This window comes from Methylobacterium sp. JK268 (assembly GCF_054052225.1).
Genome location: NZ_JBSVZN010000018.1, coordinates 1 through 54,274, shown reverse-complemented (window position 1 = coordinate 54,274; position 54,274 = coordinate 1). Strand labels below are relative to the sequence as shown.

Genomic DNA, 54,274 nt, shown 5'->3' with positions numbered 1-54,274 from the left:
CTGCCGGCAGGGGACGGACCGCGAGGCGCGCGGCGCCATGCTGCTCGGCTCCATGTTCGCCGGCATGGCCTTCGCGAACGCGCCGGTGGCCGCCGTGCACGCCCTCGCCTACCCGATCGGCGCCCTCTTCCACGTGACGCACGGCCTGTCGAACGCCCTGGTGCTGACCGGCGTGCTGCGGTTCAACCTGCCGGCGGCGGAGGGCCTCTACGCCGAGCTCGCGCCGATCCTCGATCCCGGCGCGGCCGGCCTGCCCGCGCCCGCTTCGGCCGAGCGCTTCGTGGCGAGCCTGGAGGCGATCGGCCGGGATTGCGGCGTCCCCGCCTCGCTGGCGGCGGTCGGGATCGGCGAGGCCGACCTCGACCGGCTCGCCGCCGACGCCATGAAGCAGACCCGGCTCCTCGTGAACAACCCGCGGGAGGTCACCCTGGCCGATGCCCGCGCGATCTACGCGGGCGCGCTCGCCGGGGTGTGACGCCTGCGCGGCGGCCCCGCTCAGAGGACCAGCAGAACCAGCACCACGGTCGCCAGCGAGCCGAGGATCGCGAGGCCGAGGGCGGTGAAGCTGGCGAGGGCGCCGTCCGGGTACACCGCGGGGCGGGCCGGAGCGGCAACGGAGTGAGCCGTGATGGTGGCGGTCATCGCAGGATCCTCGGGCGGAGCGCCGGAACGGCCCCGACCGACGAACCATCCCGGCGGGCGGACAGCCGCGCCTTGATCGGGATCAAGGCGCGGCGCGGACCGCCCGCCCGGCCACGACGCGCCCGGGCGCGCCCGCGAGCCGAACCCCTGACTGCCGAGACCGCGCTCAGCCCCTGCCGCTCAGCTCTTGCCGCTCAGCTCTTCCCGACCAGCGGGCAGCCGCCCTCGTTGAGGGGACGGAAGGCCTGCTCGCCCGGGATCGTCTCCAGGAGCTTGTAGACGTCCCACTCGCCCTTCGACTCGGACGGCTTCTTGACCTCGAACAGGTACATGTTGTGGATCTTGCGGCCGTCCGGCCGGATGGTGCCCTTGCCGAACAGGGGGTCCTCCGTCGGGTGGGACTTCATCCAGGCCATGGTGGTCTGGGGGTCCTTGGAGTTCGTGGCCGTGATCGCCTTGAGGTAGTGGAGCAGGCCCGCGTAGACGCCGGCGTGGTTCATGGTCGGCATCCGGCCCTCGTTGCGGGGCTGGAAGCGCTCCGCGAAGGCCCGGGTCTCCGGGTTGAGGTCCCAGTAGAACGACTCCGTCAGCACCAGCCCCTGCGCGGTCTGCAGCCCGATCGAGTGCACGTCGACCACGTAGATCAGCAGGGCGGCGAGCTTCTGGCCGCTGTCCGTCAGGCCGAACTCGTGGGCCTGCTTGACGGCGTTGATGGTGTCGCCGCCCGCATTGGCGAGCCCGATGACCTTCGCCTTCGAGGCCTGCGCCTGCAGGAGGAAGGACGAGAAGTCCGAGGACGGGAACGGCACCCGCGACGCCCCCAGCACCTTGCCGCCGTTCTTCTCGACCACCGTCGTGGTGTCGGTCTGCAGCGCGATCCCGAAGGCGTAGTCGGCCGTGAGGAAGTACCAGGTGTCGCCGCCGCGCTTCAGCATCGCCTTGCCGGTGCCGTTGGCCAGCGCGACCGTGTCGTAGGTCCAGTGGATGGTGTTGGGCGAGCAGGCCTTGCCCGTGAGGTCGGCGGAGCCGGCACCGGAATTGATGAAGATCTTGTTCTTCTCGCGCGTGACCTGACTGACCGCGAGCGCCACCGAGGAGGTCGGGACGTCGAAGATGGCGTCCACGCCGTCCCGGTCGTACCAGCTGCGGGCGATGCCGGCCCCGACATCCGGCTTGTTCTGGTGATCGGCGGAGACGATCTCGACGCGGACGTCCTTGTTGGTCTTGGCGAAATCCTCGGCCGCCATCTGGGCGGCGACGACCGACCCGCGGCCGCCGGTATCCGAGTACACGCCGGACATGTCGTTCAACACGCCGATCTTGACGACGATCTCGGCGCGTCCCGCCGTGGTCATCGCCACGAGAAGTCCGAAAGACAAGAGCAGATTCGCTCCGCGCGCGGCCATGGCATCCTCCCCACAATGTTGTTCGGCTTTGGTTGGCAGGATCCGGCCAGAATGAGCCTGGTTCGTCAAGCGCAGAGGCGGGAGCGACCGCGGATCACGGGCGCCCGGCGGCCGTCGTCCCACGGTTTCGTCGGCGGCGCTGTCGCTCGCCGGGCGCCGGGTGTAGACCCGGGCCGGCCGCGCCCCGCGGCGGCGCCCGAGCGAGAGGGGCGTGACCCAGCCATGACGCAGCACGACGCCATCGCGGTCTACATCGACGCGGATGCCTGCCCGGTGAAGGACGAGGTCTACCGGGTGGCCGGGCGCTACGGGCTGCACGTCTTCGTGGTCGCCAACAGCGTCATGACGATTCCCCGCGAGCCGTGGATCGAGCGCGTCGTGGTGGCGGGGAGCTTCGACGCGGCCGACGACTGGATCGCCGAGCGGGCCGGGCCGGCCGCCATCGTGGTCACGGCCGACGTGCCCCTGGCGAGCCGCTGCGTGCGGGCCGGCGCCACGGTCCTCGCCCCGACCGGCAAGGCGTTCACCGATTCCTCGGTCGGCCTCGCGCTCGCGACCCGCAACCTGATGCAGGACCTGCGCGAGGCCGGACTCGTCTCGGGCGGACCGCGGCCCTTCTCGCCCAAGGACCGCTCGGCCTTCCTGGGCGCCCTCGACCGGGCCGTGGTCCGGCTGCGCCGCGCGCGGGGCGGCTGACCGCCGGCCCCGGCCGGCGGGCGGTCACGATTCGGAGCTGTCTGGGGGCGGGGTCTCGGGGGGCCGGGGCTTCTGGAAGGACTTCGCCTTGGGCGCCCGCGGCGCACCCGGCTCCGGGCGGGGCTCCGGCGCGAGGCGCGCCATGCGCGCCTTGAATTCCTCGGTCGAGGGGCCGCGCGCGGCGCCCGTGATGAAACTCTTGGCCATGCTCGGCCTCCAGGTTGTCCGGCCGGCCGGCCGCGGCGCGCGGACGGCTCTCATGGCCCGGATGGGTCGCGCGCGGATCGGGCTGGTGCGGCGCTCGGGCCCGCCACCGCGCCCGACCGCCGTTCGGGGCCGGGACGGCGGTGCGGATGGGCCCGATCCGCGGTCGAGGCGAGAGCGGCGCCCGATCGCGCTGCGACCGGGCGCCGCTCCAGGTGCTCGATGGTGCCGCATGTCCTCCGCTGAAGCGGGAACCGCTTCAGCGGGACGGGCTCTAGGCCGCCCGGAGGCTGCCGGCGGATTGCTTGCCGCTGCGCCGATCCGTCTCCAGCTCGTAGGAGATCTTCTGGCCCTCGTTGAGGGTGGGCAAGCCCGCCCGCTCGACGGCCGAGATGTGGACGAAGACGTCCTTGCCGCCGTCATCCGGCTGGATGAAACCGAAGCCCTTTTGGCCGTTGAACCACTTGACGGTACCGGTGCTCATGATCGCGTCCGTATTTTCACGAGTGTGCGCAAACGCTCGACGCCCGCACAGCGCGGTCGAGCACGATTCATCGATGGATTTGGAGAGAGTTTCAGAGCGTGCGCCCACCGATGACGGGGCGGAGAGGCCCGGAGTTCCGGCCAAAATTCGACGACTTCAATATGGGCCAATTCACCCGGACTGACAAGGCGCCCGGGCGAGAAAGCCCCGTCCGGGGTCAGCGCCGCCGCGGCTCCGCGTTGGTGCGGAACGCCCGCTCGACCGCCGCGAGGGCCTGCGCGCGGGCCTTGGCCTCGGTCTCGTGCGGCCGATCGGAGCGTTCCAGAAGCTTGCCGTGCTTGCGGATGGCCCAGCCGAACATGCCCTTCGGCGTGGCGAGCGGTGAAACTTCGATGGTGAAGGGGTACAGGCTGGGATCGGTCATCGACGGGACATCGCACGATCGGCCCTCCGGGGCCACCGCCGCGGTCCGTCCAGCCGGGGAGATCCGTTTCGTGACAGAGTGGGTTGAGGTCGATACCGGTGCCATCCCGGGCGAGCGCGAGCCGATGCGCCTGATGCGGCGGGGCGACGCGTTCACGATCTGCGTCGGCACGATCGAGCTGATGAGCGATCAGGTCGGGGCCTCCGAGGCGGCGCTGGCCACCCTGGCCTGCGGTCCCCTGCGGGACCGGCCCGGGGCGCGGGTGCTGATCGGCGGGCTCGGCATGGGCTTCACGCTGCGGGCCGCCCTCGCCGTCCTTCGGCCGGACGCCCGGGTCGTGGTGGCCGAGTTGGTGCCGGCCGTGATCGCCTGGGCGCGCGGGCCCCTGGCGCACCTCTTCGCCGGCCTCCTCGACGACCCGCGCGTCGAGATCCGGGAGGACGACGTCAAGCGCGTTATCCAGGAGCGGCCGGCCCATTACGACGCGATCCTCCTCGACGTCGACAACGGGCCGCAGGGCGCGACCCGGCCGGAGAACGACCGGCTCTACGACGGCTGGGGCCTGAAGCGGGCGCGCCACGCCCTGCGGCCGGACGGGATCCTCGGCGTGTGGTCGGGCGGGCCGGACCGGAAGTTCAAGGCGCGCCTGCGCAACACCGGCTTCGCCGTGGAAGAGGTCCGGGTGCCCGCGAGCGCGACGAGCCGCCGCCGCAACGTCCTCTGGCTCGCCCGCGCGGTCGGCGACATCGCCCATCCGTTCCGGTGGCCGGAGCCCGCGGCGGATCCCGCGTGACGCCCGCTCCCCCTCCGGCGAGGCCTCGGCCGATGCGCCCGCGCGGGTGAGCGGGGATCGCCCCGGTCCCCGGACGAGGGGCCCGCGAAGGGGGCGCGGCGCCGGAACCATCCGCCGGGCCGGGCGTCTCCCCCCATGGGGTGCGGGCAGCGCCCCTCCCCCCTGTCCGACCGAGCGGGAGATCCGGATGGCCACGCTCTTCATCGGCAGCGTCCGCACGCGCAGCGGCTACCGGCCGCCGGTCACGGTCCGGGCGGGCTCTCCGTCGGAGGCGCTGCGCTTCCTGCGCGCGCGCTACCCCGAGGACCACGTGGAGGCGGTGCTGCCGACGCGGTGGTGGCCCCCGACCTCCGACACGGGCCGCACCGTCGGCGACGTGCGCGAGCACCGGGGCTGAGCGGGACGGCGACCCCTCACCCGGTGTCCGGGCGAGGGCCCGGCGCCGCGGAACCCGGCCTCGCGCGAAGGCCCCGCCGGATGGCGGATCAGCCCCGCTTCACCGCGAAGGGACCGAAGGCCTGCATCACCGGCATCATCTGCATGCGGTTGATGTTCAGGTGGCGCGGCAGGATGCAGGACCAGAAGATCGTCTCGGCGATGTCCTCGGCCGACATCGGGGTCATGCTCTCGTAGGTCTTGGCCGCCTTGGACGCGTCGCCCTGGAAGCGCACCAGCGAGAACTCCGTCTCGGCCATGCCGGGCTCGATGTTCGTCACCCGCACGTTGTGGCCCAGGAGATCGGACCGCAGGTTGAGGGCGAACTGCTTCACGAAGGCCTTGGTCGCCCCGTAGACGTTGCCGCCCGGATACGGGTAGTCGCCCGCCACCGAGCCGAGCAGCACGACGTGGCCCTCGTTGCGGGCCACCATCCCGGGCAGGAAGGCGCGCACCGTCGTGGTGAGGCCGTTGACGTTGGTGGCGATCATCCGCTCCCAATCCTCGATCTCGGCCTCCTGGGCGGGCGCGAGGCCGAGCGCCAGGCCCGCATTGGCGATGCAGACGTTGGGCGCATCGAACCCGGCCGGCAGGGACTCGGCCGCCGCGAACACCGCCGCCCGGTCGGTGACGTCGAGTTCGAGCACGTGGCAGCGCTCGCCGAGCTCCGCCTTGAGGGCGTCGAGGCGGTCGCGGCGGCGGCCGGCGCCGATCACCCGGGCCCCCGCCTCCGCGAAGCGGCGGCAGAGCGCGGCACCGAAGCCGGCGGTCGCGCCGGTGACGAAGACCGTGAGGGTCGAGGGATCGAGCATCGGGATCATCGGGCGGCGCTCCGTCACGCGCCGGCCCGCGGGCCGGCATCGGGGCGAAGTGGGGCGCGACCGCCCGAAGGCGACCGCCCGGGCGTCGTTTTCCCCCATCCCCGCCCGGATCTCCGCCCGGGCGTGGGCCCTCAGCGCAGCACGAAGGCCTCCGGTGCGAGGGGCGGCGGCAGCGGCTCGCCGAGCGCGTCGTGCACGGTCCGCTCGATGCCGCGCAGCATCGCGTCGAGGGGCAGGTCGTTCGGCTCCAGGCCGAACGGCTCCTCCAACTCGTCGCCGAGCGCGTCGAGGCCGAAGAACGTGTAGGCGACGAGGGCCGTCACCACCGGCGTCGCCCAGCCCAGGGAGGCCGCGAGCCCGAAGGGCAGGAGCAGGCAGTACAGCCAGGCCGTGCGGTACAGGAGCAGCGTGTAGGCGAAGGGCAGCGGCGTGCCCTGGATGCGCTCGCAGGCGGTGTGGACCTGCGAGAGGGCGGCGATCCGCGCCTGGAGCTGCGCGAACAGGATGTCCGTGATCGCACCGCGGCGCAGGGCGCCCGCGAGGTCGGCCGCGAGCGCGCCGAGCACCGCGTCGGTGGGGCTCGCGCGGCCCGCGACGCTCTCGCCCGCGGGCAGCCAGGGCAGGGCCGCCGCCGCCTCGTCCTGCCCGCGCAGCCGCGCGTGCAGCGCGTGCGCGAAGCCCGCGAGGCGCCTGAGGCCCGCCGTCCGGGTCCCGGCCTCGGCGGGGTCGGCGAGGAGCACGCGGATCAGCCGCACGAGGTCGCGGGTCTCGGCGATCATGGCCCCCCAGAGCTTGCGGGCCTCCCACCAGCGGTCGTAGCAGGAATTGTTGCGAAAGCTCAGGAAGATCGACAGGGCGAGGCCGACCAGCGTGAAGGGCCCGATCCCCTCGGTCCCCGGGAAGGCGTGCGGGGCGCGGTGCGCGGCCGCGACCACGAGGCCGGCGAGGAGCGTGACGCAGACGACCGGCCGGATCACCTTCGGCAGGATCGAGCCCTGCAACGTGAACAGAACCTCGAACAGGCCGGGACGGGGCCGGACCACCATGCTGCACCTCCGCGCACCCCGGAGGAGCGGGGCGGACCCTCAGGGTCACGGCTCCGTGGCGGCCTGATGGCGGCGTCCGGGCGCTATTCCCGCGAGGCCGCCTTCACCGCCGACATGTTCACCGCGGTGACCCGGCGGTTCTCGGCGGCGAGCGGGTGGGCGGGGTCCTTGAGGCGGGCGCGGCCGTAGCCCACCGCCACCAGGTTGGCGGCCGGCACGCCGTAATTGCGCACGATGTACTGCTTGACCGCCTCGGCGCGGCGCTCGGAGAGGGCCTGGTTGGCCCGGTCGGGTCCGCGGGCGTCGGTGTGTCCGGCGATCATGATCACGCTGCCGGAGAATTGCGGACGCGCCAGCGTGGCCCCCAGGACCTTCACCACCGGCAGGGCCTGCGGGCCGATCTGCGCCGAGCCGTACCCGAAGGGCACGTCGAGGTCGATGCTCGGGCGGTCCGCGGCCGCGGCCGCGAGGCGCTGGCGCTCGTCGTCGGAGAGGGCGGCCCGGTTGCGCAGGGTGTCCAGGAAGGCGCGGCCCTCGCCGCCCGCCTCGTTGCGCACCCCGAGCGTCAGGCCGCGGGTGCGGGGCGGCGGCGAGAGGGCCTCGGCGATCTCGTCCTCGGTCGGGATGGCGGCGCCCGCCGCGCCCTGCGCCCCGGCGCCCGAGAGCGTGCCGAGCAGGATCAGCGCGGAGGCCAGGACCGCGCGGGGAAGGCCGGATCGGGAGACGGGGAACCGGATCATCGGGAACATTCCTCTCGGCGATGGGACGGGAGCCCTAGCAGCCGCCCTTGCAGTGGACGCCGGCCTGGGCCGGGGCCGCGGCCACCAGGGGCACGGCGGCGCCGAGGGCGAGGAGGAGGGCGAGGGCGAGCGGGGTGAACAGGCGCATGGGAAGCCTCTCGGCGCGGAACGCTCGCCGCGGGCGGGGATCTCTCCCGCGGCCCGGCGGCACTGTCGCGACCCTAGCACCGGGGGGCGCGGGCGCCGGTGCGCTCCCGCACGGGCGCCGGTCAGCTCCGGAGTTCGTTGATCCGCGCCACGAGGTGGTGGATCTTGCAGGCTGCCGCGACCTGGCCGGCCGCCGAGCCCCCGTGGAGGTCGAAGTCGTAGACCGCGTCGCAGTGGAGCCGGTCGTACTCCTCGAAGGCCGCCTGGGCGGCCAGGAACGCCTTGCGCCACGCCTCCGCGTCGGCGGCGCCCGCGAGGCTGCCGGGACTGGGCGGGCGCTTGGCCACGGCGTCGATCGCCGCGAGCTTGCGGTCGACCTCCTGGCGCATCTGCACCTGCAGGGCCTTGGCGGCGTCGTCCAGGCAGGCGCCCTTCTTGTACTCGGGCAGGCCGGGCGCGGCGCAGCGGCGGAAGATCGGCGCCGCCGCGAGCGGCGTGGCGGGCGCGTAGGGATCCTCCGCGGCCGGGCAGGCCGCGCCGAGACCGAGCCAGACGATGAGTGCTGCCGCGCCGCGCATCGATTCCCCCGTACGGCCGAGCTTCCCCGAAATCCGGCCCGCCGCAACCGGTCGCCGCCCCGTGCGGGACCCTATGCCGCACCGCAGCCCACCTCTCCCCAGGGGGCGCTGTTGCGACAGCGTCATGACGCAGCGATGACAGGCCCTCGTACGCGCGGTCAGCCACGAATTCCCTAGAGAGATTCAACGATCCTTAAGGGCAGGAGGGAAAGACTTTCCCTTAGGAAGCGCCGCATATCTCGGCACAGCCGAAGCGCAAACAACCAAGGCGTGCATCGACGCCATCAGATCGAGAGCCCGAAGGGATGGATATCCTTCTCGTAGACGACAGTACGACGATGCTGCTGCTGCTGCGGAGATATTTCGCCGGGGACGAGGGTCTGACGATCCGGTCCTTCGTCGATGCCCGTGACGCCCTGGCGGAAGCGCAGGTCCGCGCCTTCGACCTCGTGCTGGTGGACTACCACATGCCGGAGATGGACGGGATCACGTTCATCCAGCGGATGCGCGAGATGCCGCACTACGCGCAGGTCCCGGTCGTGGTCATCACCAGCGACGTGGCGGACGCGGTCAAGCAGGCGGCGCTGGAGGCCGGCGCCACCGATTTCCTGGCGAAGGGGACGCGGGGCATCGAGCTCGGGGTCCGGCTGCGGAACTTCGTCCGACTGGCCACCGCGGTGCGGCGGCTGGAGGATCAGGCCACCTGGCTGGCGGGAGAGGTCGAGCGGGCGGTCCGCCACATGCGCGAGCGCGAGGCGGAGATCATCTTCCGCCTCGCCCTGGCGGTCGAGTATCGCGACAACGACACCGGCGAGCACACCTGGCGGGTGGCCAGGTACAGCCAGCTCATGGCCGAGGGGCTCGGCCTCGATGCGGATTTCTGCCGCCAGCTCTACCTCGCGGCCCCGCTGCACGACGTCGGCAAGGTGGCGGTGCCCGACGGCATCCTGCTCAAGAAGGGCCGGCTCGACGAGGACGAGTTCGCGGTCATCCGCAACCATACCCTCATCGGCAAGCGGATCCTCGGCGATTCCTCGGGGGCGCTGATCCGGCTCGCGGCGGAGATCGCCGAGGCGCACCACGAGAAGTGGGACGGAACCGGCTACCCGAACGGCTGGGCCGGGGAGGCGATCCCCCTCCCCGCCCGGATCGTGGCGGTGGCGGACGTGTTCGACGCTCTGACCTCGGTGCGGCCCTACAAGCGCGCGATGTCCTTCGAGGAGGCGCGCCAGCACATCGTCGCGGAGCGCGGCCGCCACTTCGACCCGGCCTGCGTCGACGCCTTCCTGCGCCGCTGGGACGACGTCGTGGCGGTGACCGCGTCCGCCGAGGGCACCGACCTGTCGGCGCTCGCCCACGAGACGGCGCCCTGGGCGCGGGTGCCCGAACTCCTGCGCGAGGTGGCCGAGGGGCCCGTGGACGCGCCCGAGCCGCCGGCGGTCCGGCGCCGCGCCTGACGGCCCGGCGGGCACGCCGCGGCGCCGATCGGGAGTCCGGCGCGCGCCCGTGCGCCGCGGGCGGCCGGGCCGCCCGCGGCAGCCGCTGGCCCGCAGATCCCGGGCGGCCCGCGATCCGCCGCAGACTCGGCATGAGGGACCGCGCCCTCCGGTGCGATGTCGCCATCCGGCGGGGCCGCATCCGACGCCCCTCCTCCCCATGCCGGAACAACAGACCGCGTCGCCGCCTCCGCTGATCCGGGCTTCCGACAGACGAGATGCGCGACTTGCCTGCGGGAGACACAATCCCGTGCCACCGGATCGCCGCCCGGATCCGGATCAAGCTTGACTGACTTCGGGGCAAATATTGTTCGATGAGCGGCGGCGGCGCTCGAAAAACGCCCCCGCGACCGGCAGCCTTCGACGAAGGGATGAGGGATGAAGGGGCCGAGCGGGGCCGTGCCGGCCTTCCATCGGCTTGGCGACGTTCTACAACGACCGACCAACGATCCGGATGAGATCGACGTCGAGGAGACGCCATGTCAGTCGAGCTTGCCGATTCCCCCCCCGGCCTCGCGGCGCCCGGCCGCCTGTCGCGGGAGGCCATCGTGGCGAAGGCGGGCTTCAACCGGTGGTTGGTGCCGCCGGCCGCCCTCGCGATCCACCTCTGCATCGGCATGTCCTACGGGCTGTCGGTGTTCTGGCTGCCCCTGTCGCGGGCGCTGAGCACCGGCCAGCCGGCCCCGGCCGCCTGCCCGGACATGAGCCTGATGACCGCCCTCGTCACCACGCGCTGCGACTGGCGGGTGAGCGACCTCGTGATGGTGTTCTCGATCGGCATCGTGATGCTGGGGCTCTCGGCCGCCCTGTTCGGGGGCTGGCTGGAGCGGGCGGGCCCGCGCAAGGCCGGCCTCGCCGCGGCCCTGTGCTGGGGCGGCGGCTTCCTGATCGGGGCGCTGGGCGTCTCCCTGCATCAGCTCTGGCTGATCTGGCTCGGGATGGGCGTGATCGGCGGGATCGGGCTCGGCCTCGGCTACATCTCGCCGGTCTCGACCCTGGTGAAGTGGTTCCCGGACCGACGCGGCATGGCGACCGGCATGGCGATCATGGGGTTCGGCGGCGGCGCGATGATCGGCTCGCCGCTGGCCGACCTCCTGATCAACCGGTTCAAGGGCCCGGGCGAGGCCGGGGTCTGGCAGACGCTGGCGGTGATGGGGGTGGGCTACATCCTGGTGATGATGGCCGGGGCCTTCGGCTACCGGGTGCCGCCCGGCGGCTGGGCGCCGGACGGCTACGTCCCGCCCGCCGCCCGCAACCGCATGATCACCGCCGGGCACGTCCACCTGCGCGACGCGCACAAGACGGTGCAGTTCTGGCTGCTCTGGGCGATGCTCTGCCTCAACGTCTCGGCCGGGATCGGCGTGCTGGCGCTGGCCTCGCCGATGCTCCAGGAGATCTTCGGCGGCGCGCTGATCGGCCGGCCGGACCTCGGCTTCTCGGCCCTCGACGCGGGCCAGAAGGCGCAGATCGCCGCGATCGCGGCGGGCTTCGTGGGCCTGCTGTCGCTGTTCAACATCATGGGCCGCTTCTTCTGGGCCTCGCTGTCGGACCGGATCGGCCGCAAGGCCACCTACGCGATCTTCTTCGCCCTCGGGGCCGTGCTCTACGCCACCGCCCCCTTCGCGGCGGGCATCGGCTCGAAGGCCCTGTTCGTGGCCATCGTGTGCGTGATCCTGTCGATGTATGGCGGCGGCTTCGCGACGATCCCGGCCTACCTGGCGGACGTCTTCGGCACCCAGTTCGTGGGCGCGATCCACGGCCGGCTCCTCACCGCCTGGTCCACGGCGGGCGTGGTCGGGCCGCTCGTGGTCACGGCGATCCGGCAGGCCCAGGTCGATGCGGGGGTGCAGGGCGCGGCCCTCTACAGCCGCACCCTGACCATCCTGGCGGGATTCCTGGCGGTCGGCCTGGTGGCGAACCTGCTGGTGCGCCCGCTGGCGGCGCGCTGGTTCATGAGCCCGCAGGACGTGGCGGCGGCGGATTCGGCGGCCGCGCCGAAGGCGGCCTATGGCGGCTCGGCCGGGATCGGCCGCGGCGGCCTGACGCCCGCCGCCGCCCTGGCGTGGCTCGCCGTCGGGGTGCCGATCGCCTGGGGCGTCTGGATCACCCTGTCGAAGGCCCTGATCCTGTTCCGCTGAGGCGGAGCAGTCGCGCCCCGCGCGGAAGGTCCCCCGCGCGGGAGGTCCCCCGCGCGGGAGGTCCCCCGCGCGGGCGGTCCCGGCGAGAGACGGCCGCAATCCCCTCCCGCCCCCGGGGGCCCGCTCCCGTGCGGCGTCCCGCCCGCGGAACAGGCCCCGCGCGAGCCGGTTGGTGCTGCATCGCGCCCGCACCGGACGGGCGGCCATCTGTTCCCCGGAGCTCTCGTGATGCGCGCCTGCGCGGTCGGCCTTCTGCTCGCCCCCCTCCTGCTCGCGGCCGGTCCCGGCCACGCCCAGCCCTACGGCCGCGCCCACCCGGGCGACGGGCCTGAGGTGACCGGCAGCCTCCGCGGGGGCGCCGGCTACGGCGACTACCCGCCGCGCGTCGGCCCGCAGGTCTGCCAGAAATGGTGCGAGGCGGACCTCGTCCCCTGCGACCCGCCGAACTTCAAGATCGCCGACGGCCGCTGCCGGCCGAACAGCGGCGGACGCTTCTGAACCCGTGAATCCCGGCCGCGGCGCGCGCGCCGCGGCCCTCCCGTGGCGTTGCGTCAGGAGTTCATCCATGCCGGATTTCCCCAAGCCGCCCTTCGACCGCCAGAAGCCGATCCCGATGCCGGGACGCGACGCGGAGATGGACCCGCGGCCCGATTACGGCGAGAGCCACTACCGCGGCAGCGGGCGCCTGCAGGACCGCAAGGCGATCATCACGGGCGCCGACAGCGGCATCGGCAAGGCGGTCGCCCTCGCCTTCGCCCGCGAGGGGGCCGACGTGCTGATCAGCTACTACGACGAGCACGACGACGCCCGCGACGCCGCCCGCCTCGTCGAGGAGGCCGGCCGCAAGGCGGTGCTGGTGCCCGGCGACATCAAGGATCCGGCCCATTGCCGGGCGATCGTCGAGAAGGCGGTGGCGGCGTTCGGGCGCGTCGACGTGCTCGTCAACAACGCCGCCCACCAGGCCACCGTGCAGTCGGTCGAGGACCTCTCCGACGAGGAGTGGGAGGTCACCTTCCGCACCAACATCCACGCGATGTTCTACCTGACCAAGGCCGCCCTGCCCCACATGCGGCCGGGATCGGCGATCGTGAACACCACCTCGATCAACGCCGACACGCCGAGCCCGCAGCTCCTCGCCTACGCGACCACCAAGGGGGCGATCCAGAACTTCACCGGCGGCCTGGCGCAGTTGCTCGCCGAGAAGGGCATCCGGGTGAACTGCGTCGCGCCGGGGCCGGTCTGGACGCCGCTGATCCCCTCGACGATGCCCCGGGAGAAGTTCGAGCAGTTCGGCATGCAGGTGCCGATGAAGCGCCCGGCCCAGCCCTGCGAACTCGCCCCGGCCTACGTGCTGCTGGCCGCAGAGGAGGCGAGCTACGTCTCCGGCGCCACCATCGCGGTGACGGGCGGCAAGCCGCTGATCTGACGTCACCGACCGGACTGCACTCGCGGCGCCGCGCCCTCGTGCGGCGCCGCGAGCGTGCTGGCGGCCGCTCGTCCGGTCGGGGCGGCTCCAACGCACCCGGTCCAACCCCGTGCATCTGCCGCTCGGACGACGTAGCGGTCAGCAATGCACTCGGTCAGATCAAGTCAGCCATAGTTCCGATCGTTGCACTGCAGGGCCAACCGACTGACTCTGACCTTGCGAGATCATCCATTCGGCGGATGACGCCCGCATTCCGTCTGGACTTGATTGTCGGCGCGTCGAAAGGAGACGCGGCCGGTGCGGCGTCGCGGGCCATCGAGCCCCGATGCCGTGCCGCGTCCCGCCGGAGAGGCCGGATGGCGGGTCGAACCCCGCCGGCCGCCGGTCCACGAGACAAACGTCGCAGCCGGAGGAAACCTCATGCGCCACAGCCTCGCCGCTCCGCTCGCCTTCCTCGCCGTCGCGGCCCTCGCCGGGCCCGCCGCGGCGGAGGACCTGCCCCGGGAGGGCAGCTTTCGGATCACCTACACCTCCGTGAACCCGGCCCCGGGCAAGCCGGTGCAGATCGGTCCGTCCCGCACCAGCGCCGCCGGGGTCAGCATCATGGCGGCGGTGAACCAGACCGGCGGCGCGCTCCTCCACAACATGGCGGGGCGCTGCAGCAGCAGCGCGATCTTCGACGCCGAGGCGAAGACCTTCGAGAACGAGGGCTACTGCGACTACGTCGACGCCCAGGGCGACCATGTCTACGAGAAGTACACGTTCGCCGCGCAGCCGATGGCGCCGCGCCTGAAGGGAACGGGCGAGTGGATCGGCGGGACCGGCAAGTTCACCGGCCTCTCCGGCGTCTTCGACATCCAGGCGAGCCGCCTCGCGCCGCTGGCCGAGGGGGTCGCGCAGAGTGTCGGCGAGAAGACCGGCTCCTACACCATCCGGGAGAAGGTCGCCGGCGTGAAGTGACCGGAGCGGCGGGACGGCCCGTCCGTCAGGCCGCCACGCCCACCGGCGCGGCGGTCTCGGCCATCGCCAGGGCACCGAGTGCGAGGCGCATCACGGTCCGCCCGGTCTCGTCGCGCACCGACAGGGCGAGGTCCTCGACCTCGCCGCAGGGCAGGGGCGCGCTCGCGCAGGAGCGCAGGGCCAGCATCGCCTCCGCCCGCGCCGCCCGCATGTCGGTCAGGACCACCCCGACCTCGTCCCGCGCGCCGAATCCCTCCGCCTCGATGTCGAAGAAGTAGCGATGCATGTGCGTCCTCCCACGCCGGCGCCGTGCCGCGAGCCCGATCCGGTCACGCTCGCTGCGATGCAAAAGCCGTTCCGGCGACGCGTCCCCACCGTAAGTAGTTCGCCGAAGCGGCCGGGCCAGGGCCGGATCACCGCATCTTACTCCCCCGGGGTAGGAGGCCGGAAGCCCCCGGCCGCTCCATCCGGCCGAGGCGCCGGCGGGGGGCGGGAAAGGCCGCGAAATCAACCGCTTGGACCGCCCCGATTGCACCCCGGGCTGGCCCTGCCCTAGAGGCTGTTATGGCCCGTAGGCAGGTGTTGTGCTGTCCAGGGTTGGGCGCCGGGCAGGAGCCGGGTGCAGCCGGTAGCGGGGCTACCGGCAAGGCCGGCGACGCACCCGGAGCCCCACCCCGGACAGCCCGCAGGGTCGCGTGAGCGACGCCATCCGCGGCGTCGGCCAGGAGAGGCAAGGCAGCCAGCCTTGCCTCTCCTGGCCTCCTGCCGGGCTGGACGTCGCTGACGCGACACAACACCTGTCTACGGGCCATAACAGCCTCTAGACTGGGCTCGGGCAGGAGATCCCGCATGGCCTACCGCCACGTCGTCGGCCCCCGCAGCTGGGTGTTCGCGGACCTCGCCGAGCTGATGGCGAAGGCGAGCCCGGTCCGCTCGGGCGACCGCCTCGCGGGGCTCGCGGCGGGCAGCGCCGAGGAGGGCGTGGCGGCCCGCTGGTGCCTGGCCGAGGTGCCGCTGCGCGACATCGTGGCCCGGCCGCTGATCCCCTACGAGGCGGACGATGTCACCCGGCTGATCCTCGACACGCACGACGCCGCCGCCTTCGCGGGCATCGCCCACCTGACGGTCGGCGATTTCCGCGAGGTCCTGCTCAAGGCGGACGCGGCGACGCTCGCGCGGCTCGCGCCCGGGATCACCCCGGAGGTCGCCGCCGCGGTCTCGAAGATCATGCGCAACCAGGACCTGATCCTGGTGGCCCGCAAGTGCCGGGTCGTGACCCGCTTCCGCAACACGATCGGCCTGCCCGGCACGATGGCGGTGCGGCTCCAGCCCAACCATCCGGGCGACGACCCGGCGGGCATCACGGCGGCGATCCTCGACGGGCTCGCCTATGGCTGCGGCGACGCGGTGATCGGCATCAACCCGGTCTCGGACTCGGTCCAGGCGATCACGCGGCTCCTGCACCTCCTCGACGACCTCATCGCCCGCCTCGCGATCCCGACCCAGGGCTGCGTGCTCACCCACGTGACCACCACGCTCGAGGCGATCGGGCGGGGCGTGCCGGTCGACCTCGTCTTCCAGTCGATCGCCGGCACGCAGGCCGCCAACGCCTCCTTCGGCGTCACCCTGCCGCTGCTGTCCGAGGCCCGGGAGGCGGCGCTCTCGCTCAAGCGGGGCACGCTGGGCGACGACGTGATGTATTTCGAGACCGGCCAGGGCTCGGCCCTCTCGGCGAACGCCCATCACGGGATCGACCAGCAGACCCTGGAGGCGCGCGCCTACGCGGTGGCCCGCGCCTTCCGGCCGCTCCTCGTCAACACGGTGGTGGGCTTCATCGGGCCCGAATACCTCTACGACGGCAAGGAGATCATCCGGGCCGGGCTGGAGGACCATTTCTGCGGCAAGCTGATGGGCGTGCCGCTCGGCTGCGACGTCTGCTACACCAACCACGCCGAGGCCGATCAGGACGACATGGACACGCTGCTGACCCTGCTCGGCGCGGCGGGGGTGAGCTACGTCATGGGCGTGCCGGGGGCCGACGACGTGATGCTGAACTACCAGTCGACGTCCTTCCACGACCAGCTCTACCTGCGCGAGGTGCTCGGCCTGAAGCGGGCGCCGGAATTCGCCGCCTGGCTCGCGCGGATCGGCCTGACGGATGCCGAGGGGGCGCTGCTGCCCGGGGGCGCCGCGCCGCTGCTCGCGGCGGCGCCGGGGCGCGCCGCATGAACCCCGAAGGAGCTTCGTGGGAGGAGGCCTGGGCGCGGCTGCGCGCCCTCACCCCGGCCCGGATCGGGCTCGGCCGGGCCGGATCCGGCCTGCCGACCCGGGAGGTTCTGTCCTTCGCCCTCGCCCACGCCCAGGCCCGCGACGCGGTCCACGCGGCGCTCGACGTCGCGGCCCTGCGGGCGGGCGTGGCGGGGCTGGGGTGTCCGGTGGTCGCCGTCGCCTCGGCGGCACCCGACCGGGCCACCTACCTGCGCCGGCCGGATCTGGGGCGGAGGCTCGACGGGCCGAGCGAGGCCCGCCTCGCCGCCGCGGCTGGGTCCCCCGTCGACCTCGCCCTGGTGGTGGCGGACGGGCTCTCGGCCCGGGCGGTGCACGCGGGGGCGGTGCCGCTGCTGGCGGCGCTGGCGCCCGCCCTCGCCGCCTCGGGCTGGAGCCTGGGGCCGGTGGTCGTGGCCGAGCAGGCCCGGGTGGCGCTCGGCGACGCGGTCGGGGCGGCCCTGCGCGCCCGGGCGGTGGCGGTGCTGATCGGCGAGCGGCCGGGCCTGTCCTCGCCCGACAGCCTGGGGGTCTACCTCACCTTCGATCCGCGTCCCGGCCGGACGGACGCGGAGCGCAACTGCCTGTCGAACATCCGCGGCGCGGGCCTGCGGCCGGAGGTGGCGGCCTTCAAACTGCACTGGCTGCTCGGCGAGGCCTTCCGCCGGGGGCTGACCGGCGTGGCGCTCAAGGACGAGAGCGACCGGCTCCTCGGGGCGGAGGGCGCGGTGGCGGCGGTCACCGGCGGTGAGGCGCGTTCCCCGTGAGCGTCAGCACGGATCGGCGCGGGGCCGCGTTGACGGCGCGTCGTACGGACGCTTCATGTGATCGGTGCTGCGGCCACCCTCACCGCCACGATCAAGGACGTCCAGTCGGACTCTCGCGTCAAGTGCGTCGGTGATCGACGGCATTGAGATCTGTCCGGCAGGGGTGGCTTTACTGACATTCTAGAGCAGTATTCGATCAATTTGCGCCCGGACATCGCTCTATATCCTTGATTTTTACGGATTTCCTGCGACAAACCGGTATCCACTTCGTCGGAAAATGCTCTAGCTCGCGGACGCAGTGCAGGCGGCGGGCCCCATTCGGGGCTCACGCGAGCGTCCCGGATGGGCATGCGAGTGGGAACCGGCACTATCGGTTTGCTGTGAATGCACCCCAATCGGAGCCACGTGTCACCGGGTCTGACGTGTTCCGGCCGGCCCTGCAGCGATAAGCTGGTCAAGCCCAGCAAGAAAGGTCTTCAATACGGGTGAAGAATTGTCCGACCGGTAACCAACGGCCAAATCGATGGTCGGTGGCGTTCCCTTGAGCGGCCGGCTCACAACCGACCAGGGCAGGAGTGCCTCGACATAAGCCGGCAAAAGCGCGACTCCGCGTATCGAAGCGACCAGCGACAAGCCCGTGGCGAAGTTCTCGATACGGTGGCTGGGCGTGAGGTCCACGCCCTGCTCCCGCAGATAATCCTCGACCACGCTTCGCAGCACGCTCGCGATGTCGGAGAAACCCACCAGCACCTCGCCACCGAGCGCTTTCGGATCGATCTCGCTTTCTTCAGCCAATCGGTGATCACTTGGCAGGATCACGACGATTGGCTCCTTCGCGATCACTTGATAGATCACATCTTGCCTTGGCTCGACGCGAAGAAAGCCAAGATCAAGCTCGCCGTTCTGGAGCGCGTCAGCGAGATCTGGCGAGTACAGGCTTGTCACCTTGAATTCTATCTTTGGGAGATCAGCTCTCAAGATGCGTGTGACGTGGGGAAGCCAGTCGACCTCTTGCCCCGTCAGGAAACCCACGGAGAAAACCGCCTTCGATGGGCGAGCCGCGCGACGGGCGGCTTTGACCGCTTCGGAAGCCTCGCCGACCGCCAGGCGCGCGTGGACAAGGAAGGCGCGCCCGGCCTCCGTGAGGTCAACGCCACGCGCGCCGCGCGTGAGAAGCGGCGTGCCGACTTCGCTTTCCAGATCCCGGAGCTGGCGGCTGAGAGAAGGCTGAGCGGTGTGCAGCCGCCTCTCGGCGGCGAGCGTGACGCTTCCCTCCTCGGCCACGGCGATGAAGTAGCGGAGATGCCGGAGCTCCATGCCGAGCCATGCCTCCTCGATATGGCTCGCGACCCTACAAAGTCTTTCTCACGGGCGCAAGCAAGACCTATCTTGATCTCCCGTGAGACGCGTTGAAACGGCACGCACAGGCGCCGGATACGAGTCTTCGCAAGTATCTATGCGATTTATATTTCGCCAAGGAGCTGAGAATGGACAACCGGGTCATCCTGATCACAGGTGCCTTGGCAGGCATTGGTCGCGCGACCGCGCTCGCCGCCGCGCGCGAGGGCTACAGCGTCGTTGTCTCCGGCCGAAACACCCAGACCGGCGCGGCCTTGCAGACCGAACTTCGTGCCCTCGGCGCGCAGTCTGAATTCATCCGGGCGGACGTCCGCGACGAGGCGGAGGTCCGGGCTTTGATCGAGGGAGCCGTCGCCCGCTTCGGCCGCATCGACGCGGCGGTCAACAACGCCGGCACGGAAGGCAGCGCCGGCCCGGTCGTCGACCAGACGCCGGAGGCTTACGCCGCAACGTTCGATACCAACGTGCTCGGCGTGCTGCTCTGCATGAAGCACGAATTGCGCGCCATGCAATCCCAAGGCTTCGGCAGCGTCGTCAACGTCTCTTCGACCATGGGCAGCCGCGGCGCTGCGAACGCGTCGCTTTACGTCGCCAGCAAACATGCCGTCGAAGGCTTGACCAAATCCGGCGCTCTCGAGGCCGCCGCGTTCGGCGTCCGCGTCAACGCGGTCGCGTCCGGGCCGGTCAAGACCGGAATGCTCGATCGCTTCACCGGCTCGCAGGACCGCAAGGCGGGATTGCTCGGCTCAATCCCGCTGCGCAGGGCGGCCAAGCCCGAAGAACTCGCCGACGCGATCTTGTTCCTGACTTCTGACAAGTCCTCGTTCGTCACCGGCCACACCCTCAGCGTGAACGGCGGCCGCACGGCCGTCTGAACATCACCCGCATCAAGGAATTTCGCCATGACCATCTTCACACACGACACAGCCCCGACCCAATTCGCCGAGGCCAACGGCATTCGCTTCGCTTATCGGCGGTTCGGCAGAACTGGCGGTGTCCCGATTGTCATGAACATTCACTATCGCGGCACGATGGATCATTGGGATCCGGCCATCACCGATGGGTTGGCTCGCGATCGTGAAGTCATTCTGTTCGACAACGCAGGCATCGGCGCCAGTTCAGGGGAAACCCCTGCGAGCATTCCGGCCATGGCCTCGGACGCCATCGCCTTCATCGAGGCGCTCGGGATCAGCAAGACCGACATCCTCGGATATTCGGTCGGCGGCAAGGTCGCGCAGGAGATCGTCGTGCAGGCGCCCGATCTCGTGCGCAAACTGATCCTGGTGGGCACCGGGCCGCGCGGCGGCGACACCGCCGCCAGCAAGTCCGCGGAGATCTTCTCGGCCACCTACGACCCTCCCGAGCACCTCTGGATCGCGGCGCATTTCCTGCCCAATGCGGCGGGCCGCGCAGCCGGATTGAAATACCTCGAACGCAAGTTCCGTCGTCAGGACCGCGTCCCGGAAGTCAGTGAGGCGTCCGCCGCCGCGCAGTATGCGGCGATCGTCACCTCGAACCAGAAGACCGACGGCGTGTGGGACTACCTGGCCCACATTCATCATCCGGTGCTCGTGGTTGATGGCAGCAACGACCTGATCATCCCCACGATCAACGGCTTCACACTGCAGCAAAAACTGCCGAATGCTCAGCTCATCATCTACCCGGATTCCAGCCACGCGCCATTTTACCAGTATCCGGAGCTATTCCTGGCCCACGCGGCCCTGTTCCTGGACGCGTGACGGGGCTTGATGCCTCGGGGTCAGTCGGATGCGCCCCGGCGCACCCGATCGACATCACTTGATCCGTCGAAAGGAAGCTCGTCATGACACCGTGCAACGGAAAGACGGCACTCGTCACCGGTGCTTCGCGCGGCATCGGTCGTTCCGCCGCCTTGGCGCTCGCCAAGATGGGCGCACAAGTGATCGTCCATTACGGTCGCAACGCCGCAGAAGCGCGGTCCGTCGTCGATCAGATCAAGGCTGCGGGCGGTCGGGCGGAAGCCGTGGGAGCCGACCTTTCCGATCCCCTGGGCGCGCATAAGCTCGCCGCCAAGGTGCGAGACGTCGTCGGCGACCGCCTCGATATCCTGGTCGCCAACGCCGGCATCTCCAAGGCTGCCACGATCGCGGAGACAACGCTCGAGGACTTCGACGCACTGTTCGCCGTCAATGTCCGCGCCCCGTTCTTCCTTGTCCAGCAGCTGCTGCCGATCCTGAGGGAGGGCTCCAGCGTCGTTTTCACGTCTTCGCTGGCGGCACACGCCGCAGTGGCGAACCTGTCGGCCTATGCGGCGACCAAGGGTGCGATCGATACCTTGATCAGGCACCTCGCCTTGGACTTGGGCGCCCGGGGCGTGCGGGTGAACGCCGTCGCTCCGGGCGTGGTGGAGACCGACATGTCGAGCTTTGCCAAGACCGACGCCGGCCGTGAGTTCACTCTCGGCATGCAGGCGCTCAAGCGCGTGGCCCGGCCCGACGACATCGCCGGTGCCATCGCCTTTCTCGCCTCCGACGCCGCCCGCTGGGTGACGGGTGACACGCTGCGGGTCGACGGCGGCTCCAAGCTCTGAAGCAGTCCGAACCAGGAGATCATCATGACCGAGCGCCCCATCAAGAGTCCCGGACCCGATCACCCGATCACCCTCGAGCCGAACGACGGCCGCGTGGTGGTCATCGTGGGCGGACGTGTGATCGCGGACACCACAGAGGCTCTCACCCTGCGCGAGGCGAGCTATCCGCCCGTGCCGTATATTCCGCGCAAAGACGTGGATATGGCAGCGCTGGCCCGCTCCGAGACGACGACCGACTGCCCGTATAAGGGCGAGGCATCCTCCTTCAGCATCCCTGCCGGCGGCGAGAGGTCGGTTGATGCGGTCTGGACTTACGAGGCGCCCTACGGCGCCGTGGCCGAGATCGAGAGCCGCCTCGCCTTTTATCCCGACCGCATCGACGCGATCGAGCAACACACCGCCTGAGCGGCGTCTCCCAAACAGACCCGCACCGGCGCGGCGGGAGCAGCAGGGGATGCCCGCCCCGCGCTGACGCATGATTCGCGACCGGAAGCCCCAAGCAGATGGCGAGCAGGTGGCTCTGCTTCAGCACGGTCCACGCTCCGAGCGCCCCGAAGATCTTGCGCAGCAACAGCATGGCCTTGAAACCCCGAATCGTGCGCCGTTCCGTGCCGAACGAGCGGAACCCACCGGCCCGCGGCCTTGAACGGGCGTCACCGACCGGACGGGCTGCCGCCACAGCCCTGTCCCGTCATCATCCCGTCGCAGAGCCGTCCCTACACGCGGCCTTCCGCGCCGGGCAGCGGCCTGGATGCGGGCGCCGCGGCTTCCGGCCCCCGGCATCCTGCGCTAGAACCCGCCGCCCCCGAGCGGACGGGGCCGATCGAGAGGGACGTCGTCACGATGAGCCAGAAAGAGGACGCGCTGCCCAACGTTCACGTGCGCGCCGAGGTGCTGGTGCAGGCGCTGCCCCACATGCAGCGCTACGACGAGGAGATCGTCGTCATCAAGTACGGCGGCCACGCCATGGGCGACCGGGCGGCCGCGGAGGACTTCGCCGAGGACGTCGTCCTGCTGGAGCAGTCCGGCCTCAAGCCGGTCATCGTCCACGGCGGCGGGCCGCAGATCGGCCGCATGCTCGACCGGCTCGGCATCAAGTCGGAGTTCCGCGAGGGCCTGCGCGTCACCGACGAGGCCACCGTCGAGGTGGTCGAGATGGTCCTGGCCGGCTCGATCAACAAGCAGATCGTCGGCTGGATCTCGGCCGAGGGCGGCAAGGCGATCGGCCTGTGCGGCAAGGACGGCAACATGGTGCAGGCCCGCCGGGCCACCCGCACCGTGGTCGATCCCGATTCGCACATCGAGCGCCACGTGGATCTCGGCCTCGTCGGCGAGCCGGAGCGGGTCAACCGGGCGGTGCTCGACGCGGTGCTGAAGGCCGAGCTGATCCCGGTGCTGGCCCCCGTGGCGGTGGGCTCCGACGGCCAGACCTACAACGTGAACGCCGACACCTTCGCGGGGGCGATCGCGGGCGCGATGCGCGCCAAGCGCCTGCTGCTCCTCACCGACGTGCCGGGCGTGCTCGACAAGGACAAGAAGCTGATCCCGGAACTTTCCGTCGAGGATTGCCGCCGCCTGATCGCCGACGGCACCATCACGGGCGGCATGATCCCCAAGATCGAGACCTGCATCTACGCGATCGAGCAGGGCGTCGAGGCGGTGGTCATCCTGGACGGCAAGGTCCCGCACTCGGTGCTGCTGGAGCTGTTCACCGATTACGGCGCCGGCACGCTGATCCGCCGCAGCGCGGTCTGACGCGTTTCCCCGCTTCCTTTCCGGGCGGGGACGCTTATCTTGGATGCCCGGGGGCCGTGGGGCCCCCTTCGCGTCGAATGGACCAGACGGTGTTCCTTCCGAGCGAGAGCCACCTCACCGCCCCGAACGCCCGCGGCTTCGGGGGGGTCGACACCTGGGTGTTCGACCTCGACAACACGCTCTACCCGCACGACGCCCGCGTCTGGCCGCAGATCGACGAGCGCATCACCCTCTACGTGATGAACCTGTTCGGGATCGACGGGCTCTCGGCGCGCGCCCTGCAGAAGTACTTCTACCACCGCTACGGCACGACCCTGCGGGCGCTGATGGACGAGTGGGAGGTCGACCCCTACGACTTCCTCGACTTCGCCCACGACATCGACCATTCGGGCATCGCGCTCAACCCCGCGCTGGGCCGGGCGATCGAGGCGCTGCCGGGCCGCAAGCTGATCCTCACCAACGGCTCGCGGCGCCACGCGGAGAACGTGGCGGCCAAGCTCGGCATCCTCGACCATTTCGAGGACGTGTTCGACATCGCGGCGGCGGGCTTCGTGCCCAAGCCCGAGCGCTCCGCCTACGAGACCTTCCTCGACCGGCACGGGGTCGATCCGGCCCGCTCGGCCCTGTTCGAGGACATCGCCAAGAACCTCGTGGTGCCCCACGACCTCGGCATGGCGACGGTGCTGGTGGTGCCCCGCACCGTCGACCCGTTCCGCGACCCGTTCGAGCAGGAGGCCGTGCGCGCCCCGCACATCGACCACATCACCAACGACCTCGCGGGCTTCCTCGCCGAGCGGGTCGCGCCCACGCTCGCCCGATGAGCCCGGCGGGACATGACGGGGAGAGCGACCCGATGGAGGTCTGGGGCCGGCGGATCGGCCGCGGCCTCGGGGCGCTCGCATGCGTCGCGATGGCGTGGTGGCTCGGCGTTCAGCTGAGGCTCTGGGGATGACGGACTGGAGCACCGCGCGGGCGCCCGACCTCGCCGCCATCGAGACCCTGGCGGAGGCGGCCTTCGCGCGGCTGCCGGAGGGCTTTCGGCGGCTCTGCGAGGGCGTGGTGATCCGGGTCGAGGACTTCCCGGACGACGAGACCCTCGACGAGATGGGCTGCGAGAGCGAGTTCGACCTGCTCGGCCTGTTCCGCGGCACCGGCCTCGCGCAGGGCGGGGGCGCGGCGGCCCTCGCCACGGGGCAGTTCCCCAACATGGTCTGGCTCTACCGCCGCCCGCTCCTCGACTACTGGGCCGACCACGACGAGACGCTCGGCGCCCTCGTCACCCACGTGCTCGTCCACGAGATCGGCCACCATGTCGGCCTGTCGGATGCCGACATGGCGCGGATCGAGGCGCAGGCGGGCTGAGCCGGGATGGGAGCGCCACCGTGGAGCAGCCCGCCATCGTCGTGCGGGCCGAGCGGCACGACATCGACGCGTCGATCCTGCGCGCGGCCGAGACCCGGTGGCTGAAGGTCGCCCGGATCATCGGGACCGTCATGACCGCGACGCGGGATCCCGCCGGGCGCACGACGCTGAGGGATCGGGAAGCGGGCCACCGCCGCGTCCTTTCCAGCCCCCATCGACACAGTCCCGGAGCGCCCGGCCATGCGCCCTCGAGGGTGCGCCGCGGCGCGCGGGCCCGGAATGGTCCGAGAGCGTCGATCGTGCGGCGATGATGGCCCGGAGGGGAGAGTGGCGCCAACCCACCGAATCCTCGAAGGCGCGCCCGGCGTGCATGGAAGCGAGGTGAGCGCGCTCCGGCGCCCGGTGCCACCTCCAGGACAGCGAGAGCCTTCGTCGACGACGAAGGCGCGGACTCGTCGGAGAATGCTGCAGGATCGAAGTCGAGAGCAGGTCTGAGGCTTCACGCTGAACGACGTCCGCTCCCGTCGTCATGGGACCCGAGCTCGGGTGCATCCCGAGCCGAGTCCAGATGGACCTTAGCCCCGTTCGTGAGACGGCTTGCGCGCCAGGGGCAGCAGCAGATCCAGACGGAGGAAATCAGGTTGCTGAGGAAAGGCAAGGCTCACCAGGGCACCCCAGCCACCATGATTGCCCGCGAGCCTTCAATCGGGTCATCCACCTCCGCGTGGCTCATAAAGCCAGTTCTGAAGGACGTCCCGTCTGGATCGATCGTGTTGGCAACTGCAAAACATCCATCTGAGATATCGATAATCTGATGACTTCGCGCCGAAGCATCGGCGCGGGATCGGTCAGAGACTTCACGCGCGCAACCATGTTGCTAAAATTTACATTTCACGCAAGCGCGATCGTGCGGCCAGTTGGGTCCGGGCGGCGGCGCCCGATCTTCGCCCTGACGAGACCTCTGAGCACGACGGCATCGTCGCGCGACTATTGAGACAGACGAATCCCTCCCGATGCCGTACTCGGTCCGACACCCTGCGGTACGGGCACCGACGCTCCAGCATAATTACTGTTGATGTAGAGCGTCGCCGACCCATCAACTTGAATTTGCTTGGCAACAACGACAGTCCATGGCGATTGGTCGGAAACCTTGTTACCTTTACCACTTACGGCGAGTGTCGCACTCGGTACGTATACGGTTCCATGCAACTTGCGAACGTTCGTTGCGGAAAGATCGACCACTCCGGTTAGAGAGCGATCTGTTACGAACACGAACCCAGCGTACGATCCACTCTTGCGACCCTCAAGCGTCACGGAAGCATTTCCGTGGAACGCGATCGATGTAAAACCTTTGAGGATCATGACGACATCTGTTCCGGAAATCTGCGAGTTGCCCGCCATCTTTATCGAGCTGCCTACGAAGTAATGCTCCCCAGGCATCAGAACTATATTGCTATTTCCAGCGAGGGAAATGTCTCCGCAGTGAGTGCCTGGGTTCAAGTAAACAGTGCTCGACGTGAGTGCCACGTCGCACTGCGTTGGGACTGCGATGCTCATCGCCGCGAACGGATCGGCGATCGACGGGGCCTGCGTGACCGGAGCGGGGCTGATCGACCCGGATGCCGCTCCCACCGTGCGCGCCGCACCCGCACTCACGGACGTGCCGCTCGCCGCAACGAGGTCGCCGTTGCTCTGAACGAGGCATCCCGCGGCACTGAGGACACCGCTCCCGCTGAGGCTGACGACCTGACTTCCCCCACTCTGAATCCCCAGCACGCACAAGGGAGTGCCAGCGGTCCGGATCCCGGTGGCGGTGGCGCTCAGGTTCCACCCGCCCGGTGGCAGCAGGCTGCCGAAGAAGGACCCGCGATGGGCGTCCTGATGGACGGTCACCGACCGGGCCGCGGTGTCGAGCGTGGCGGAAGATGTCACCGACCAGCGCAGCCTGAGTGGGTCGGCGAGCCTGTCGGCGAAGGCCTGGGCGCGATCGGCGGTGGTCGTGGAGAGGTCGACGCCGAGTTCGCCGGCGCCGTTCAACGCCGCCGTATCGACGATGGTCTGGAGCTTGGATTTCGTGTTCAGCACCTCGGCAATCTCGAACGTGCCGATTGAGCCCATGGCCAGGACCGGAAGGGCGACGCTGAAGATGGTGATGACGGACGCGTCGCTCGCTCCTCGTAAGGAGCTCACCTGTGGACCAATCTTGAAATTAAGTCGCACATGAGGCGTTACTTTTTTAAATTTCTATCTTTGTATGGACCCAATATGAGTTAGAGTGTGCAGATTAATTAATAGTTTCAAGGCCGGCTTTTTTGTGCCTTCGCTTTGGGTCCCGGCAGACGCTAACATGGTCGAGCGGATTGGGTTTGGACTCTCCCCTTCGCCCCGCACCCGCGGCAGGGCGCTCGCCTTCGGGCGGCTGGTGCGGAACCGGCCGCGCGCGATGGCGATAACGGGCAGCGGGACGGCCACAGCGGCGAACAGGACGAGGAAGTACGGCCGGAACAGCGAGCCCCGCGGAGGGATCGGGGAGCGGGCCATCGCCGCGTCCTTTCCAGCTGCCATCGACATAATCCCGGAGCGCCCGGCCCCGCGGCCTCGAGGGAGCGCCCCGGCGCGCGGACCCGGGCTTGTCCGAGAGGGTCGGCGGGAACCGCGGCGGCGGTGGCGCGAGCGGCGCGCCGGTTCAGGTCCGCGGCGTCGTCCCGCGGTGAGGCGGCCCGCGCTCGCCGAGGGCATTCTCCGCGCGGTCGCGACGGCGCTCCCTCCCGAGCCGCGCGCCCTCGCGCGCGCCGGCGGCGGAGCCCATATGGGGGCCTCGACCAACAGCGCACCGAGCGGGACATGCCAGCCTACGAGAAGAACGCCGCAGCGATCGCCCGGCTCTCCCCGGAGCAGTACCGCGTGACGCAGCAGAACGGCACCGAGCGGCCCGGGACCGGAGCGTATCTGGAGAACAAGGAACCGGGCCTCTACGTCGACATCGTGTCGGGGGAGCCCCTGTTCGCCTCATCCGACAAGTACGAATCGGGGTGCGGCTGGCCGAGCTTCACTAAGCCCATCGAGCCTGCGAACGTGGCCGAACGGCGCGATGCCACGCACGGGATGATCCGCACCGAGGTCCGTTCGACGCACGGCGACAGTCATCTCGGGCACGTCTTCCCGGATGGCCCTAGGGACCGCGGCGGTCTGCGCTACTGCATCAATTCGGCCGCGCTGAGATTCATTCATCGCGACGACATGGAGGCCGAGGGCTACGGGGCCTATCTCGATCAGATCGAGGAGCGGCGTTGAGCGGGAGCCGCCGACGGCCGACCGGTGAGGCGGCCCCGCGGACAGGGTTCTGGATCGAGGTCCACCCGGTGTGGGGTTGAGGACGGTGTCACGGGAGGCGGTCTCCGATCTGCCGACCGCGCGGCGCCGCTTGAGGCTCACGGGCGGAGGGGCGCATCCAGGTTCGGGCGGGGCGGCGTCCGCGCGGTCTTCAGCCCCGCGGGGTCCGTCGATCAGCGGTGAACCGTCAGGGTGCCGGCGCCGACATCGAGCGTCGCCGCGATTCCCACCGGCACGCTCAGCGGTTCCTCGCCATGCCCAAGGGGAAGCCCACCGAGGACGGGCACCTGCAACCCGTGCAGGTGATGCGTCAGGAGGTCGACGATGTCGGCGCCGCGCCTCGGCGCAAAGCCCGTGAACTGCCCGAGCGCAACGCCCGCGACGCCCGAGAGGTGCCCGGCCTTCGCGAGCATCGTCAGCTGCCGGTCGACCTGGCCGATCGGCATGTCGACGGCTTCGAGCAGCAGGATCGCGCCTCGCAGCGACGGAAGCGCCCAGCCCGCCGCGGTCGCGACCGCGTCGAGGTTGCCGCCGAGCAGGCGGCCCCGGGCCGTGCCGGGCCTGGTCACCGCGGCGGTCAAGTCCCGGCCTCGCGCCGCGATGACGATGTCGCCGCACCCCATGAGGACCTCGCGCAGTGCCCGCTCGTTCGCCGGACCGCCCGTCGGCAGGAGAGCGCCGTGCACGCCGGGCAGGCCGGTCTGCGCCGCGATGGCGAGGTGCAGGTGCGTGATGTCGCTGAAGCCGACGACAGGTTTGGGATCGCGTCGCAGGGCCTCGAAATCCAACCGGTCCGCGATCCGGTACGACCCTTTCCCACCCCTTGTGGCGAAGACCGCACGGATCGCCGGGTCGCGAAACGCGGCATCGAGGTCGGCCAGCCGCTCCTCATCCGTCCCGGCCAGGTAGCCGAGCGTCTCGAAGACGAAGCGGCCGCAATCGACGTCGAGCCCCCATGCTCTCAGCCGGGCCGCGCAACGCGAGACCTCGTCCCTGTCGGGGGTGCTGGCAGGGGAGACGAACCGGATCCGGTCCCCCGGCCGCAGGAATGGAACGCCCACGGGATCCTCTCGCGTCGAGCGGCCGGCACCGACCGGGCTCCTCGCGGGCCCACCTCGTCCGACGCGACCCTACCCGTTGCCCCGCACCCGCGGCAGGGCGCTCGCCTTCGGGCGGCTGGTGCGGAACTGGCCGCGCTCGATGGCGATGAAGGCCAGCACCGCCACCGCCACGCTGGTGAGCCACCACACCACCGTGGCGCTCATGCCCAGGCACGAGGAGGCGAAGGCCGTCATGGCGGTCGCCATGGCGCCCGGCGTCAGGGAGGGATGGTCGCGGCCCGAGCGCACCACCGCCGACCACAGCAGGAAGGCGGCCGCGAAGGCCCCGACCACGCCGAGTTCGTACCAGATCTCGAACAGCAGCGAGGTCGGCGCGCTCGGCGGCAGCATCCCGACCATCCGCCCGCGCAGGGCCGTCTCGAAGCCGTGGCCGGTGAGGAGGCGCAGGGGCTCGCTCGTCACCACCTTCTGCCAGGTCTTCAGCGCTTGGGAGAGCGGGTGCAGGGTGCCGAGCAGCGGCGCCGCCAGCGGTCGCAGCACGAAGGGCACCAGGGGGCCGAGCGCCACGAGGCCCGCGGCGACGCCCGCGGTGATCCGCACGCCGACCTCCTGGCGCCACGCCGCGAGCGCGAAGGCCGCCGCGCCCGCCGCCAGCGCCAGCAGCGGCACCGGGCTCGGCGCCAGGACCAGGGCGAGCGCCACCGCCACGGCCACCGCCAGGCCCTCCAGGTCGCGGCGCCGCGAGCGCAGCCACGCGACCGCCGGCCAGACCAGGAGCGCCAGCAGCATGGCGCCGCGCTCCAGGGTCGAATCGTCGTCGAGCCCCAGGCGCAGGGCCGCCCCGCTGAACAGCCCGAGCGCCACCGCGGCGATCGCCGCGATGCCGACGCCCAGCGGCAGCAGGTAGGCGTTGGCGGCGCGCATCCGGTCCGGCAGGGCGAGGTAGCCCGCGAGCGTCAGCCCCACCGTGATCGCCACGTTGAGGAGCCGCTCCGACGCGGTGCCCGGGAAGGGCGACCACACGATCGACAGGGCCGTCCAGGCGACGAGCACCCCGCCCGCCGCCATGGCGCGGGTGCGCAGGACCCGCCGCAGCCCCTGGCGGGCCGGCCGCGCCGCCCCGTCGAGCACCGTCGCGAGGCACAGGATCACCACGCCGATCGGCACCAGGATGACGATCGCCCGTCGCGAGAGGAGCGCGGCCAGCGGCACCACCACCACCAGGGCGATGAAGCCGATGCGGCGCAGCAGGGCCGCCGCGTCGGCGGCCGGATCAGGCGAGGGGGAAGCCGCGCGCGGCATGGTCGAGGAGCCCTCGGGCGGGCACGCGAGCGGCCCGCATCCCGTCCGTCCTAGAGAGCCGGGCGGCGGAGCGCTGTAGATGCGATGCAACACTCCTGGCCGCGAGACCGCTGCGCCGCGGCAGCCGCCGGTCAGGCCAGCGCCGCGGCCACCTCCGCCTCCGTGACCGCCTCGACGGGTTTGGCGACCTTCACGGCCCGCGCGCGGGCGCCCGGCGCCAGGATCAGGATCACCGTCTCGGTGCCCGGGCAGGCGGGATCGGCGCAGACGATCTCGTTCACCACCAGCGTCACCGCGGGGTCGAACCCGCCGGCCGCCCGCGCCCAGGCAGCGACCCGCGCGCGGCCGGCGGCGTCCGGCCGCTTCCGGCGGAAGGCGGAGAGGAGGTCCACCGACCCTTAGCGCGGCAGGGACAGGATGCCGGCCGCCCCGTCCGCGGCCCCGAAGGCGAGGCGCTCGCCCCCCCGGTCCCAGGCGAGCGCCGTGACGGCGCTGCCCTTCACGGCGGGGCGCACCAGCAGCTCGGAGGCGTCGGTGAAGCGGATCAGCAGCAGGCAGCCGTCCTCGTAGCCGCAGGCCAGGACCGGCGCCTTGGGGTGGAAGGCGACGCGGGAGACCCGGGCCGGGCGCACCCCGCATTCCCGCGGGGCCTTGCCGGTCGGCCCCTCCTTGCTGTCGAAGGGCCAGACGATCGCCGCCTCGGCGCCGCTGGTCGCCAGCCAGTGCCCGTCCGCCGACCACGAGACCGAGCGCACCTTGGCCGGGTAGCCCGACATGCGCATGTGGCCGCGGTCGGGTTGCAGGCGCCAGCCGTGGAGCGCGTTCTCCTGCATGCTCGTGACCACGAAGCGACCGTCCGGCGACCAGGTCGCGTCGAGGTGGGAGCCCTTCCAGGTCAGCGCCTCCGGGGTGGCGTCGAGATTCGGGTACCAGAGGGTGGCGCCGTTGTAATGCGCCAGCGCCAGCCGGTAGCCCTTGGGCGCGAAGGCGAGCCCGCGCACCGTCGAGGGACCCTCGGTCTCCTTCTCGCGGCCCTTGGCGTCCCGGGCGACCACCCGCTTGCCCGCCGCGAAGGCGACCGCGCCTTCGGGATGCAGCGCCAGGGCGTCGATCCAGGCGTCGTTGCGCGCCCGCGCCAGGGTCTCGGTGCCGCCATCGGCCGCGATCGCCACGATGCGCCCGTCGTCACCCCCGGTGACGAGGCGCCGTCCATCCCCCGCGGCCACCAGGATGCCGGCCTCGGGATGCGCCTCGACCCGGTGCGTCTCCCCGTCGGGGCTCGCCAGCAGCACCGCCCCATCGCCGAGGGCGAGGGCCGCCCGCGCGCCGAGCCAGTGCACCCCGATCACGTGCGCGCCGGCCGCGATCGCGGTGACGGACTCGCTCAGGGACGGGGCGGCGGTGGCGCTCATGCGGCGGAACCCTGCGGGAATGGGCGGCGTGCGAACCGCCTGTCACATGGGTGCGCCGGGCGCAAGGGCGAGGCCCAGGAGCCGGGGATTCACCGCCGGGAGGCCAGGGTTAAGGCTTCGCTCACCAAACCTGCGCAATTCGACGGAAGTGCCGTGAACGGGGTCCGGGCGGGGCCGTTCCAGATTCGGCGACATCGAGGCGTTCGTCGCCGCCTGGATCCGGAGTTGCGTCATGTTCCAGCTTGCCTGCGCGGTCCTCCCGCCCTCGCGCCTGCTGCCGCCGGACACGGTCCTGGTGGTCGAGGACGAGGCCCTGATCTGCGAGATGACCGCGGCCGCCTTCGAGGACGAGGGCTACCGGGTGCTCACCGCCGCCGACGCCGAGGAGGCCGGCCGCATCCTGCAGCGGGAGCAGATCGACATGCTGTTCACGGATATCGACCTCGCCCGCAACACCGACGGCGTGACGCTCGCCCGCGCGGCGCGGCATCGCTGCCCGGACCTGCCGGTTGTCTACACCTCGGGGGGACGGCATAGGCTCGCGGAGGGCGAGGCCGTGGCCGATTCGGTCTTCGTGCCCAAGCCCTACTTTCCGAGCGACGTGGTGGCCCTCGCCAACCGGATGCTCGGACATTTCTGACGAGCCCGGAGCGAGACCCCCTCATGCTGACGCGCGCGATCCTCCTCTCGGCCGCCCTCGCGGCGGCGCCCGGCTTCGCGGTGTCCACCGTGGCGACGTCCGCCTCGGCGGCCGAGACGCCGCCCGCCGGCTGCCCGGCCCTGGCGCTGCCCCTCGACGACGAGATCGCCCGGGTGCCGGCCCTGCGCGAGCCCGCCAACGAGCAGACGGTGCGGGACCTGCGCACCCTCCGCGACGCCGCGATCGTGCTCGACGCCTACAAGTACGGTCCCGAATGCGACCGCCTGAGCGCGATCCTGAAGGACCTCCTGGCCAACCCCCGCAAGACCATCGGCCAGGGCGGGGACACCGACGAGGACAAGGCCGAGGCGGTCGAGGAGACGCGGACCGGCAAGCGGAAGTGACGCCGCCGGTCAGCCCCCGGGGACCGCGATCGCGTCGCGGGATCCTGCGTCGGGCCCCGGTCCGCGTTCCGCGGACGGGCCTGCGCGCGAACCCGCCCAGGGACGGCTGAGAGCCTCGGGCGTGCCGCGCGGTCGCCCCGCGGGCGGGCTTGCCCCCTGCGCTGCAGGTTCCTCGGGGCTCGACTGACGCGCCGCCCGCGGTCACCGATCGGGGCAAGTTCGGGGCAAGTTCGGGGCAAGTTCGGGGATCGTCGGGAACAGGAAGCGCCCCATCGGACCAACGGCCCAGGATGCTGACGCATCGGGCCGTCGACCATCCCGAAGGATCGTCCAGCCCCACCGTCAGAACCTTGGGCTTGGCGTCGACCAGTGGCTTTCCCAGGCAAGCTCCTGAAACGTCCGCCACGAGCGGTGGCGCGATCATCGGCGCGGCCGGGACGAACGGCGTCGTCGCGATCGTCGGTGCGGCCACGCTCGGCTGGGCACGGGACAACCAGCCGGCGACGAATGACGCGGGGCTCTCCGGCGTCAGCCGGCTGGTGGCGACGCGGGTCGCCGTCGTCCTGGCCCGCGTCGCCGCGGCGGTCGGCTGGCCGCTGTTCTGGCAGGGCGCCGCCTGCTGCGGGCTCATGGTGACGCGCCTGGTCGTGCGGCACGCCTTCGCGGAGGCGCAGTCCGCCCGTAGGCCGTGAGGGAGCGGCGCGCGATCCGTGTTCGACGCATGCATGTGCGTTGACTGACCGACAGTCATAATATAGCCGATCAGGACTGGCGGCGGGGCGCCGGCCCGGTTCCGGGACGCGGCGGGGTGCATCCGGATCGTGTTGCAGGAGGGTCGGACATGGCCGATGGAAGCGTCGAGATCTCACGGCGGGTACAGAGCAACGCGGCGGCGACCGTCGCCTTCGTCCTCGTGTGCCTCAATCTGCGCATCGTCTACGGCGGGGTCGGGCCCCTGCTTCCGTCCATGAAGCTGGACCCACTCGTCGTGAGCGCGCTGACGGCGTTCCCGCCGCTCTGCATGGGAGTGTTCGCCCCGCTCGGCGCGGTCTTCGCGCGACGGTTCGGCGAGGAGCGCGCGCTGTTCCTGTCCATCGCCATCCTGACGGCGGGCATCCTCATCCGCTCCTGCGGCGAGTCCGGGCTCCTGGCGGGGACGGTCGTCGCCAGCATCGGCGTCGCCGCGCTCAACGTGCTGACGCCCGTGTTCATCCGGCAGACCTTCGCCGCCAGCCGGATCGGCGTGATGATGGGCGTCTACGCCATGATGATGGGCGTGGGGGGCGGCGTGATGGCGGCGCTCGCCGTGCCCGTCTACCACGCGGCCGGCGAGTCCTGGCCCATCGCGCTGGGAAGCGCGGCCATCCCGGCCATCCTCGCCCTCGCGGCGCTGCTTCCGCTGCTCGGCGCGGGCAGCAAGCCGGTGGCCGTCGGCGGTCCTTCGCGGCCCTGGCACTGGCTGGTCACGCACCCGACCGCCTGGAGCATCGTCGCCTTCTTCGGCATCCACTGCCTGGTCTTCTACGTCGCCCTGTCCTGGCTGCCGGCGATCTACGTGGACAAGGGCGCGACCCCCGCGACGGCCGGCATCGATCTGGCGCTCAGCCTGGTGGGGATCTCGGTCGGCGGCTTCGTGGGGCCGATGCTCGCCGCGCGCCGGCGCGACCACCGCCTCCACATCCTCGCCAGCATCGCGCTCAGCATCGTCGGGATCCTCGGCGTCCTTCTCGCCCCCGCGGCGACCGGCCCGCTCTGGGCGATCATCCTCGGATCGGGCATGGGCGCGGGCCTGGCCATCCCCGGCATCCTCTACGCCAAGCGGACCGCCGACCGGCACCACATGGCGCAGCTGTCCGGCATGGTGCAGGCCTTCGGCTATCCGATCGCCGCCACCGGGCCGGTCATCGCCGCGGCGCTGCGCGGCTGGAGCGGCGGCTGGACGTGGCCCCTCGGCTTCGTCCTGGCCCTGCTGGTTCTCAACGGCGTCATCGGCCTGCGCGGCGGCCGCGACCACGTCATCGGCGTCGAGGGCGCGTGACGACAGGCTTTTCCATCGGTCATTCGAAGACCGGCGAGGATGAGCGCGCCGGGGTCCGGCCGCCCCGGATGACGGCGTGCGCGCGGATGCGGTAGAGGGCGGGACGAACCGTACCGCGGAGACCGCCGTGACCGTTCCCGATCCCGTTCCGGCCCGCTTCAACGGCGCGCGCTACTGCCTGGACGGGCAGGCGCGGCGCCACCCCGACAAGCCGGCCCTGATCCTGGCGGGCGCGGGCGGCGCCGCGCGGGTGCACAGCTACGGGGAGATCGACCGGGCGGTGCGGGCGGTGGCGGCGGGCCTCACCGGCCTCGGCCTCGCCCCGGGCAGCCGGGTGATGATCCGCATGGGCAACGACGCGGATTACGCGATCGTGTATTTCGCGGCCCTCGCGGCGGGGCTGGTGGCGCAGCCCTCGTCGCCCCAGCTCACGCCCGCCGAGGCGGCCTTCCTGATGGAGGATGCCGGGGCCGCCATCGTGGTGGCGTCGGAGGATTGCCCGCTCGATCCGGCGTCGCTCGGCGGCCGCCTGGTGCTGCGCCCGGCCGACGTGGCGCGGATGCGGGCCGGGCCGGCGCTCCCCGCCTATGCCGACACCGCGGCGGACGACCCGGCCACCCTGGTCTACACCTCGGGCACGACGCGCCGGCCGAAGGGCGTGCTGCACGCCCACCGCGCCCTGTGGGGCCGGCGGCCGATGCACGACCACTGGCTCGGACTCACCGAGACCGACGTGGTGCTGCACGCCGGCACCATGAACTGGACCTACACGCTCGGCGTCGGGATGCAGGATCCCTGGGCGCGGGGGGCGACGACGGTGCTCTACACCGGTCCCCGCGACCCGGCCGTGTGGCCGGCGCTGATGGCCCGCCACGGCGCGACCCTGTTCGCGGCGGTGCCGAGCCTCTACCGGCAGATCCTGAAATACGCCGACCTCTCCGCCCACGACCTGTCGCGCCTGCGCCACGGCATCACGGCCGGGGAGGCCCTGTCCCCGGGCCTCCTGGCCGCCTGGACGGCGGCCACGGGCAAGCCCCTCTACGAGGCGCTGGGGATGAGCGAGGTCTCGACCTACATCTCGACCGGCCCGACGCTGCCGGTGCGGCCGGGCTCGCCGGGCCGGCCGCAGCCGGGGCGGCGCGTGGCGATCCTGCCGGTCGAGGGACCGCCGACGCCGCTGCCCCCCGGCGAGACGGGGCTTCTGGCCGTGCACCGCTCCGATCCGGGGCTGATGCTCGGCTACTGGAACCGGCCCGAGGAGGAGGCGGCGGTGTTCCGCGGCGAGTGGTTCGTGGGCGGCGACCTCGCCCGGCTCGACGCGGACGGCTACGTCTGGTTCGAGGGCCGCCACGACGACCTGATGAACGCCTTCGGCTACCGGGTCTCGCCCAACGAGGTCGAGGCGGCGCTGGTCCTGCACCCGGACGTGCAGGAGGTGGCGGTGGCCGAGCGCGCCGTGCGGGACGACGTGCGGGTGATCGCCGCCTACGTGGTGCCGAAGGCGGGCGCGGCGCCGGATCCGGACGCGCTGATCGCGTGGTGCGGGGAGCGGCTCGCCGCCTACAAGTGCCCGCGCGCGGTGGTGTTCGTGGAGGCGCTGCCGCGCACGCCGAACGGGAAGGTGCAGAGGAAGCGGCTGGCGGAGGTGGGGTGAGGCGCACGCCCTCTCCGCGTTCCGCTTGCGGATTCCCACAAAGCGAAGATGAGCAAACAGGCAGAGTCTTGAGCGCAGATGCTTGCGTCGCCTGGTGAATCGCAGGGCATTCTCTCTCCCGCGCGGACTCACTCCTTCACATGTCTCCGCCCGACGCCAGGCGTTTGAGGATGAAGCGCTTGACGCCTGGAGAGGGAGGAGGTGAGAAAGCAGTTTATTCTCAATTGCTTGGCGCTCACAGCGAGGTGTGGGTCCGCGAGCCCGCACGGGCGGACGGAGAGGCGGCGGCCGCCGACCCGGGATCGGTGCCATCTGCCCGGTGGATTTCCTTTCCTGTAGGCCACCAACGTCGCGCTGCTTTTCCCGACTTTGGCGGCCTCCATCAGTACTATCGATATTTCTCTTTCGGAGACATCATGATAATCGGCAGACTTTACAGCATTACGGAAGCGAACGCACCCTCAAAATCAAAGAGAACGCCCTCCGTAAGCAAAGGCTTCAGTTTTCATGACCAGTCTACCCGCCCGAGAGTGAGACGAGGCGGAACATGTCCATTCGGATGCGGGTCTTCGGGGCTTTCGGCGCCATCCAGGTGATGACCCTCGCGGTGGCGGGCGTGGGGTGGCAGAGCCTCGCGAGCGTCTCGCACCGGGCGGATGTGGCCAACGCGGCCCAGCACCTCGCCGGAGAGGTCGGGGCGCTCGCGCTCGCCACGGACCGCGCCCTGCGGGGCGGGCGGGTTGACGAGGGGGCGGATCTGGCCGGGGCGATCGGTCGCGTCGGCGCCACCTCCCGCGCCGTCGCCGGACAGCTGCCCGACGATCCGGACGCCGTCGCCGCGTTCGGCCGCGCCCTCGACGCCTTCGACCGCTCCGTCGCCGCCTTCCGCCGGCAGACGGCCGAGACCCGCGCGCTCCAGGACCAGCACGCAATCCTGCTCGGGGACCTGCAGGGGACCGTCGCGGAGATCGGGGCCGCCCAGGAGACCCGGCTGACCCAGGCCGGCCGGGCCCTCGAGCGCGGGCTCGCGGACCAGAAGGCGGCGGGCAGCACCGGCGTCGTCCTCGCCTTCGCGATCCGCACCGCCCTGGAGCTGCGCGCCCTGCAGGCCGGCCTGTCCGCGCACCGGAGCGACGCCGCGCCCGGCCCCTTCGACGCCAAGGCCTCCTCGCTCGCCGCCCTGCTCCGGCGCCTCGGGACCGCGATCCCGCCGGACCTCGCGCAGGCCGCCGGCAGCGCCTTCGACGGGTACCGCCGGGCGGTCGAGGCCGCGCGGACCGAAGGTCCGGCCGAGGACGAGGCGGCGCGCGACGCCACCGCGCGCTTCGACGCGCTGATGCAGGCCTTCCGCCAGATCGAGATGGTGCACAACAACGGCCAGACGGCCACCCAGACGACCCTGCGCGAGCAGCAGGACCAGGTCGGCTACGGCGTGACCCTGCTCGCCGCGAGCACGCGCGCCGGATCGGCGGTCCGCGACGCCCAGGCGCTCGAGATCCGGCTGATCGACCGGCGCGACAACGCCGCCGTGCCGGACCTCGACGCGGCCGTGGGCCGGCTGATCCAGCAGCTGGAGACCATCCTGTACGGCGTCAGCGACGAGGCCACGCAGGGCACCCTGCGGACGCTGATGGCGAAGATCCAGACCTTCCGCACCAGCATCCCGGCCATCGCGAAGGCCAATGCCGAGCAGGACCGCATCCTCGGGGCGATCGACGGGCAGGTGGCCGCGCTCGTGGCGGCGGCGCGGGGCATCGGCGAGCAGGAGCTGGCGCATCTCGCGGCCGAGCGGCACCGGGCCCTGCTGCTCCTCGCCTGCGGGGTGGCCCTGGCGGCGGCGGCCGGCGCCGTCCTCGCCCTGGTGATCGGGCGCGGCATCACCCGCCCGGTGACCGAGCTCGCCGGGGCGATGCACCGCCTCGCGGACGGGCACCTCGACGCCGCCGTGCCGGCGCGGGAGCGGCGCGACGAGGTCGGCGCCATGGCGGCCTCCGTGGAGGTCTTCCGGGAGGCGCTCCTCGCGAAGGCGGCCGCGGACGAGGCCGCCGCCCGGGAGGCGGCCGCGCAGGCGGAGCGGGCCGGGCGCCTCGACGCCGCCACCCGCGCCTTCGAGGCCCGTGTCGTGGGTCTCACGGAGGACCTCGGCGCGGCGGCGCGCGGCCTGACCGGCACCGCCCGCGCCATGACGGAGGCCGCCGCCACCACGAACGCGCGCTCCGCCGAGGTGGCGGGAGCGGCCGAGCAGACCCTGTCGAACGTCCAGACCGTGGCGGCGGCGAGCGAGGAGCTGTCGGTCTCGATCGGCGCGCTGGCCGGCCAGGTGGCGCAATCCTCGGCGATCGCCCACAGCGCCGTCGCCCAGGCGCGGCACGGCGAGACGGCCGTGCGGCAGCTGACGCAGGCGGCCGGCCAGATCAGCGACATCGTGGCCTTCATCGGCACGATCGCCGGGCAGACCAACCTGCTCGCCCTCAACGCGACAATCGAGGCCGCCCGGGCCGGCGAGGCGGGAAGGGGCTTCGCGGTTGTGGCGGCGGAGGTGAAGGACCTGGCCGGGCAGACCGCCAAGGCCACCGACGGCATCGCGCAGCGGATCCGCGAGATCCAGGAGACCACCGGGCGGGTGGAGGGGGCGATCCGCGAGATCGCGGGCACGATCGAGACCATGTCGGGCATCGCCGACGGCATCGCCGCCGCCATCGACCAGCAGGGCGCGGCGACGCAGGAGATCGCCGGCAGCGTGCAGCACGCCGCGCAGGGCACGCACGTGGTCACGGCCGGCATCGGCGAGGTGCGGCGCGAGGCCGGCACTACGGGGGCGACCGCCGACGCGGTGCGCGAGGCGGCGGAGCGGCTGGGCCTCTGCGCCGGGGGCCTCGAGCGGGAGGTCGGGACGTTCCTCGCGAGCGTCCGGGCGGCGTGACGGGGGGCGGAGGCCCCTCCCCTTACGGCACCGCCTTGAACTCGCCCTCCAGCCGCAGCGTCACCTCGTCCCCCACCCCCGGCAGGAAGGCGGTGATCCCGAAATCCGAGCGGCGGATCACCGCCCGCCCGTCGAACCCGAGCGTGTAGAGCTTGTCCACCGGGTGGATCCCGGCCTGGTTGAAGGTCGCGTCGAGGGTGAGCGGCTTCGTCACGCCCTTCAGCGTGAAGTCGCCGCTCACCCGCGCCGTGGTCGGGCCGGTCGTCTCGACGCCGCGGCTCACGAAGCTCGCCTCCGGGAAATGCGCCGCGTCGAGGAAATCCGGCTCGCCGAGGCGGCGGTTCAGCGCGTCGTCGAGGGCGTTCACGTTCGCCACCGGCACGCGCACGCGCAACGTGGCCTGGGCCAGCGCCTTCGGGTCGAGGTCGAGATCGGCCGAGAGCCCGGTGATCTGCCCGTAATAGGTGGAGTAGCCGAGATGGCTCAGCGACCACGTCACCTTGCCGTGCGCGGGATCGAGCCGGTAGCGCCCAGCCCGGACTTGATTCGGGTCGGCGGAGGGGGCCGCCCCCTCCTGCGCCCGCGCCGGCAGGGCGAGCGCGACGAGGAGGCAGGCGAGCGCGGGCACGCGCTTCATGCGGTCACCTTGTGGGTTCGGGCGGGGTCGCCGATATGGCGACGGTCCCATCCCACGAACAGGCCCGCGGCTCAAGGACGGGCCTTCCCCACGGAACCCCATGATCGGAAAGCTGAAGGGTGTGGTCGATTCCTACGGCGAGGACTTCGTCATCCTCGACGTGCAGGGCGTCGGCTACGAGGTGCATTGCTCGGCCCGCACGCTGCAGCGGCTCGCGCCGGTCGGCGAGGCGGCCTCGCTCGCCATCGAGACGGTGGTGCGCGAGGACATGATCCGGCTCTACGGGTTCCGGTCCGGCGCGGAGCGGGAATGGTTCCGCCTGCTCCAGACCGTGCAGGGCGTGGGCACCCGGGTCGCGCTCGGCGTCCTCTCGGTTCTGGAACCGGCCGACCTCGCCACCGCCATCGCCACCGGCGACAAGGGGGCGGTCGCCCGCGCGCCCGGGGTCGGGCCGCGCCTCGCCGCCCGCCTCGTGGCGGAGCTCAAGGACAAGGCGCCGGCCTTCGCGCCGGTCGATCCGGCCCTGATGCGCCTCTCGGGCGCCATCGAGGAGCGCACCGCCCCGCAGCCGGTCGCCGACGCGGTCTCGGCCCTCGTCAATCTCGGCTACCCGCAGGTCCAGGCCTCCGCGGCGGTGGCCGCGGCGCTCCGCAGCGCCGGCGAGGGCGCCGAGGCCAAGACGCTCATCCGCCTCGGCCTGCGCGAACTCGCCCAGTAGGGGTCAGGCCTGGAAGTCGATCAGCAAAGCCGCCGAGACGGAGCTGCTCCCCGTCGTGCCGCTCTGCCCGTAAGTGCTCGACTGGGTCTGCGCCTGGGCGTCCTGCAGCTGCTTGATGAAGCTCGACAGGAGGTCGCTGGTGCTCGTGGCGCCGGTCCCGCTGGCGGAGGTGGAGGCGGTAGACGCGGTGCCGTCCGTCCCGGCCGCCGGGTCGATCCCGCCACCGTCCTGATCGGGATCGCCGCCCACGCCGTGAGGGTGGCCGCCCCCGTGCGGGCCCTTCGCGAACAGGCTCTTCAGCTCGTCCGCCTGGGCGCTCGTCAGCGTGCCCTTGTCGACCTCGCCGGCGATCAGGTCGTCGATGCGGCTCTTGGCCTGGCTCGGGTCGAGGCGGGCGGAGGAGCCGGTCGAGGAGCCCTGGCCCAGGCTCGTCCCGATGTCGTCGATGGCGGCGGACAGGGCCTGCCCGTCCGTGGCGCTGATCGCGCCGGATTGCTCCTGGCGGCTCAGCTGGTCGAGGAGGCGCTGCTGGGGCGAGTATTGTTGGGAGGCGGCGGAGATCGCAGTCATCGGGAGGCTCGGCAGGTGGGCGCCGGGACGGCGCGCCCTAGCATGCGGGCCCCCATGGTTAACCCGCCCTCAACGGGCCGCACGCCTCGGTTGCCGCCCGTTGCGCGGGCCGCCGCCGCAACGTCCGGTTACAAAAAGGAGCGGCGTCAGGCCGCCTGCGCGGGCACGTGCCGGGGCACGACGGCGGCGGCGCGCGGAAGCTCCAGGCGCACCGCGAGGCCGCGGGGCTTGCGGTTGGCCAGCGTCAGCCGCCCGCCATGCGATTCGGCGATCACGCTGGCGATCGACAGGCCGAGCCCGAAGCCGCCCGCCTCGTTGAGGGTGCGGGCGCGGTCGCCGCGCACGAAGGGCTCCAGCATCGCCGCCTGCTCGGGCTCCGGGATGCCGGGCCCTTCGTCCAGCACCTCGACGGCCACCGCCTGCGGCCCCGCCGCCGTGAGGCGCACCGTCGCGCCGCCGCCATACTTCACGGCATTGTCGACGAGGTTGGTGAGCGCCCGCTGCAACTCGTCGGCCGAGCCCTTGACCAGGGTCGGCCGCACGCCCTCCGCCCGCACGTCCTGGCCCACATCCGCGAAGCCGTCGCAGACCGTCTGCACCACCGAGGCGAGGTCGATCAGCGCCAGTTGCTCCCGGGTGCGCCCGTCGCGCACGAAGGAGAGGGCCGCCTCCACCATGGCATTCATCTGGTCGAGGTCGCGCAGGAACTGCGCCCGCAGGACCTCGTCCTCCAGGAATTCCGCCCTGAGCCGCAGGCGGGTGATCGGCGTGCGCAGGTCGTGGCTGATCGCCGCCAGCATGTGGGTGCGGTCGTCCACGAGGCGCTTGACCCGGGCGCGCATGCGGTCGAGGGCGCGCGACACCGCCAGCACCTCCTCGGGACCCTTCTCGGGCAGGGGCGTGAGGTCCATGCCGGTGCCGAAGGCCTCCGCGGCCCCGGCGAGGTGCTGGAGCGGCGCGGTCAGCGCCCGCGTCGCCCAGATCGACAGAAGGGTGAGGCTCAGGGCCAGGAAGCACATCGTGGTGATGATGGCCCCGGTGAGCGGGGTCGGCCGCTCCCAGCGGGGCGGCATCTCGGCCAGGAGGGTCAGGCCGTGGCCGCGGATCGCGAGCTGGCGCGGGCGGTCGCTCCCGGGAGTGTACCGGCCGGCGCCGTCGACCTGCCAGCCCGGCCCCAGCGCCTGGCGCAGTTCCGCCGCCTCGCCGCCGTCGCGCAGGCCCATCGGCAGCGCGCCCTCGTCCGGCAGGACGGTGAAGCGCAGGCCCGTCGGCCCGCGGCCCGCCGCCGCCGCGAGGGCGCCGCGCTCCCCCGGACTCGCCGCGGCCAGCATCCGCACCACCAGAGCGAAGCGGTTGGCAAGTGCCCCCGGATGCTCGTCGAGCCGCCGCAGGTCCGGCCGCATCAGCAGGAAGGCCACCGTCACCACCACGTGGGTGACCACGATGGCCGCCACCACCAGGATCGCGATCTGCCCGGCGATGCGCCGGGTGAGACGCACCGGCTCGCTCATGCGCGGGTGGCCTCCGGGCGGGTCACGTCCGGCGTGAAGACGTAGCCGCCCGACCGAATGGTCTTGATCATCTCCGGGTTGCGCGGATCGCGCTCGATCTTCTGGCGGATCCGGCTCACCAGAACGTCGATGCTGCGCTCGAACGGACCCGGCGCGCGCCCCTGCGTCAAATCGAGGAGCTGGTCGCGGGAGAGCACCCGGCCGGGGCGCAGGCACATGGCGTGCAGCAGGTCGAACTCCGCCGCCGTGAGCGCCACCTGGGCGCCGTCCGGGTTGAGGAGCTGGCGCAGGCCCGCGTCGAGCACGAACCCCGCGAAGCCGAGGCGGCGCGGCCCCTCCTCGTCCCGCGTCCCGCCCCCTCCGTTCCCCCGGCGCAGCACCGCCCGGATGCGCGCCAGGAGCTCGCGCGGGTTGAAGGGCTTGGCGAGGTAGTCGTCCGCCCCGAGTTCCAGCCCGACGATGCGGTCGATCTCCTCGCCCTTAGCGGTCAGCATCAGGATCGGCACCGTCGATTGCGCCCGCAGGCGCCGGCACACCGAGAGCCCGTCCTCACCCGGCAGCATCAGGTCGAGGACGATCAGGTCGACACGGGAATCGGCGAGGAGCCGGTCCATCTCCCGGGCGTCGCCCGCCACGGAGACCCGCAGGTCGCTGCCGCGCAGGTAGCGGGCCACGAGCTGGCTGATCTCGCGGTCGTCCTCCACGAGCAGGATGTGCGGCGTGCTGGTCACCCGGCCCTTATGCCCGAGGCGCGGCCCTGCTTGAAGCATCCGAATTGCGACGGATTGTTTCTGTCGCGGGGACGGCGAAAGCCCAGTAATCGTGGCGCCGCGCGCCGGACGATTCGGCGCCGCCGGATTGCCGGGCCGGCCCAACCGGCCCATCTGCGGGCGACGGCCTGCGACGACCAGGAGACGACCGTGCCGAGCCAGAACCGCTTCCTCGACGATTTCGCCCGCCTGATGACCGACGCCGCCGGGGCCGCCCAGGGCATGCGGCGCGAGGCCGAGACCATGATGCGCGCCCAGGTTGAGCGCCTCCTGCGCGACATGGACGTCGCCTCCCGGGAGGAGGTCGAGGTGCTGCGCGACCTCGTCGCGGCGCTCCGCAGCCAGAACGAGGCGCTGGCCGCCCGCGTCGCCGCCCTGGAGGGCGCGTCGGCCCCCAAGGCGGCCGCCCCCAAACCCGCGGACCCGAAGCCCGCCAAGGCCCGCGGCCCGGCGGCGGACGCCTGATCTCCGCTTATTCACAGGAAGCTTCGGTGGATGGCGTCCCGCCCGGCCGCCTCTCCCGGAGTTTTCGCTTTGAGTCCCGCGACTCGGCCGGGCTATAGTCGCTGCAGCACTGATTCGCTGTCGCCAAGGGGAGACAAGTCGGCCGTTAAGCTCATCGCCAGCGGTCCAATACGTGCCGGGGATGCGATCTGCTTTCATCTCGACGTCGCTGTTCGCGTCCCGTGACGCTGTCTTCCCGCTCGGACGAGCCAAGAACCGGATCGCCATGAACCCAACGCACATCGTCGACCTCCAGCGCGCCGAGCATCCGCTCGATGTCGTCGAACGCCTTGCTTCCCTGCACGACTGGATCTTCGATCGGGCCGAGACCGACGAGATGTCGGTGGCGGTCGCGGGCAAGTGGGCCGAGTATCACGTGGCGTATACGTGGATCGAGGATGTCGAGGCGCTGCACGTCGCCTGTGCGTTCGACCTGAAGGTGCCGCCGCGGCGCAGGGCGGAGGTGCTGCAGCTCGTCTCGCTGGTGAACGAGCAGCTCTGGGTCGGGCATTTCGACCTGTGGAGCGGCGAGAGCGTGGTGATGTTCCGTCACTCGCTCCTGCTCACCGGCGGCGCCGAGCCCACCCACCGCCAGTGCGAGATGATGCTGAAATCGGCCATCGACGCCTGCGAGCGCTACTACCAGGCCTTCCAGTTCGTGGTCTGGGCCGGCAAGACCGGCCGCGAAGCCCTCGACGCGGTGCTGTTCGAGACCGAGGGCGAGGCCTGAGGGGCACGTCCCTCTCCTCGCTGCGGAGGTCTGTTCCAACACGATGGGAAGGCGTGCCCCGGCTCGCGCGCGGGCGATCGTGTGCCCGCATCCCCATGCCGGCTCGCGACGGAACGCCTCTGGCGTGCACCACACTCCTCATGCTGAGGTGCGACCGCAGGGAGCCTCGAAGCACCTCTGACGGGTGCTCCAAGACAACGGCTGCTTGGACAGACTGTTCTGGGGTGCTTCGAGGCTCCCTGCGGTCGCACCTCAGCATGAGGAGAGAGTTTATTGCCATCAACGATGGTCTGATACTGAGGCTTGCATTTGCCCTGCTGAATGAGCCCTGTCGCTCTTTCGAGCCAATCGCCGCAGAGTTCGGCGTGCAAGGTCGATCAGAGGGTTGAGTCATCCCCGCGGCAGGTCCTCACCGGAACGCCAACGGCACCGAGAAGCTCTGCGACGGCACGGTCACGCCCGCGGGGGCGGCCGGCACGGCGGTGCCCGGAGCCGCCGCGGCCAGGGCCGCCGCGTCGATGCTCGGATTCCCGCTGCTGCCCGCGAGCGACGCGCTGACGATCCGGCCCGCGCGCGACACCGTGAAGCGAATCGTCACGGTGCCGGTTCCGCCGACGCTGCGGGCCCGCGCCTGGATCGCCCCCCGGATCTGCGAGCCCCAGGCCCGCAGCGCGCCCGGATCCGCCGCCGCCGGGGGCGGGGCGGCCCGCTGACGCCGCTCGGGCTCGGCCGTGCGCTGCCCGGGCTGGGGCCGGGCCACCTCGCGCACCGGCCGCGGCGGCTTGCGCACCTCCTCCACGGGTTTGGGCTTCGGCTTCTCGACGAGCTTGGGCTTCTCGACGGGCCTCGGCTTGGCCACCGGCTTGGCCACCGGCTTCGGGATCGGCCGCGGCTTCTCGACGGGGCGCATCACCGGCGGAGGCGGCGCGGGCGCCACCGGGGCCTGCTCGTTCGTCGAGGTGACGACTCGCTCCTCGGGGGGCGCCACGGCCTGGACCGCCTCCGGCGGTTTCGCCTCGACCGCCTCCGGCGGCTTGGTCTCGGTCATCGTCTCGGGCGGTGCGACGTCGGTGGCGGCCTCCGGCGGTTTCGCCTCGGTGACCGGCTCCGCCGGTTTCGGCTCCGTCATCGCGTCGGGCGGCGGCGGCTCGGCGGTCTCCGGGGGCTTGACCTCCGGCACCGCCTCCGGATCGCCGGGCGGGGGCGTCGTCACCATGTCCGGCTGCTGCTCGGGCACCTCCTCGGCCGCGGGGCTCGGCGCGAGGTCGATGGTGATCTCGCCTTCGCCGGAGGAGGGCGGCGTGCTGCGCCAGAGCGTGATCGCCCCGAGCACGCCCGCGTGCAGGGCGAAGGCCACCAGGAAGGCGAGAGCGAGGCCGGAGCCCGGCTCCCCGGGACCCCGTGCGCCGGTCCGCGTGCCGGTCGGTTGCGACATGAGGGCGATCGCGATCCTAGCGGGGGGCGGCCGGCGCCGTGGCGAGCGGGGCGCCGTTCGGGGCGTTGGCGATCAGCGACACCTTGGCGAAGCCCGCCTGGCCGACGAGGCCCATCACCTCCATCACCTTGCCGTAGGGCACGTCCTTGTCGCCGCGCACCAGCACGGTCTGGTTGGGGTCTTCCGCCGCGGCGGCCCGCAGGCGCGCCAGGGCGTCCTCGGGCGGCAGCGCCTCCTTGGCGAGGTAGGCGTTGCCGTCCTTGTCGACGGAGACCACCACGGGCTTCTTGGGCTCCGAACTCTTGGCCGCGGCGGTCTTGGGCAGTTGCACCGGCACGCCCACCGTCATCAGCGGCGCCGCCACCATGAAGATGATCAGCAGCACCAGCATCACGTCGACCATCGGCGTGACGTTGATCTCGGAGAGCGGGGCGGCCTCGAAGTCATCCTCGTCGGCGCCGCCCGATTGCGGCAGGGACATCGCCATGGGGCGGCCTTCCTATTCGGCGGCGCTGCGGACGGCGGCGTGGCCGCGGTCGCGGTCGCGGGCCAGGCGGTTGCCGAGGGTGCCGATCGCCCCGGAGAAGGTCGCCTGGATCTTGCCGAGGTCGCCCGCGAGCTTGTTGTAGGCGACCACGGCGGGAATCGCGACCACGAGGCCGATCGCCGTGGCGAACAAAGCCTCCGCGATGCCCGGGGCCACCACGGCGAGGCTGGTGTCCTGGCTCTTCGCGATCGACGAGAACGAGTTCATGATGCCCCAGACGGTGCCGAACAGGCCCACGAAGGGCGCGGCCGAGCCGCAGGTGGCCAGCAGCGGCAGCCCGACCTGCAGGCGCTTGAGGTCGAGGGAGAGCGCCGCCCGCATGGCCCGCTCGATGCGCTCGCGCCGCTCGGCCCGGGTCTCGGTCGGGTCCTGGTCGCGCCACGCCTCCTGGGCCGCGGCGACGACCCGGGCGGCGAGGCCGCGCCCCTCCTCCACGCGCCCGCCGCTCGCCACGATCCGGGCGAAGCCCAGCGCCTGGCGGCGCGCCGCCGCGAGGCGGATCGCCTTCTCGATGATCACCGTCCAGCAGGCCAGGGAGGCCAGGGCGAGCAGGATCATCACGCCCTTCACGATCGGGTCGGCCTGGAGGAACAGGCCGAGGAAGCTGAGGTCGTGGGCGGGCGGGGCGGCGGTCGGATCCATCGCGGATCTCCTCGATCGGTCGGGCGGGTCGCTGGGGATCAGCGGACGCGCGGGCTCAGCGGACGAAGGGCACGGCGCCCTTGGCGGAGACGGGCGCGAGGCGCTCCAGGCAGGTCTCGCGGGAGAGGTCCTGGCCCTCGCAGGCGACGACGTCGTTGAGCAGGACCCGGCCGACCTGGCCGCAGGACCCGGCCGCGACGTCGAACTGGCGCAGCACCGTCTTGTGGGCCGCCACCGGCCCGAACTCGACGAGCACCCGCTTCTGCGCCACCCCGTCCGTGTCGAAGGCGTAGAGGTCGAGCCGGAGGGACTTGATCGGCGCGCCCTTGGCGTTGTCGATGAGGAAGGTCGCTCGGCAGGCCTCGCCGGCCGCCTCGAGCTTGTTGAGCTCGACGCGCATCGGCGCCTCCTGCCCCTGCGCGAGGGCGGAGACCAGCATCACGAGCGACAGCGTGACACACAGGAGGAGGTCGAGGGCGAGATTCCCGACGCGGGTGCGAAACCACGGCATGCCTTGCGTGAACACCGAATTCATCCCCTCAAGCTTGCGCCGAAGCGGCCGCGCCGCGGGCATGGACGGAAACGCCCCGCGCCCGCGACGGAAGCAGGTCCGCCGCCGGGCACCCGGCCGGTGAAGAGGTCCGCTCTCCGGTCGTGGCCCGTCGCCTCGTGTGGCGGGCGACCGGTCGGTCTGCACTAGCCGATCGGGCGCGGCCGGATCAAGCCTCGTGCGGAAACTCAGAGGAATTCCAGACTGTTACTTGGACGAAAGACCGATCAGGTCTCGGCACGCACGTCCCGGTTGCTGAAGCGGGCGTTGCCGAGGCCGGTGCCGATGGTGAGCACGCCCCAGCGGGCGACGTCGCGCTGGAAGGGCACCTCGCTCAGGCCCTGCACCACCGCGTCGTTGTGCATCACCACCATGGTCGGGTGGCCGCCGATCGCCGGCAGGGCCTCGCGCAGCGCCCGCGGCAGGTTGAAGCGGCTGCTCTCCCAGTTGCCGGGCAGGTTCTGGCCGCCGCGGCTGATGCGGCCGTCCCCCTCGATCACCCCCGGGCAGCCGACCCCGATGAAGGGCGCGAGCCGCAGATTCGCCTTGGCGGCGCGGGCGAGCAGGCCCTCCAGCATGCCGACGAGCCGCGCCACGGCCGCGTCGCGGGAGGGCGGCGGCGCCTCGTCGCGGTGGCGCCAGAGCTCGGCCCGCCAGACCGCGGAGCGCGAGAGGTCGGGGGCCTTGCGCTGGTTGGTCTCCACGATTCCGGCCCGGATGTTGGTGCCACCGATATCGACGGCGAGCAGGCTGTCGTGCCCGGAGAAGATCCAGGACGGCGCCAGGTGGGCGGCACCGAGCAGCCCGCCCTCGTCGTGGTGGTGGCGGATCGGCACGAGGGCGAGGTCGAGGCCCGCGGCGCGCAGCAGCACGCTCGCCCGCCCGACCGCGAGGCGCCCGACGAAGGAATCGCTCAGGCCCCCGCCGACCACGATGCGCTCGGTCTCGCGCCAGCCCTTCTGGCGCAGGAAGCGGCGCACCACGGTGGCGAGTTCCTGGGAAAAATCCTCGACGGCGCCCTGCACCACGCCGGACGCCTCGGGCGGTCCCTCGCGCAGGAAGCGGTCGAGCGCCTTCTTGGACAGGTCGCGGCTCGGCGTGTCGCCGAGGGGGTCCTCGCCGAGCTTGCGCAGGCGCTCGCGCCAATCCTCGATCAGGTCGCGGAAGGCGCCCTTGGTGACCCGGTCGCCGAGGAACCCCTCCTCGTCGGGGCGCCGCAACTCGATGTTGTAGCTGTCGATGGTGACCGCCGGCAGGGTCGCGGCGGCGTGCGGGATCTCGGAGACGCTCGGAGCGAGGCTCGTCGCCATGCGGGGGACCTTCGGGGCGCGGAACGCGCGGGTCTGCGTCAACGGCGAGGAGGGGGGTACGGTTCAGCTCGGCGATGGGCCGGGACGGCGGGCCGGAAGGGCGGACGGGAGAGCCCCGCGGCCCGTTCCCTCACGACGCCGCCGCGACCACCCGCGCCACCGCCTCCTCTAGGGACAGGGCCGCGCTGTCGATCACGAGGCGGGGTCGGTCCCAGGGCTCGTAGTGCAGGCCGGAGACCGCCTCCCAGCTCGGCAGGACGAGGCCCGGGACCTCGCCGATCCGCGTCTCGACCCGGCGGCGGTGCTCCGCCGCATCCGGGCAGATCACCTCGACCTCGACGAGCCGGGCGTCCGCGCGGGCGGCCACGGCGCGCCAGCCCTCGCGGCTCGCGGCGACCGGATTGACGCAATCGGCCACGACGGCCCGGCCCTCCCCGAGATTTCCCGCCGCGACCGCCTGCGCCGCGGCGTAACCGGAGGGACCGAGCGCGACAGCGGGCACGCCCGCATCGCGGATCGCCTGCTCGATGGCGTCGATGCGCAGATACGTCGCCGCCAGAACCCGCGCGACGGCGCGGGCGATGGTCGACTTCCCCGTCCCGGGCAGGCCGCCGAACACGATCAGCATCGCGGATCTCCCAAAGGGTCGCGGATCTTTCGGCGGACGATCGCCCCTTGCGTCAGGCTGCGGGATCGCGGCGCCGGAAGCAAGGGCAGGACGGCAGCGGCAAGACGGGACCGGCCCGCTGCCCAATCGATCAAAATCGGATAGATTTCCCGCCGGGCCGGAGTGAAGAGGCGGGCAGACCTGCGGGGCCCGGGTCCCGCGCCTCCCCCTGCGGCGGCGCTTGAAGGGCGGCGGGTTCTCGCCAACACTCGGGGCCTCCGCGCGGACGCGCCGGCGGCGGGAGGAAGGGCCATGCAGGTTCGGTTCTTCGGGACGCGGGGCTCCCTGCCGGTTCCGGGCCCGCGCACCATCCGGTACGGCGGCAACACCTCCTGCGTGGCGGTCCGCACCGCCCGCGGCACCCTGGTCGTCCTCGACATGGGCACCGGTGCCTACGCGCTGGGGCGGGAACTCGCGGCCTCGGGCGCGCCCCTGCGCGGCCACGTCCTCATCACCCACACCCACTGGGATCACATCCAGGGCGTGCCGTTCTTCGCGCCCTTCTTCGCACCGGGGAACGAGTGGGATATCTACGCGCCCCGGGGCCTCGGCGCCTCCCTGCGCGAGACGCTGTCGGGACAGATGCAGTACAGCTACTTCCCGGTCTCGCTGGAGCAGCTCGGCGCCACCATCCGCTACCACGAACTCGTCGAGGGCGACCTCGTCCTGGGAGAGGACGACGACGTCGCGGTCGAGACCCACTACCTCAACCACCCGGCGCTCACCCTCGGCTATCGCCTCACCGCCGATGGGGCGACCCTGGTCTACGCCCTCGACCACGAGCCCTTCTGCACGGCGGCGGCCGACGGCACCGCGGTTCCCGAGGGGCTCGACCGGCGCCACGCCGAGTTCCTGCGCGGGGCCGACCTCGTGATCCACGACGCCCAGTACACCGCCGCCGAGTACCCGGCGAAGATCGGCTGGGGCCACAGCACCGTCGAGTATGCCCGGCGGGTCGCCCGGGAGGCCGGGGCGGCCCGGCTCGCCCTGATGCACCACGACCCGGAGCGCGACGACGACGCCCTTGACGCCCTGGTGGCGGCCTACCGCAGCGACGACCTCGACTTCTTCGCCGCCGCCGAGGGGCAGCGCATCGCCCTCGCGGCCCCGGGCCGGGCCGCCCGGGCGACCGCCCGCGCGCGCTCGGCGCGCGAGGCGCTCGGCTCGGCGCTCACCGCCCAGTCCGTGGTGATCGCCGCCGCCGCCCCGGGCGAGGGGGAGCGGCTCGCGGATCTCCTGCGCGACGACGGCATCGCCGTGCACCGGGCGGCGCTGACCCCCGAGGCCGTGACGGAGGCGGTGCGGCTCTACCACCCGGCGCTCGCGGTGGTGGAGAACGGCGCCGAACCGGCCGAGCGCCTCGCGGGCCTCTGCGCGGCCGTGCGGGCGCTCGGCCCCGCCGGGCAGGACCTGCCGATCGTGCTGGTGAGCCGCTCGGGCGACCGGCGCGGCGACGAGGCCGTCGGCCTCAGCGACCGGCTCGTCACCCCGTTCACCGCGAGCTACGCCCGCACCCGCCTGCGGGCGTGGCTGATGCGCACCGCCTGCCGCTGGGCCCGCGCCGCCAAGCCCGCGCGCGAGGCCGAGCGCCTCGCGGCCCTGCACGGCCTCGGCCTGCTCGACACGGCCCCGGAGGAGCGGTTCGACCGGCTGGTGGCGCTCGCCGCCCAGATCCTCGCGGCCCCCTTCGCGGCGCTGAGCCTGATCGACCGGGACCGGCAGTGGTTCAAGGCCCATCAGGGCTTTCCGTACAGGGAGCTGCCCCGCGACGCCTCGCTCTGCGCCCACGCGGTGACCGCCGCCGAGGAGAGCGGCGCCCGCCTTCCCCTCGTGGTGCCCGACACCCAGCTCGACGGCCGCTTCGCCGACAATCCGGCGGTGGTCGGGCCGCCCTTCCTGCGCTTCTATGCCGGCGAGCCCCTGATCCTGGCGGAGGGGCGCTGCATCGGCACGCTCTGCGTCGGCGACACCCGGCCGCGTGTCCTCGACGCGGAGGCCGGGAAGCTCCTGCGCTGGCTCGCCGACCTCGCCCTGCGCGAGATCGAGCGGACGCATCCGGCCTGACGCCGATGGGGACAGGGAGCCTCTCCGCGCGGCCCGGAGGGCAATCCGCGTCGCGCCTCGCGGCCCCCTGGGGCCGGCTCCGGCGTCTGTCGCGGCGCCTGGGCTTCGCCGCCGCCGCGCTGCTCCCGAGCCTCGTCATCCTGGCGGCGGCGGGCGGCCTCGTGCTGGAGATGCGCGAGCGCGCCCTCGACGACGCCGAGCGGGAACTCGGCACCCTCAACACGGTCCTGGCCGAGGATGCGGCGCGCACGCTCCAGAGCGTCAACCTCGTCCTGCAGAGCGTCATCGACCTCCTGGCCGCGGAGGGCGTCGCCACGCCCGAGGAGTTCGCGCGGACGAAGACCGGGCGCGACACCTACGAGATGCTGCGCGGCCGGCTCGCGGGCGTGCCGCAGCTCGACGCGGTCACGCTGGTGGCCGCCGACGGGCACCTGATCGCCTTCTCCCGCGGCTACCCGACGCCCAACATCGACCTCTCGGACCGCGCCTACTTCGCGTATCTGCGCGACACGCCCACGACCGACCCCTACGTGACCGAGCCGGTGGAGAATCGCGGCAGCGGCACCTGGACCTTCTACCTCGCGCGGCGCCTCACCGCGCCGGACGGCCGCTTCATGGGCCTCGTCCTCGCGGCGATCGACCTCGGCTACTTCGACCGCTTCTACCGGTCCCTGAACCTCGGCGGGCAGTCGGCGATCAGCCTGTGGCGGCGGGACGGCATGCTCCTCACCCGCGAGCCGCCGGTGCCGGGCGTGGGCCGCTTCTTCCGGATCAAGGCCTTCGACCCGGCCCGGCTGGAGGCCCGGGCGGGCTTCTACGAGATCGACGATTCGATGGACGGGCTCAGGCGCTTCGTCTCGACCCGCTCGGCCCGCGACTACCCCCTCGTCGTGAACGTCACCCGCACGCGCGAGGAGGTGCTGGCCGACTGGCGCCGGGAGGCCCTGTTCGTCGCCGGGGCGGCGCTCGCCAGCGTGGCCGCGGTGATCCTCATCGTCGTCGCCTTCGCGCGGCAGGCGCGGGCCGACGCGGCGGCGGCGCTGGCCGCCACCGAGCGGGCGCGGGCGGTGACGGCCCGCGAGGAGGCCGAGGCGCAGCTGCGCCAGGTGCAGAAGATGGAGGCGGTGGGCCAGCTCACCGGCGGCATCGCCCACGACTTCAACAACCTGCTGACCGGCATCATCGGGTCGCTCGACATGCTGCAGACCCGGCTCGCGCAAGGGCGGATCGACGCGCTGGAGCGCTACGCGCGCACCGCCATGACCTCGGCCAACCGCGCCGCGGCGCTGACCCACCGGCTCCTCGCCTTCGCGCGCCGCCAGCCCCTCGACCCGAAGCCCGTCGAGGCGAGCGCCCTCGTCGCCGGCATGGAGGACCTGCTGCGGCGCACGATCGGCGAGGGGGTGAGCCTCGAGATCGTCACCCCGGCCAATCTCTGGATGACGCTCTGCGACGCCCCCCAGCTCGAGAGCGCGCTCCTCAATCTCGCGATCAACGCCCGCGACGCGATGCCGGAGGGCGGCCGGCTCGTGATCGAGACCGCGAACGCGGTGCTCGGGGCGCAGGAGCCGGTCCCCTGCGAGGCCCCGCCGGGGGAATACGTCTGCATCCGCGTCGCCGATACCGGGACCGGCATGGCGCCCGAGGTGATGGCGCGGGCGGTGGAGCCCTTCTTCACCACCAAGCCGATCGGCCAGGGCACCGGGCTCGGCCTCTCGATGGTCTACGGCTTCGCACGCCAGTCGGAGGGCTGCGTGGCGATGCGCTCGGAGCCGGGGCGCGGAACGGAGATCCGCCTCTACCTGCCGCGCTACCTGGGCAGAGAGGCCGCGGAGGCGCCCGACCGCGTCGCCGCTCCCCTGAGGCCGGGGCGCGGCGAGACGGTCCTGGTGGTCGACGACGAGACGGCCGTGCGCGGGCTGATCGTCGAGGTGCTGCAGGATCTCGGCTACCGGGCCCTGGAGGCGGCCGACGGCCCGGCCGGGCTCGCCCTGCTGCGCTCGGAGGCGACGATCGACCTCCTCGTCACGGATATCGGCCTGCCCGGGATCGACGGGCGCCGCCTCGCCGACATGGCCCGCACCGCGCGGCCCGGGCTCAAGGTCCTGTTCATCACCGGCTACGCCGAGACCGCCGCCCGCGCCTCCGGCATGCTGCCGTCCGGAATGGAGATGCTGACCAAGCCCTTCCCGATCGAGACCATCGCCACGCGCATCCGATCGATGATCGAGGCGTAGGGCGGGGCGCGAACCCTCCTCCCTCTGCGGCTCCCGTGTGCACGCTTTTCGGTAGCCGGCTCATGGAATGACCGCGCCCGGAATGCAACACACTCCTCATGT

At 72.0% G+C, this 54,274-nt stretch carries 57 protein-coding genes (1 of these 57 cut by a window edge); 31 read left to right on the top strand and 26 right to left on the bottom strand.

The features are described from left to right. Positions 1-475, top strand: the final stretch of a protein-coding gene (locus ACW9J6_RS19715) for an iron-containing alcohol dehydrogenase (RefSeq protein ID WP_457118207.1). It extends 689 nt beyond the left edge of the window; 475 of the gene's 1,164 nt are visible here — the last part of the coding sequence; its start codon lies beyond the left edge, outside the window; the stop codon is at positions 473-475. 20 nt (positions 476-495) lie between these two features. Here ACW9J6_RS19715 and ACW9J6_RS19710 read toward each other — a convergent pair whose 3' ends face one another. Continuing rightward, positions 496-642, bottom strand: a complete 147-nt coding sequence (locus tag ACW9J6_RS19710) for a hypothetical protein (RefSeq protein ID WP_457118206.1) — start codon at positions 640-642, stop codon at positions 496-498. Between the two features lie 194 nt (positions 643-836). Then, positions 837-1,997: an ABC transporter substrate-binding protein gene (locus ACW9J6_RS19705; RefSeq protein WP_457118284.1), complete on the bottom strand. Its 1,161-nt coding sequence runs from the start codon at positions 1,995-1,997 to the stop codon at positions 837-839. Positions 1,998-2,270: 273 nt separating this feature from the next. Here ACW9J6_RS19705 and ACW9J6_RS19700 point away from each other — a divergent pair, with 273 nt between their 5' ends. Continuing rightward, positions 2,271-2,744, top strand: coding sequence for a YaiI/YqxD family protein (locus ACW9J6_RS19700; protein ID WP_457118205.1), 474 nt, complete (start codon positions 2,271-2,273; stop codon positions 2,742-2,744). 24 nt (positions 2,745-2,768) lie between these two features. Here the strand turns inward: ACW9J6_RS19700 and ACW9J6_RS19695 are convergent, their stop codons facing one another. The 3 genes from ACW9J6_RS19695 to ACW9J6_RS19685 all read right to left on the bottom strand — a co-directional run bounded on the left by ACW9J6_RS19695 (position 2,769) and on the right by ACW9J6_RS19685 (position 3,856). Continuing rightward, complete coding sequence (locus tag ACW9J6_RS19695; protein WP_457118204.1) at positions 2,769-2,951, bottom strand: hypothetical protein; 183 nt, start codon at positions 2,949-2,951, stop codon at positions 2,769-2,771. A gap of 271 nt (positions 2,952-3,222) precedes the next feature. Then, the gene (locus ACW9J6_RS19690) at positions 3,223-3,432 is read right to left on the bottom strand and encodes a cold-shock protein (protein ID WP_457118203.1); all 210 of its coding nucleotides are present in this window, start codon (positions 3,430-3,432) and stop codon (positions 3,223-3,225) included. A 217-nt stretch (positions 3,433-3,649) separates the two neighbouring features. Beyond that, a complete protein-coding gene (locus tag ACW9J6_RS19685) occupies positions 3,650-3,856 on the bottom strand; it encodes a hypothetical protein (protein ID WP_457118202.1) in 207 nt (68 codons plus the stop codon). A gap of 70 nt (positions 3,857-3,926) precedes the next feature. Here ACW9J6_RS19685 and ACW9J6_RS19680 point away from each other — a divergent pair, with 70 nt between their 5' ends. Together ACW9J6_RS19680 and ACW9J6_RS19675 are read left to right on the top strand one after the other, a co-directional pair. Beyond that, entirely contained in the window at positions 3,927-4,649 is a 723-nt protein-coding gene (locus ACW9J6_RS19680; RefSeq protein WP_457118201.1) for a spermidine synthase, read from the top strand. Between the two features lie 187 nt (positions 4,650-4,836). After that, positions 4,837-5,046, top strand: coding sequence for a hypothetical protein (locus ACW9J6_RS19675; protein ID WP_457118200.1), 210 nt, complete (start codon positions 4,837-4,839; stop codon positions 5,044-5,046). An 88-nt stretch (positions 5,047-5,134) separates the two neighbouring features. Here ACW9J6_RS19675 and ACW9J6_RS19670 read toward each other — a convergent pair whose 3' ends face one another. From ACW9J6_RS19670 to ACW9J6_RS19655, 4 genes are all read right to left on the bottom strand, one after another. Next, a complete protein-coding gene (locus ACW9J6_RS19670; RefSeq protein ID WP_457118199.1) occupies positions 5,135-5,905 on the bottom strand; it encodes an SDR family NAD(P)-dependent oxidoreductase in 771 nt (256 codons plus the stop codon). A 131-nt stretch (positions 5,906-6,036) separates the two neighbouring features. Further along, positions 6,037-6,951, bottom strand: coding sequence for a bestrophin family protein (locus ACW9J6_RS19665; protein ID WP_457118198.1), 915 nt, complete (start codon positions 6,949-6,951; stop codon positions 6,037-6,039). A gap of 83 nt (positions 6,952-7,034) precedes the next feature. Beyond that, positions 7,035-7,691 (bottom strand): OmpA family protein, encoded by a 657-nt coding sequence (locus ACW9J6_RS19660; protein ID WP_457118197.1) that lies wholly within the window; start codon positions 7,689-7,691, stop codon positions 7,035-7,037. A gap of 269 nt (positions 7,692-7,960) precedes the next feature. Beyond that, positions 7,961-8,416, bottom strand: coding sequence for a lysozyme inhibitor LprI family protein (locus ACW9J6_RS19655; protein WP_457118196.1), 456 nt, complete (start codon positions 8,414-8,416; stop codon positions 7,961-7,963). Positions 8,417-8,721: 305 nt separating this feature from the next. Between ACW9J6_RS19655 and ACW9J6_RS19650 the strand changes: the two genes are divergently transcribed. The 5 genes from ACW9J6_RS19650 (at position 8,722) to ACW9J6_RS19630 (ending at position 14,436) form a co-directional block, all read left to right on the top strand. Continuing rightward, positions 8,722-9,873, top strand: a complete 1,152-nt coding sequence (locus ACW9J6_RS19650; protein ID WP_457118195.1) for an HD-GYP domain-containing protein — start codon at positions 8,722-8,724, stop codon at positions 9,871-9,873. 518 nt (positions 9,874-10,391) lie between these two features. Next, on the top strand, positions 10,392-12,050 hold the full coding sequence (locus ACW9J6_RS19645) for an OFA family MFS transporter (protein ID WP_457118194.1): 1,659 nt from the start codon (positions 10,392-10,394) through the stop codon (positions 12,048-12,050). A 228-nt stretch (positions 12,051-12,278) separates the two neighbouring features. Continuing rightward, positions 12,279-12,548 carry a hypothetical protein gene (locus tag ACW9J6_RS19640; protein ID WP_457118193.1) on the top strand — a complete coding sequence of 90 codons (270 nt, stop codon included), beginning with the start codon at positions 12,279-12,281 and terminating at the stop codon, positions 12,546-12,548. A gap of 67 nt (positions 12,549-12,615) precedes the next feature. Further along, the gene (locus ACW9J6_RS19635; protein ID WP_457118192.1) at positions 12,616-13,476 is read left to right on the top strand and encodes an SDR family oxidoreductase; all 861 of its coding nucleotides are present in this window, start codon (positions 12,616-12,618) and stop codon (positions 13,474-13,476) included. A 420-nt stretch (positions 13,477-13,896) separates the two neighbouring features. Beyond that, a complete protein-coding gene (locus ACW9J6_RS19630; protein WP_457118191.1) occupies positions 13,897-14,436 on the top strand; it encodes a hypothetical protein in 540 nt (179 codons plus the stop codon). Between the two features lie 25 nt (positions 14,437-14,461). On the opposite strand, the gene ACW9J6_RS19625 is transcribed toward ACW9J6_RS19630, so the two are convergent. Then, positions 14,462-14,722, bottom strand: a complete 261-nt coding sequence (locus ACW9J6_RS19625) for a DUF6894 family protein (protein WP_457118190.1) — start codon at positions 14,720-14,722, stop codon at positions 14,462-14,464. A 563-nt stretch (positions 14,723-15,285) separates the two neighbouring features. Between ACW9J6_RS19625 and ACW9J6_RS19620 the strand changes: the two genes are divergently transcribed. Beyond that, a complete protein-coding gene (locus tag ACW9J6_RS19620; RefSeq protein WP_457118189.1) occupies positions 15,286-16,665 on the top strand; it encodes an ethanolamine ammonia-lyase subunit EutB in 1,380 nt (459 codons plus the stop codon). Continuing rightward, positions 16,662-17,468 (top strand): ethanolamine ammonia-lyase subunit EutC, encoded by an 807-nt coding sequence (gene eutC / locus ACW9J6_RS19615; RefSeq protein ID WP_457118188.1) that lies wholly within the window; start codon positions 16,662-16,664, stop codon positions 17,466-17,468. Before ACW9J6_RS19620 ends, eutC begins: the two co-directional genes overlap by 4 nt. A 408-nt stretch (positions 17,469-17,876) precedes the next feature. On the opposite strand, the gene ACW9J6_RS19610 is transcribed toward eutC, so the two are convergent. Then, positions 17,877-18,785, bottom strand: a complete 909-nt coding sequence (locus ACW9J6_RS19610) for a LysR substrate-binding domain-containing protein (protein WP_457118187.1) — start codon at positions 18,783-18,785, stop codon at positions 17,877-17,879. Between the two features lie 170 nt (positions 18,786-18,955). Here ACW9J6_RS19610 and ACW9J6_RS19605 point away from each other — a divergent pair, with 170 nt between their 5' ends. The 8 genes from ACW9J6_RS19605 to ACW9J6_RS19570 all read left to right on the top strand — a co-directional run bounded on the left by ACW9J6_RS19605 (position 18,956) and on the right by ACW9J6_RS19570 (position 24,824). Next, on the top strand, positions 18,956-19,702 hold the full coding sequence (locus ACW9J6_RS19605) for an SDR family NAD(P)-dependent oxidoreductase (RefSeq protein ID WP_457118186.1): 747 nt from the start codon (positions 18,956-18,958) through the stop codon (positions 19,700-19,702). Between the two features lie 27 nt (positions 19,703-19,729). Then, positions 19,730-20,566, top strand: a complete 837-nt coding sequence (locus ACW9J6_RS19600; RefSeq protein ID WP_457118185.1) for an alpha/beta fold hydrolase — start codon at positions 19,730-19,732, stop codon at positions 20,564-20,566. Between the two features lie 83 nt (positions 20,567-20,649). Next, the gene (locus tag ACW9J6_RS19595; protein ID WP_457118184.1) at positions 20,650-21,396 is read left to right on the top strand and encodes an SDR family NAD(P)-dependent oxidoreductase; all 747 of its coding nucleotides are present in this window, start codon (positions 20,650-20,652) and stop codon (positions 21,394-21,396) included. Between the two features lie 24 nt (positions 21,397-21,420). Then, positions 21,421-21,801 (top strand): DUF427 domain-containing protein, encoded by a 381-nt coding sequence (locus ACW9J6_RS19590; RefSeq protein ID WP_457118183.1) that lies wholly within the window; start codon positions 21,421-21,423, stop codon positions 21,799-21,801. A gap of 438 nt (positions 21,802-22,239) precedes the next feature. After that, positions 22,240-23,151 carry an acetylglutamate kinase gene (argB, locus tag ACW9J6_RS19585; protein ID WP_457118182.1) on the top strand — a complete coding sequence of 304 codons (912 nt, stop codon included), beginning with the start codon at positions 22,240-22,242 and terminating at the stop codon, positions 23,149-23,151. An 89-nt stretch (positions 23,152-23,240) separates the two neighbouring features. Then, positions 23,241-23,972: a pyrimidine 5'-nucleotidase gene (locus ACW9J6_RS19580; RefSeq protein ID WP_457118181.1), complete on the top strand. Its 732-nt coding sequence runs from the start codon at positions 23,241-23,243 to the stop codon at positions 23,970-23,972. 127 nt (positions 23,973-24,099) lie between these two features. After that, a complete protein-coding gene (locus ACW9J6_RS19575; protein WP_457118180.1) occupies positions 24,100-24,513 on the top strand; it encodes a metallopeptidase family protein in 414 nt (137 codons plus the stop codon). A 20-nt stretch (positions 24,514-24,533) separates the two neighbouring features. Continuing rightward, positions 24,534-24,824, top strand: coding sequence for a hypothetical protein (locus ACW9J6_RS19570; RefSeq protein ID WP_457118179.1), 291 nt, complete (start codon positions 24,534-24,536; stop codon positions 24,822-24,824). A 676-nt stretch (positions 24,825-25,500) separates the two neighbouring features. Here the strand turns inward: ACW9J6_RS19570 and ACW9J6_RS19565 are convergent. After that, entirely contained in the window at positions 25,501-26,703 is a 1,203-nt protein-coding gene (locus tag ACW9J6_RS19565; protein WP_457118178.1) for a TadE/TadG family type IV pilus assembly protein, read from the bottom strand. Positions 26,704-27,357: 654 nt separating this feature from the next. Here ACW9J6_RS19565 and msrB point away from each other — a divergent pair. Next, complete coding sequence (gene msrB / locus ACW9J6_RS19560; RefSeq protein WP_457118177.1) at positions 27,358-27,807, top strand: peptide-methionine (R)-S-oxide reductase MsrB; 450 nt, start codon at positions 27,358-27,360, stop codon at positions 27,805-27,807. A gap of 212 nt (positions 27,808-28,019) precedes the next feature. Here the strand turns inward: msrB and ACW9J6_RS19555 are convergent, their stop codons facing one another. From ACW9J6_RS19555 to ACW9J6_RS19540, 4 genes are all read right to left on the bottom strand, one after another. Continuing rightward, on the bottom strand, positions 28,020-28,907 hold the full coding sequence (locus ACW9J6_RS19555; RefSeq protein ID WP_457118176.1) for a S66 peptidase family protein: 888 nt from the start codon (positions 28,905-28,907) through the stop codon (positions 28,020-28,022). A gap of 69 nt (positions 28,908-28,976) precedes the next feature. Further along, positions 28,977-30,209, bottom strand: a complete 1,233-nt coding sequence (locus ACW9J6_RS19550; RefSeq protein ID WP_457118175.1) for a peptide ABC transporter permease — start codon at positions 30,207-30,209, stop codon at positions 28,977-28,979. Positions 30,210-30,340: 131 nt separating this feature from the next. Then, a complete protein-coding gene (locus tag ACW9J6_RS19545; protein ID WP_457118174.1) occupies positions 30,341-30,601 on the bottom strand; it encodes a hypothetical protein in 261 nt (86 codons plus the stop codon). 6 nt (positions 30,602-30,607) lie between these two features. Then, positions 30,608-31,621, bottom strand: coding sequence for a WD40 repeat domain-containing protein (locus tag ACW9J6_RS19540; protein WP_457118173.1), 1,014 nt, complete (start codon positions 31,619-31,621; stop codon positions 30,608-30,610). Between the two features lie 232 nt (positions 31,622-31,853). Here ACW9J6_RS19540 and ACW9J6_RS19535 point away from each other — a divergent pair, with 232 nt between their 5' ends. The 6 genes from ACW9J6_RS19535 to ACW9J6_RS19510 all read left to right on the top strand — a co-directional run bounded on the left by ACW9J6_RS19535 (position 31,854) and on the right by ACW9J6_RS19510 (position 39,280). Further along, a complete protein-coding gene (locus ACW9J6_RS19535) occupies positions 31,854-32,261 on the top strand; it encodes a response regulator (protein WP_457118172.1) in 408 nt (135 codons plus the stop codon). A gap of 23 nt (positions 32,262-32,284) precedes the next feature. Continuing rightward, positions 32,285-32,665, top strand: a complete 381-nt coding sequence (locus ACW9J6_RS19530) for a photosystem reaction center subunit H (RefSeq protein WP_457118171.1) — start codon at positions 32,285-32,287, stop codon at positions 32,663-32,665. Between the two features lie 356 nt (positions 32,666-33,021). Next, positions 33,022-33,357: a hypothetical protein gene (locus tag ACW9J6_RS19525; RefSeq protein WP_457118170.1), complete on the top strand. Its 336-nt coding sequence runs from the start codon at positions 33,022-33,024 to the stop codon at positions 33,355-33,357. Between the two features lie 149 nt (positions 33,358-33,506). Beyond that, a complete protein-coding gene (locus ACW9J6_RS19520) occupies positions 33,507-34,703 on the top strand; it encodes an MFS transporter (RefSeq protein ID WP_457118169.1) in 1,197 nt (398 codons plus the stop codon). Positions 34,704-34,830: 127 nt separating this feature from the next. Beyond that, the gene (locus ACW9J6_RS19515) at positions 34,831-36,357 is read left to right on the top strand and encodes a class I adenylate-forming enzyme family protein (protein WP_457118168.1); all 1,527 of its coding nucleotides are present in this window, start codon (positions 34,831-34,833) and stop codon (positions 36,355-36,357) included. A 547-nt stretch (positions 36,358-36,904) separates the two neighbouring features. Further along, the gene (locus tag ACW9J6_RS19510; protein WP_457118167.1) at positions 36,905-39,280 is read left to right on the top strand and encodes a methyl-accepting chemotaxis protein; all 2,376 of its coding nucleotides are present in this window, start codon (positions 36,905-36,907) and stop codon (positions 39,278-39,280) included. 22 nt (positions 39,281-39,302) lie between these two features. On the opposite strand, the gene ACW9J6_RS19505 is transcribed toward ACW9J6_RS19510, so the two are convergent. Then, the gene (locus ACW9J6_RS19505) at positions 39,303-39,917 is read right to left on the bottom strand and encodes a YceI family protein (RefSeq protein ID WP_457118166.1); all 615 of its coding nucleotides are present in this window, start codon (positions 39,915-39,917) and stop codon (positions 39,303-39,305) included. Positions 39,918-40,017: 100 nt separating this feature from the next. On the opposite strand from ACW9J6_RS19505, the gene ruvA reads away from it, so the two are divergent. Beyond that, a complete protein-coding gene (gene ruvA / locus ACW9J6_RS19500) occupies positions 40,018-40,635 on the top strand; it encodes a Holliday junction branch migration protein RuvA (protein ID WP_457118165.1) in 618 nt (205 codons plus the stop codon). Between the two features lie 3 nt (positions 40,636-40,638). Here the strand turns inward: ruvA and ACW9J6_RS19495 are convergent, their stop codons facing one another. From ACW9J6_RS19495 to ACW9J6_RS19485, 3 genes are all read right to left on the bottom strand, one after another. Beyond that, positions 40,639-41,205, bottom strand: a complete 567-nt coding sequence (locus tag ACW9J6_RS19495; RefSeq protein ID WP_457118164.1) for a hypothetical protein — start codon at positions 41,203-41,205, stop codon at positions 40,639-40,641. 146 nt (positions 41,206-41,351) lie between these two features. Beyond that, the gene (locus ACW9J6_RS19490; RefSeq protein ID WP_457118163.1) at positions 41,352-42,716 is read right to left on the bottom strand and encodes an ATP-binding protein; all 1,365 of its coding nucleotides are present in this window, start codon (positions 42,714-42,716) and stop codon (positions 41,352-41,354) included. Beyond that, entirely contained in the window at positions 42,713-43,486 is a 774-nt protein-coding gene (locus tag ACW9J6_RS19485; RefSeq protein WP_457118162.1) for a response regulator, read from the bottom strand. Before ACW9J6_RS19485 ends, ACW9J6_RS19490 begins: the two co-directional genes overlap by 4 nt. Positions 43,487-43,636: 150 nt before the next feature. Here ACW9J6_RS19485 and ACW9J6_RS19480 point away from each other — a divergent pair, with 150 nt between their 5' ends. Together ACW9J6_RS19480 and ACW9J6_RS19475 are read left to right on the top strand one after the other, a co-directional pair. Next, positions 43,637-43,951, top strand: a complete 315-nt coding sequence (locus ACW9J6_RS19480; protein WP_457118161.1) for an accessory factor UbiK family protein — start codon at positions 43,637-43,639, stop codon at positions 43,949-43,951. A gap of 265 nt (positions 43,952-44,216) precedes the next feature. Next, complete coding sequence (locus ACW9J6_RS19475) at positions 44,217-44,720, top strand: YbjN domain-containing protein (protein WP_457118160.1); 504 nt, start codon at positions 44,217-44,219, stop codon at positions 44,718-44,720. 409 nt (positions 44,721-45,129) lie between these two features. Here the strand turns inward: ACW9J6_RS19475 and ACW9J6_RS19470 are convergent, their stop codons facing one another. The 6 genes from ACW9J6_RS19470 to ACW9J6_RS19445 all read right to left on the bottom strand — a co-directional run bounded on the left by ACW9J6_RS19470 (position 45,130) and on the right by ACW9J6_RS19445 (position 49,832). Then, positions 45,130-46,155 carry a TonB family protein gene (locus ACW9J6_RS19470; protein WP_457118159.1) on the bottom strand — a complete coding sequence of 342 codons (1,026 nt, stop codon included), beginning with the start codon at positions 46,153-46,155 and terminating at the stop codon, positions 45,130-45,132. A 16-nt stretch (positions 46,156-46,171) separates the two neighbouring features. Beyond that, a complete protein-coding gene (gene tolR, locus ACW9J6_RS19465; RefSeq protein ID WP_457118158.1) occupies positions 46,172-46,642 on the bottom strand; it encodes a protein TolR in 471 nt (156 codons plus the stop codon). A 12-nt stretch (positions 46,643-46,654) separates the two neighbouring features. Beyond that, a complete protein-coding gene (locus tag ACW9J6_RS19460; RefSeq protein ID WP_457118157.1) occupies positions 46,655-47,344 on the bottom strand; it encodes a MotA/TolQ/ExbB proton channel family protein in 690 nt (229 codons plus the stop codon). A 55-nt stretch (positions 47,345-47,399) separates the two neighbouring features. Beyond that, positions 47,400-47,879: a Tat pathway signal protein gene (locus tag ACW9J6_RS19455; protein WP_457118156.1), complete on the bottom strand. Its 480-nt coding sequence runs from the start codon at positions 47,877-47,879 to the stop codon at positions 47,400-47,402. Between the two features lie 242 nt (positions 47,880-48,121). Further along, a complete protein-coding gene (locus ACW9J6_RS19450) occupies positions 48,122-49,204 on the bottom strand; it encodes an ROK family protein (RefSeq protein WP_457118155.1) in 1,083 nt (360 codons plus the stop codon). 130 nt (positions 49,205-49,334) lie between these two features. Beyond that, positions 49,335-49,832, bottom strand: coding sequence for an AAA family ATPase (locus ACW9J6_RS19445; RefSeq protein ID WP_457118154.1), 498 nt, complete (start codon positions 49,830-49,832; stop codon positions 49,335-49,337). A 291-nt stretch (positions 49,833-50,123) separates the two neighbouring features. On the opposite strand from ACW9J6_RS19445, the gene ACW9J6_RS19440 reads away from it, so the two are divergent. Together ACW9J6_RS19440 and ACW9J6_RS19435 are read left to right on the top strand one after the other, a co-directional pair. Then, the gene (locus ACW9J6_RS19440; RefSeq protein WP_457118153.1) at positions 50,124-51,935 is read left to right on the top strand and encodes an MBL fold metallo-hydrolase; all 1,812 of its coding nucleotides are present in this window, start codon (positions 50,124-50,126) and stop codon (positions 51,933-51,935) included. 5 nt (positions 51,936-51,940) lie between these two features. Continuing rightward, the gene (locus ACW9J6_RS19435; RefSeq protein WP_457118152.1) at positions 51,941-54,172 is read left to right on the top strand and encodes a response regulator; all 2,232 of its coding nucleotides are present in this window, start codon (positions 51,941-51,943) and stop codon (positions 54,170-54,172) included. The last annotated feature ends 102 nt before the right edge of the window (positions 54,173-54,274 follow it).

Bases quoted from the DNA above. Each gene is read 5' to 3' on its own strand.
- ACW9J6_RS19505 (WP_457118166.1), bottom strand. From the start codon at position 39,917: ATGAAGCGCGTGCCCGCGCTCGCCTGCCTCCTCGTCGCGCTCGCCCTG.
- ACW9J6_RS19640 (WP_457118193.1), top strand. From the start codon at position 12,279: ATGCGCGCCTGCGCGGTCGGCCTTCTGCTCGCCCCCCTCCTGCTCGCG.
- ACW9J6_RS19675 (WP_457118200.1), top strand. From the start codon at position 4,837: ATGGCCACGCTCTTCATCGGCAGCGTCCGCACGCGCAGCGGCTACCGG.
- ACW9J6_RS19520 (WP_457118169.1), top strand. From the start codon at position 33,507: ATGGCCGATGGAAGCGTCGAGATCTCACGGCGGGTACAGAGCAACGCG.
- ACW9J6_RS19705 (WP_457118284.1), bottom strand. From the start codon at position 1,997: ATGACCACGGCGGGACGCGCCGAGATCGTCGTCAAGATCGGCGTGTTG.
- ACW9J6_RS19440 (WP_457118153.1), top strand. From the start codon at position 50,124: ATGCAGGTTCGGTTCTTCGGGACGCGGGGCTCCCTGCCGGTTCCGGGC.
- eutC (WP_457118188.1), top strand. From the start codon at position 16,662: ATGAACCCCGAAGGAGCTTCGTGGGAGGAGGCCTGGGCGCGGCTGCGC.
- msrB (WP_457118177.1), top strand. From the start codon at position 27,358: ATGCCAGCCTACGAGAAGAACGCCGCAGCGATCGCCCGGCTCTCCCCG.
- ACW9J6_RS19540 (WP_457118173.1), bottom strand. From the start codon at position 31,621: ATGAGCGCCACCGCCGCCCCGTCCCTGAGCGAGTCCGTCACCGCGATC.
- ACW9J6_RS19630 (WP_457118191.1), top strand. From the start codon at position 13,897: ATGCGCCACAGCCTCGCCGCTCCGCTCGCCTTCCTCGCCGTCGCGGCC.
- ACW9J6_RS19710 (WP_457118206.1), bottom strand. From the start codon at position 642: ATGACCGCCACCATCACGGCTCACTCCGTTGCCGCTCCGGCCCGCCCC.
- ACW9J6_RS19600 (WP_457118185.1), top strand. From the start codon at position 19,730: ATGACCATCTTCACACACGACACAGCCCCGACCCAATTCGCCGAGGCC.
- ACW9J6_RS19655 (WP_457118196.1), bottom strand. From the start codon at position 8,416: ATGCGCGGCGCGGCAGCACTCATCGTCTGGCTCGGTCTCGGCGCGGCC.
- ACW9J6_RS19575 (WP_457118180.1), top strand. From the start codon at position 24,100: ATGACGGACTGGAGCACCGCGCGGGCGCCCGACCTCGCCGCCATCGAG.
- ACW9J6_RS19650 (WP_457118195.1), top strand. From the start codon at position 8,722: ATGGATATCCTTCTCGTAGACGACAGTACGACGATGCTGCTGCTGCTG.
- ACW9J6_RS19495 (WP_457118164.1), bottom strand. From the start codon at position 41,205: ATGACTGCGATCTCCGCCGCCTCCCAACAATACTCGCCCCAGCAGCGC.
- ACW9J6_RS19685 (WP_457118202.1), bottom strand. From the start codon at position 3,856: ATGACCGATCCCAGCCTGTACCCCTTCACCATCGAAGTTTCACCGCTC.
- ACW9J6_RS19485 (WP_457118162.1), bottom strand. From the start codon at position 43,486: ATGCTTCAAGCAGGGCCGCGCCTCGGGCATAAGGGCCGGGTGACCAGC.
- ACW9J6_RS19605 (WP_457118186.1), top strand. From the start codon at position 18,956: ATGGACAACCGGGTCATCCTGATCACAGGTGCCTTGGCAGGCATTGGT.
- ACW9J6_RS19535 (WP_457118172.1), top strand. From the start codon at position 31,854: ATGTTCCAGCTTGCCTGCGCGGTCCTCCCGCCCTCGCGCCTGCTGCCG.
- ACW9J6_RS19670 (WP_457118199.1), bottom strand. From the start codon at position 5,905: ATGATCCCGATGCTCGATCCCTCGACCCTCACGGTCTTCGTCACCGGC.
- ACW9J6_RS19625 (WP_457118190.1), bottom strand. From the start codon at position 14,722: ATGCATCGCTACTTCTTCGACATCGAGGCGGAGGGATTCGGCGCGCGG.
- ACW9J6_RS19590 (WP_457118183.1), top strand. From the start codon at position 21,421: ATGACCGAGCGCCCCATCAAGAGTCCCGGACCCGATCACCCGATCACC.
- ACW9J6_RS19490 (WP_457118163.1), bottom strand. From the start codon at position 42,716: ATGAGCGAGCCGGTGCGTCTCACCCGGCGCATCGCCGGGCAGATCGCG.
- ACW9J6_RS19460 (WP_457118157.1), bottom strand. From the start codon at position 47,344: ATGGATCCGACCGCCGCCCCGCCCGCCCACGACCTCAGCTTCCTCGGC.
- ACW9J6_RS19455 (WP_457118156.1), bottom strand. From the start codon at position 47,879: ATGAATTCGGTGTTCACGCAAGGCATGCCGTGGTTTCGCACCCGCGTC.
- ACW9J6_RS19595 (WP_457118184.1), top strand. From the start codon at position 20,650: ATGACACCGTGCAACGGAAAGACGGCACTCGTCACCGGTGCTTCGCGC.
- ACW9J6_RS19475 (WP_457118160.1), top strand. From the start codon at position 44,217: ATGAACCCAACGCACATCGTCGACCTCCAGCGCGCCGAGCATCCGCTC.
- ACW9J6_RS19450 (WP_457118155.1), bottom strand. From the start codon at position 49,204: ATGGCGACGAGCCTCGCTCCGAGCGTCTCCGAGATCCCGCACGCCGCC.
- ACW9J6_RS19620 (WP_457118189.1), top strand. From the start codon at position 15,286: ATGGCCTACCGCCACGTCGTCGGCCCCCGCAGCTGGGTGTTCGCGGAC.
- ACW9J6_RS19660 (WP_457118197.1), bottom strand. From the start codon at position 7,691: ATGATCCGGTTCCCCGTCTCCCGATCCGGCCTTCCCCGCGCGGTCCTG.
- ACW9J6_RS19695 (WP_457118204.1), bottom strand. From the start codon at position 2,951: ATGGCCAAGAGTTTCATCACGGGCGCCGCGCGCGGCCCCTCGACCGAG.
- ACW9J6_RS19700 (WP_457118205.1), top strand. From the start codon at position 2,271: ATGACGCAGCACGACGCCATCGCGGTCTACATCGACGCGGATGCCTGC.
- ACW9J6_RS19665 (WP_457118198.1), bottom strand. From the start codon at position 6,951: ATGGTGGTCCGGCCCCGTCCCGGCCTGTTCGAGGTTCTGTTCACGTTG.
- ACW9J6_RS19445 (WP_457118154.1), bottom strand. From the start codon at position 49,832: ATGCTGATCGTGTTCGGCGGCCTGCCCGGGACGGGGAAGTCGACCATC.
- ACW9J6_RS19610 (WP_457118187.1), bottom strand. From the start codon at position 18,785: ATGGAGCTCCGGCATCTCCGCTACTTCATCGCCGTGGCCGAGGAGGGA.
- ACW9J6_RS19510 (WP_457118167.1), top strand. From the start codon at position 36,905: ATGTCCATTCGGATGCGGGTCTTCGGGGCTTTCGGCGCCATCCAGGTG.
- argB (WP_457118182.1), top strand. From the start codon at position 22,240: ATGAGCCAGAAAGAGGACGCGCTGCCCAACGTTCACGTGCGCGCCGAG.
- tolR (WP_457118158.1), bottom strand. From the start codon at position 46,642: ATGGCGATGTCCCTGCCGCAATCGGGCGGCGCCGACGAGGATGACTTC.
- ACW9J6_RS19690 (WP_457118203.1), bottom strand. From the start codon at position 3,432: ATGAGCACCGGTACCGTCAAGTGGTTCAACGGCCAAAAGGGCTTCGGT.
- ACW9J6_RS19635 (WP_457118192.1), top strand. From the start codon at position 12,616: ATGCCGGATTTCCCCAAGCCGCCCTTCGACCGCCAGAAGCCGATCCCG.
- ACW9J6_RS19470 (WP_457118159.1), bottom strand. From the start codon at position 46,155: ATGTCGCAACCGACCGGCACGCGGACCGGCGCACGGGGTCCCGGGGAG.
- ruvA (WP_457118165.1), top strand. From the start codon at position 40,018: ATGATCGGAAAGCTGAAGGGTGTGGTCGATTCCTACGGCGAGGACTTC.
- ACW9J6_RS19530 (WP_457118171.1), top strand. From the start codon at position 32,285: ATGCTGACGCGCGCGATCCTCCTCTCGGCCGCCCTCGCGGCGGCGCCC.
- ACW9J6_RS19550 (WP_457118175.1), bottom strand. From the start codon at position 30,209: ATGCCGCGCGCGGCTTCCCCCTCGCCTGATCCGGCCGCCGACGCGGCG.
- ACW9J6_RS19435 (WP_457118152.1), top strand. From the start codon at position 51,941: ATGGGGACAGGGAGCCTCTCCGCGCGGCCCGGAGGGCAATCCGCGTCG.
- ACW9J6_RS19645 (WP_457118194.1), top strand. From the start codon at position 10,392: ATGTCAGTCGAGCTTGCCGATTCCCCCCCCGGCCTCGCGGCGCCCGGC.